Origin of the sequence: Amycolatopsis samaneae (genome assembly GCF_039541975.1) — a bacterium.
GTDB lineage: Bacteria > Actinomycetota > Actinomycetes > Mycobacteriales > Pseudonocardiaceae > Amycolatopsis > Amycolatopsis samaneae.
In genome coordinates this window covers 229,153-286,823 of record NZ_BAABHG010000013.1, presented here as the reverse complement: position 1 = coordinate 286,823, position 57,671 = coordinate 229,153, and the positions used below count along the sequence as shown (strand labels likewise).

Genomic DNA, 57,671 nt, shown 5'->3' with positions numbered 1-57,671 from the left:
GAAGGCCTGGTGCGCTGGGACATGGACGCCGCACTGCGCGAGGTCACCCAGCCGGTCAAGCTGTTCGCCGCGCGCGATCATCGCCCAGGAGGCCGTCGACCGCTACCGCGACCGCGTCCACATCGAACCGGTCGACCTCGGCAGCCACCACTTCCACGTCGAATCCCCCGAAGCGACGGCCGCGCTCCTGGCCACCGAAATGTCCGCTCAGGACTTCCCCACGATCCGGCTCCCCGGCTGCCGCGCGACGAGTTCGCGCGGCAGCCGTGGCATATCGAGGTTTTTCAGTAGCGGTTGGGGGTGTGCTGGTGTCGCGAATGTCGCATTCGTGACACCGCCCTGAGGAGAAGCGCCCCAAGGAGGTCTTCCCGGTAGCGACGGGTAGCCGAGCGAGACATCCACGCCCGGCCACACCCCACCCCTTAGTGAGAAAACCTCATCCGGGGCCCACTCCCTTTCGGCGGACGCCGGGGACTCCGTCGTCACATAACGCGCGTTCTGTCCGAACAAATCCTGGCGCGGGCGTCGAAGCGCGTCAGGAATATTCGCGATCTCTCCGGAACCTGTACCGCGAAGCTCCTATGCGCTTATCTCACACGAGCAGGTGCACGTGCATATGCACAGCGGTAACACAACACCGGGAGGTCCACTCACAAGAAGGAAGCAGCCGACACTCACTCGATCGAGTTACTTGACACCGAAAACACGACTCGATCCCGCACTTTCAAGCAAACCAAGGAGATCCGCACTCACTCATTCGTGTCATGAGCAATTCTCACGTTCTCCTGGCGGCAGCCGCCACGTTCGTCGACAATGTGCCTCGGACGCCGTTTTCCCGCACGAAACGATCTTGCTCCCGCTTACGGGCAAAGATTAGCCGGGTGCAATCATGTCGACGCGGAAGTAACCCCCGGCCGGGAGCACAATGCCGGTTCACTGCTTCTCGCGTGGAACGGCGCGACCCCCTCCGTGAAAGGGAGCCGCGCCTGCGTTGCCAGAAACCCCTGATGATTCGGAGAGTTGACAACATGTCTATTTTAGAGGTTGACCCACCGTCACGGCCAGGCGACCGGGGTGGCGAGCCGTCGCCACGGCGGGCACGGCGGAGGAGGCCGGGCGCAGACCCGGATCCGGCACGGGTCACCATCATCCTCACCGGCGATCTCACGACGCTGTGCCGGGAGCTGCCGCTCGCGCCGGGCACCGAGCAGCGCCGGGCGCGCGGGGCACATCGCAGGCCCGCGCGGTCGGTGCTCGACCTGATCGCCGAAATCGTGGACAACCGCGGCCGGACGCTCCGGGCGCTGTTGCTGGGCAGCGTACTGCTGACGATCCTGCTGGCCGGGGTCGTGCTGAGCGCGCGCAGCGTGCTCGCCGGGGTCGGCGCCGTGCCCACCGCCGCGCTGAGCGTCCTGCTCACCACCGCGATGCGGCGGCAGCGCGCCACGCGCGCCCCCGTGCCCGGCCGGCGCTAGCGGCCGGTCGACGCCGGGCCCGTCTCCCGGGCGCCGCACGGGACGGGCCCGGCGTTTCGCTGTCAGGCCAACGGTTTCCGGCCACGCTTCCGGAGTGTGCCCCGCGCCCGCGGCAGCGCGGCGCGGACGGTTCCGTACGAGCGGCCGATCTCGTCGGCCGGCTGGCGGACACCCGCCCCCGCGCGGTCCGGAAGCCGGACATCGGCCTCCGGCAACGGGCAGCGAAACCGGTGGCTTTTGTTCGCTACCGGCACATTCTCGCGCGCCATTCGCCGACTTATTGATCATTGGCGAATGCCGCTCGGCCACGCGTGCTCGTGCAATAGCACGAGCACCGACAGAAAATGCCGACCATTCGAGTGAACCTATCGCCACGGTGCCCCCGATTCCCCGGCACACCCTTGCGTGCGGAGATATTCCAGTCCGACTCTGGAACAAGAATAATCCAACCTTTCACCGACACTTGACGAGGGGGCCAGTGATGAGGTTCTACGACCCGCACGACGTGCACGACCTGTTTTCCGAGCACGACTGGCAGCGGCCGGGGATGTGCGACCCGCAGGGCGGGGAGTGCGTCGAAGTCAACCTCGGCGACCATGACCTGGTCGGACTGCGGGACACCAAGATTCCCGGCTCGCCCGTCCTGGTCTTCACCGACGAGGAATGGGCGCGCTTCCTCGAAGCCGCCCGCGCCGGGCAGTTCAGCCGTTGACCCCGGCCGCGATGGCCACGGTCCGCTACCGGGCCTCGCCCACAGGTGGCACTGCCCTGGACGGGTGATTGATCCGAACGGGGCAACAGGCACTTCAAGGCGAATGACGGCATCGGGTGTCCTACAATCGGGGGGAATTTCACCCCTGATTGGACGGCACTTTCTTGTGACACGCCAGCCACCCCCCTCGGAATCCGCGCAGGAACTCGGCAAGCTGATCCGCGCGGCGCGGAACCGGCTCGGCCTGAAGCAGAAGCCCTTCGGCGCTCAGATCGGCTACTCCCAGTCCCAGATCAGCAAGTTCGAGAAGGCCACCGCGGTCGTGCCGCGCGCTTATCTGGAGAAGATCATCGACGCGCTCCGGCTTTCCCCGGAGGACGCCAGGCTCGTGTGGGATCTGAGCGACCAGGCCGCCGCCGCGCGCAAGAGCGCCGGGTACGAGCTGGTCGCCACGCCCGAGCACTTCCACGAGATCTACGCACGGGAACAGGAGGCGACCGCGATCCACACCTGGCGGACCGAGCGCGTCTCCGGGCTTCTCCAGTGCGAGAGCTACATGACCGAGCTGTTCCAGCACGGGGCGCGCACCGACATAGACGAGGCCATCCACGAGCGGAAGCTCCGCTCGGAACTGTTCGCCAAGCATCCCGGGCGCGCCTATGAGTTCCTGCTCAGCCAGAGCACCGTGGACCGGCTCTGCCGGGCGCGGACCCACGCCGGGCCGGTCGTCGCGCTGGACCAGCTCAAGCACATGCTGGCCCTGCTCGAAAACCATCCTTCGCTGACGATCCTGATCGTTCCCCTCGACGAGGGGCCGCTTTTCGTCCCGCCCGACTTCCACGTCCTGCGGTTCGACGACCCCGACAAGGACTTCGTCTACACCGAGTCCCTCAACACCGTGAACCGATACGACCGGGACGCCGTCGCCCCGCATCTGGCCCTGTGGCGGGAGCTGGCCGGTGAGGCACTCGACGCCGGCGCGTCACGCGACCTGCTCCGCGAGGCGGCGGCCTTCTGCGCGCGCCGCCTGTAACCCACGTCACGGGCTGCCCCGGCCGGGCGGCTACCTTACCTCCCACCGACGCCGACCCCGGAAAGGAACCACACCGTGTCCGACTCCGCCGAGGAACCGTTCCCCCCGCACGGCGTCGACCTCACCCACCCCAGCCCCGCTCGTATCTACGACTATCTTCTCGGCGGCACCAGCAACTGGGAGATCGACCGCCGGTTCGCCGACCGGATGGTCGCCGACTACCCCGTCGTCAAACCCATCGCCAAGGCCAACCGCATGTTCCTGCACCGCGCCGTGCGGCATCTGGTCAAACGCGGTGTCCGGCAGTTCGTCGACATCGGCTCCGGCCTGCCCACCATGGGCCACGCCCACGAGGTCGCCGACGAACTCGCGCCCGGCCAGGTCAAGGTCGTCTACGTCGACCACGAGCCGATCGCCGTCGCCCACTCCCGCAGCCTCCTGCGCGAACACGGCGACGAGGACCGCCACACCGTCATCCACGCCGACCTGCGCGACCCGGACCGGCTCTGGGACACCATCGCCGACACCGGCGTCGTCGACCTCGACCAGCCCCTCGCGCTGCTGCTGATCGCCGTGCTCCACTTCCGGCAGCCCCCGGCCCGGCCCGGCCCGGACGGCGAAGACCTCGGCCCGGACATCGTCGCCCGTTACCGCGATCTCCTGTCCCCCGGTTCGTACCTCGCCATCTCCCACGCCACCGACCACAACGTGCCCGGCACCCACGTCGAAATGCTCGCCGACCTCAAGACCCTCTACGGCGATTCCAGCAATCCCCTCATCTGGCGCACCCACCAGGAGGTCACCGACCTCTTCGGTGCCTTCACCCTCGTCCCGCCCGGTGTCACCTGGACGCCCCGCTGGCACCCCGAGGAAGCCACCCGCCACGACGACACCACCACCCGGTTCGCCGATCCCAGCGAATCCGTCGTCCTGGCCGGTGTCGCGCGGAAGACCCCTTGACGCGGAACGGTTCTCCGCACGGGCACCACTGTCCTCTGTGGACTAGGCGGGGAACCGCCCGGCACCGGTCCGGTGCCGGTACAGCAGCCACACGAAGTACGGGACGCCGATGATCGCGGTCATCAGCCCGGCCGGGAGCTGGCCCGGCGCGAGCACCGTGCGCCCGATGGTGTCGGCCGCGCACACCAGGATCCCGCCCAGCAGCGCCGCCACCGGCAGCACGCGGGCGTGCCGCCTGCCCACGATCGCACGGGCCGCGTGCGGGGCGACCAGCCCGACGAAGGTGATCACCCCGACCCCCGCGACCGCGGCGCCGGTGAGCAGCACGGCGCACACCAGCAGCAGCAACCGGGACCGGGCGACGGGCACGCCCAGCACCCGCGGGGTCTCGTCGTCCAGCGACAGCAGGTCCAGCTCGCCCCGCATGCGGATCAGCACCGGCACCACCAGCAGCAGCATGAGCGCCATCGGCACGAGGTGCTCGAAGGTCCGGCCGTAGGTCGAACCGCCCAGCCAGGTCAGCGCCTTGGTCTCGTTCCACGGGTCGGACAGGGTGATCAGCAGCGTCACCAACGCCTGTGACGCCGCGTGCACGCCGAAACCGATCAGCACCAGCCGTTCGCTGGCGAAGCCGCCCCGCGCCGCGAGCGCGAACACCACGACCATCGCCAGCGCGGCGCCCAGACCGGCGAACCCGGCCTGCGCCCAGAAACCGACGCCGGACACCAGCGTGATCACCGCGACCGCGCCGAGACCCGCCCCGCCGACCACACCGATCATCCCCGGCTCGGCCAGCGGGTTGCGGGCGACCGCCTGGGTGAGCGCGCCGCCCAGCGCCAGCGCCGCGCCCGCCAGCAGCGCGGCCACCACGCGCGGGACGCGGTTCTCCAGCACGCCGGTGACGATCGGGCCCGCGTGGCCGCTCACCCAGTTGACGACGTCGCCCAGCAGCAGCTTCGCGTCGCCGAGCAGCGTCGCGCCCACGACGACACCCACGGTCACGAGCACCAGCACACCGAGGAGCACCCGGTACCGGGTGGCGCTCACCCCGCCCCGCGCGCCGGCGGCGGGCGGCTCGGCCGCCGTGGCGCTGATCCGGACGGTGCGCGCCAGCACCATGAGGAAGACCGCGCCGAGGATCGTCGTCACCACCCCCGTCGGCACTTCCAGTGCCTTCTGCGCGGTGAACAGCGCGCGCAGTACCACGTCGGCGCCCAGCAGGAGCGCCGCGCCCATCGCGGCGGAGAACGGGATCAGCGCGGCGTGCCGATGCAGGCTCGGCACCACGGACGCGAGCAGCCGCACCAGTGCCGGTGCGGCGAGGCCGACGAACCCGATCGGGCCCACCAGCGTGACCGCCGCCGCGGCCAGCAGCACGGCCAGCACGATCGCGGCGGACCGGATCCGTCCCACGTGGACACCCAGCGTCCTGGCGTGGTCGTCGCCGAGGTAGATCAGGTCGAGCCGCCGGGCCATGCCGAGCAGCGCCACCATCGCCACGCCGACGACCGGGCCGAGCGTGCCGACGCCGCCCAGCCCGTTCTGGCTCAGCGAGCCCTCGCCCCAGGCGAACAGGCCGCGGGTCTCCTGGGAGAACAACAGCAGCAGGACCCGGGTCACCGACATCATCGCCAGCGCGATCGCGGTACCCGCCAGCACCAGCCGCACGATCCCGGTGCCGCCGGTGCCGGACAGCACGAGCACCAGCACCGCCGCGCCCAGCCCGCCCGCGAAGGCGACGCCGGCCGCGCCGAGCAACGGCAGCGAGACACCGAACGCCGCGACGGCGACGACGGCCAGGTGCGCGCCCGCGTTGACCGCGAGCGTGTCCGGCGACGCCAGTGCGTTGCGGGACACCGACTGCAGCACGGCACCGGCCACGCCGAGCGCGACGCCGACCACCAGTGCCGCGAGCAGCCGGGGCAGCCGGGATTCGACGAGTACCGCGGCCGCGTCGTCGGTGCCGCCGCCGAACGCCAGCCGCAGCACGTCCAGCGCGTCCAGGTTCGCGGTGCCCTGGGCGAGGTGCACGGCCGAGCCCAGTGCGATCAGGACGGCGAGGCCGATCGCCAGCAACGCCGGCCGCCCGCGCCGCGCGGCGACGGTCACCGGCGGCCGGGTGCCGGTCAGGGTGTCCACTGTGGAATTACCCCTTGAGCGCGGCGACGGCCGCGTCGACGTACTGCTGCATGGACTTCGGGCCGCCGAACATCCACAGCGAGTCCGGGAAGCGGTGCACCTTGCCGCTCTTGACGAACGACAGGTTCTTCCAGATCGCGTTGCCCGCCAGCTCCTTGCCGAACGGGTCTCCCTCGGCGTTGTTGGCCATGTACCAGAACCGCACGTCGGGCAGCTTGGTCAGGCCTTCGACGTCGGCCTGCGCGAGGCCGTACTTCGCGTCGCCGTCCATGGTCCACGCGGTCTCCATGCCGAGGCGGCGGAACACCTCGGAAACCAGCGCGCCCTTGGTGAACGGCCGGATGCTGACCGAACCGGAGGTGACGTAGGCGTCGGAGAACGCGACCTTCTGCCCGGCCGCGCCCAGCTTCTCCACCTCGGTCTTGCCCGCGGCGAGCTTCTGGTCGAACTCGGACCTCAGCTGCGCGGACCGGGCCTCGGTGCCGGTGGCCTTCGCGATCATGTCCTGCGCGGCGAACATTCCGCCGATCGGGTCCTTGGCGTCGCCGCCGCTGACCACCAGCACCGGCACCTTCGCCTCGATCTGCCCGAGCGCGCCTTCGGTCAGGCTGTCGGTGACGACCACGAGGTCGAGGCCCAGCGAGCCGAGGGTGTCGAGGCTCGGCTCGCCGCGGGTGCCGATGTCCTTGGGGGTGCCGTCGAGCGGGGCCGCGCTCACCCACTGGCCGTAGCCCTTGATGTCGGACACCCCGACCGGCATGACGCCGAGCGAAACCAGGTGCTCGACGCCGTTCCACTCGGTGGCGGCGACGCGCTTGGCCGGATGCGGCAGCTTCACCTCCTTGCCCCGTGAGTCGACGACCGAGACCGGGCCGCCGGCGGCGGGCGAGGTGCCGTTCGCGGGTTCCTCGGTGGTCCCGCAGGACGCCACGAAGAGCAGGGCCGCCGCGGAAAGGCCGAGAATCGTTCTGGTGAAGCGCATGGTTCTCCTGGTTGTTCGCACTGCCCGGACGGGACGGATCAGGCCGGCGGGGTGCCGTCGCCCGCGTCGTTGAAGCGGCCCACCGCCCGGGTGTGGATGCGCCCGTCGGCGGGGCCGACCGTGACGTCCACCCGGATTCCGTAGGCACGGCTGAGGTTCGCCGAGGTCAGCACCTCGCCGGGCGCGCCTTCGGCGGTGACCCTGCCGTCCTCCAGCAGGAGGACGCGGTCGGCGACCGCCGCGGCCTGGTCGAGGTCGTGCAGCACCACCCCGACCCCGACGCCGTGCTGGTCGGCGAGGTCGCGGATGACGTCGAGGATCTCCACCTGGTAGCGCAGATCGAGGAAGGTCGTCGGCTCGTCGAGCAGCAGCAGCGCGGTGTCCTGGGCCAGACAGCTGGCGAGCCATACCCGCTGCGCCTGTCCCCCGGAAAGCGCTTGCACCGGCCGGTCGGCGATGGCGGACAGCCCGGTCAGCGTCATCGCGCGCGCCACGGCCGCGGGGCCCTCGGGGTCGCGGCCACCCCAGCGGGAGCGGTGCGGATGCCGTCCGAACTCGACCAGCTCGCGGACGCAGACGCCGCCCGGTGCGGTCCGCTGCTGGGACAGCAACGTGATCCGCTTGGCGATGTCCTTTCCGGACAGCGCGCGCAGGTCCGCGCCGTCGGCGAAGGTGACCGAGCCCGCGACCGGCGGGTGCAGCCGCGCCAGCGCGCGCAGCAACGTCGACTTCCCGCTGCCGTTGGGACCGATCAGCGCGGTGACGGTACCCGCGGCCAGCGAGATCGACGCGGCGTGCACGACGACGCCGCTACCGTAGGCGACGTCGATCTCACGCGCGGAAACACCGGCGTCGGTGCGAGACGGAGCGAGGGACACGCGAGAACGGTAAAGCCAGGCTTACCTAACCACAAGTCTTGGTGGCGTCCGGCACATCCGGCCCGGCGCGGCCCCGCCCCGCCCGCACGACGGCCGGAGTGTCCGTTCCGGACACTCCGGCCGCGCCCCGCTCACCTTTTCCGGGTGATTTCCCGGCCGCCGAATGTCGTTAGTTTTCCGGCAGAAGGAGGAAAACGATGACGAAATTCGTGCTCCGTGGATCGCCGCCTTTCGCCGAACACGACTACCGTTCGAGGATCAGCCGTGTCGTCGGGCAGGTCGCGGAAGCGGGCCTGGACGGGCTGCTCGTCGCTCCCGGCCCGGACCTGCGCTGGCTGCTCGGCCATCGGGCGGTCTCGGCGGACGGCTTGTTCACGATGCTGGTCCTGCGCCCGGGAACACCGCCGGTGCTGCTCGTACCCGAGCAGGACAGGGCCGCCGCGAAGGCGACACCGGGTGCGTCGTGCTGTGAAATCGTCGCGTGGGACGGCGAAACGGGCCCCTACGACGGCACAGCGCGGTTCCTGCCCGCCGGTGGACGGTACGGGATCTCCGATTCCGCCTGGTCGGTCCACGTGCTCGGCCTGCAGGCGGCCGTGCCGAGGTCGACCTACTGGGCGCTGGGCGAGGTGCTTCCCCTGCTGCGCGCGGTCAAGGACGAGGCCGAAGTGGGCTGTCTCAGTGCGGCGGGCGCGGCGGTGGACGCGGTGTACCGGGAGATCGCCGGGCTCCGCTTCACCGGCAAACGCGAGCACGAGATCGCCGCCGCGCTGGCCGATCTGCTGCGCGAGTTCGGGCACGAACGGGTCGAGGTCACGACCGTGGGAGCCGGGCCGAACGGGGCGAAACCGCACCATGAGCCCGGCGCCAGGGAGATCGGCCCCGGAGACGTCGTGGTGCTGGGCTTCGGTGGCCTGCTGTGCGGCTACGGGTCGGCGACGACACGGACCGTGGTGGTGGGGGAACCGTCCGCGGAGGCGCGGGTGGCGCACGAGGTGGTGCGGGCGGCGCAGCGAGCGGCGTTCGAGGCGGTGACCCCGGGTCTCCCGTGCGCGGAACTCGATCGCGTCGCCAGGGCGGTCGTCGAGGAAGCGGGATACGGACCGTACGCGGGTCGCCGCACCGGGCACGGAATCGGTGTGAGCACCGCCGAACCGCCCTATCTGGTGGCGGGCGAGTGCCAGCCGCTGTTGCCGGGGATGTGCCTCTCCCTCGGGCTCGGCATCCACCTCCCGGATCGGTTCGGGGCGCGCGTCGAGGACGTCGTCCTCGTCACCGAACACGGGGGCGAGAGCCTGAACTCCACGAACCGCGGCCTGCTCGTCGTGGGATGAGGGGGCGGCGATGGGACACGAGGCCGAGGCCGACCGGCGCGGGATGTCGGTGTGGGGCGCGGCGTTTCTCGGGGTGGGATCCATGGTGGGCGCGGGCATCTTCGCGTTGCTCGGCGAGGCGGGCGCGGTGGCCGGGGCGGCGGTGTGGCTGTCGTTCCTCATCGCGGGCGTGGTGGCGTTGCTGCAGGGATACGCCGTGGCCAAGCTGGGCGCGCGCTATCCGTCCTCCGGCGGCGTCGTCGCGTTTCTGCTGCGGGGTTTCGGCGACGGCCACCTGACCGCCGTCGCTTCGTGGCTGCTTTACTTCGCGGTCACGATCGTCACCGCGATGGTGGCCGTGTCCTTCGGCGGTTACGGTTCGGCGTTGTTCTTCGCGGGTTCGCCGGGATGGGCCAGGGTGCTGACGGCCGTGGTGGTGCTGCTGAACGCGGCGCTCACCATCGCGGGCGGGCGGTGGATCAGCAGGGCGCAGACCTGGGTCACGATGATCCTGCTCGCGGTGTTCGCGGTGTTCGTCTGCGCGACCTTCTCCGGGCTCGACACCCACCTGCTGGCGTGGTCGGCCTATCCCCCGGCGACGGACGTCGTGTCCAGTGTGGCGCTGACCTTCTTCGCCTACCTGGGTTTCACGGTGGTCAGCTTCACCGGCGGCGACCTGGTCCAGCCGGAGCGGAACCTGCCGAGGGCGATGTTCCTGGCGCTGGGCATCGCCATCGCGTTGTACGTGCTGATCGCCCTCGGCGTCTTCGGCACCTTGACCGTGCAGCAGGTGATCGACAGTGGGGACACCGCGCTCGCCGCGGCGGCGCGTCCCGTGCTCGGCGACACCGGGTTCGGTTTGATGGCACTCGTCGCGCTGCTCGCGACGTCTTCGTCGCTCAACGCCAACCTCTACGCGGCGACCGGCGCGACCACCGCGCTCGCCGCTTCGGGCACCTTCCCGCCCGTCTTCGGCAGGCACGCCCGGCTCGGCGGGACGCGGGGCCTGACGATTTCGGTGCTTCTGGTGCTCCTGCTGGCGAACCTGGTCGACCTGACCGCGATCGCGTCACTGGGCAGCGTGGTGGCACTGGTGATCTTCCTGCTCACCTCCGTCGCCGCCTACCGGTTGCGGGCCCGGACCCGTTCCCGCGCCGGGGTTCTCGTCACCGGAATCGTGCTGACCTCCGCCGTGCTGCTCGTCTTTCTCGTGCACACCCTCGCGGTCGAACCGGAGACCTTCGGCGGCATGCTCGGCGTCGTCGTGCTGGCGATCGTGGTGGATCGGGTGTGGACCCGGGCGCGCGATCGCCGGTGACGCGGTGCTTTTCACCCGCCACAGGTGAATCGGCGCGGCCTCGCCGGTTCTTACCTTGATCCGTGTACCTGCCCGTCACCGGCGAAGGGATGAAGCGAGTGAAAGCGGGATCCCGGCACAGCACACAGATCACGGGGACGTCATGAGTCCCGCGGACACGGTACGAAGCCGTCCCCGCCCCTCGGCGGCGACGTGGATCTCCTGGACGACGCTGGCCCTGATGACCACGAGCTCGGTGGCGAGCCTGCGCCCGGCCCCGACCATGGCCGTCTACGGACTGGCCTGTGTCTTCCTCTACGTGGTGCCCGCGCTCGTGTTCCTGTTGCCGACCTCGCTGGTGTCCGCGGAGCTCGCTTCCGGCTGGGAGGGCGGCGTCTACAACTGGGTGGCGCGGGGAATTTCGCGCCCCGCGGGGTTTTTCGCGGTGTGGTGCCAGTTCGCGATGACGATCTTCTACTACCCGAGCCTGCTCGGCTACGTGGCCAGCACGCTGGCCTACGTGTTCGACCCCTCGCTCGCGGGCAGCGGGCTCTGGACGGCCGCGGTGATCATGGTCGCGTACTGGTCCGGGGTATGGATTTCCTCGCGCGGCACCAAGGGCGTCGCCGGGCTGGCCAGCGGGGGCCTGGTCGTCGGCACGCTGGTTCCCGGGGCGGTGCTGGTGGTGCTCGGCGTCGTCTTCCTGCTCAAGGGACACGCCCCCGCCGCGCCGATGAACGCCGGTGACCTGCTGCCCCCGTGGGCCGGGCTGGCGAGCCTGGTGCTGATCGTCAACAACTTCCTGTCCTACTCCGGCATGGAGATGAACGCCGTGCACGTGTCGTCGCTGCGTAAGCCGGCCAGGGAGTTCCCCCGGGCGATGTTCCTGGCCATGGGCCTGGTCCTGGTGATCTTCGTGCTGCCCGCGCTGGCGATCAGCTGGGTCGTGCCCGCCGAGCAGCTGTCCCTCACCGCCGGGGTCATGCAGGCCTTCGACGCGGTGTTCGCCCAGTTCGGCGGCCAGTGGCTGACCCCGGTCGTCGGTGTCCTGCTGGTCGCCGCGTCGCTCGGGGGCATGGTGACCTGGCTGGCCGGTCCGTCCAAGGGGCTGCTGCTCATCTCCCGGCAGGAAGGCTATCTCCCGCCCTGGCTGCAAAAGCGCAACAAACACGGGGTCCCGCGGAACATCCTCGTCGCCCAGGGCGCGATCACCACGCTCATCGCGCTGCTCTACGCGTTCGTCCCCGACGTTTCGAGCGCCTACTGGATCTTCTCGGTGATCACCACGCAGGTCTACCTGATCACGTATCTGCTGATGTTCGTCGCCGCGTTCCGGCTCCGGCGTACCGCGCCCGGTCACCCGCGCGGCTACCGGGCGCCGATGCTCGGCGTGCTCTGCGGTGTCGGATGCGCGGCGTCGCTGGCGGCGCTGCTGGTGGGTTTCGTGCCGCCATCCCAGTTCGGTTCCGGGAACGTGGGCGCCTACGTCGTGGTCGTGGCGGGCGGCGCGCTCGGCCTCGGCCTGCTCGTGCCGTTCCTGTTCTACCAATTCCGCAAGCAGTCGTGGAAACAACCGGCGCCGGAGGAGGCCACCTCATGACGACCGCGGAATCCACGCGCCGCGAGCGCCTCCTCCTGTACGGCGTCTGCGCCGCCGTGGTGCTGATCCTGCTGGGGCTGGCGGTGTTCATCGGACGGACCGCGCGGCAGGGGCCACGCGTGGAGCAGAAGGCGGACCAGCTCATCGCGGCGCTGACCATCGCGGGGGCCCGGCCGCCCGCCCGCGAGCAGATCGTCCGCGTGCTCGGCGACGACGGCGGCGCGGTGTGCGCCGGCCCGGACGACGCCCTGCGCCGGGCCACGCTCGCCACCCGGGTGAGCGACGGCGCGGCCGGGCCGGGCGCCCGGCCCGTCACCGTGGACCGCCGGCTCGTCGTCGGGGAGACGCTGGTGATCACCATCTACTGCCCGGACAGGTTGCCGCGGTTCCAGCAGTTCGTCTCCTGGCTGCGTACCACCACGACGACCGGAGGATGAGTCATGGACCTGCGACCCCGCATCGCCGATCTCCTGCCACGCGCACGGTCGGAACTGGCCGAGCTCGTCGCGTTCCGCTCCGTCGCCGACCCGGCCCGGTTCCCGCCCGGGGAGTGCCACCGCGCCGCCCGATGGGTCCGCGACAAGTTCCTCGAACTCGGGTTCGCCGACGCGCGGCTGGTGGACACCTCCGACGGCAGCCGGGCGGTGCTCGGCTCCCGTGGCCGCGCCGGCCCCGACGCGCCGACGGTGCTGCTGTACGCCCACTACGACGTGCAGCCCCCGCTGTCCGAAACCGCCTGGCAGACACCGCCGTTCCGGCTCACCGAGGTCGGCGGACGCTGGTACGGGCGGGGCGCGGCCGACTGCAAGGGCAACATCCTCATGCATCTCACCGCCCTGCGCGCGCTGGACAGTGCGGTACCCGACCTCCCGGTCAACCTCAAGCTCGTCGTCGAAGGCTCCGAGGAACAGGGCACCGGCGGCCTCGAGAACTTCGTCGCCGGAAACGCCGAGCTGCTGCGTGCCGACGCGATGCTGATCTGCGACACGGGCAACGCGGCCGTCGGCGTGCCCGCCGCGACGGTGAGCCTGCGGGGCATGGTCACCCTCACCGTCACCGTCGAAACCCTCGCCACCGCCGTGCATTCCGGCATATACGGCGGTGCCGCGCCCGACGCGCTCGCCGCACTCGTGTCGACACTGGCCACCCTGCGCGACGACCGGGGTGACACCACCGTGTCGGGGCTGGCCAACACCCAGCGGTGGACGGGTGAACCGTATCCGGCCGAGCGCTTCCGCGGTGACGCCGGCGTACTCGACGACGTCGATCTGCTCGGCGACGGCACCGTCGCCGACATGCTCTGGGCCCGGCCCGCCGTGACCATCCTCGGCATCGACTGCCCGCCTGCGCGGGGCGCGGCCAGTGCCATCACCCCGCACGCCGCCGCGCGGCTCAACCTCCGCGTGCCGCCCGGAACCGACGCGGCGGACGCCCGCACCGCGCTCATCCGGCACCTGCACGCCGCCGCGCCGTGGAACGCGCGGGTCACCGTGCGCACCCACGCGACCGGCGCGCCCTTCCTCGCCTCCGTCACCGGTCGCGCCCACCGGGCGCTCGCCACCGCCATGCGCGAGGCCTACGGCAGGCCGATGACCACGCTCGGCCAGGGCGGGTCGATCCCGCTCTGCACCGCCCTCGCCGAAACCTGTCCCGACGCCGAACTGCTCCTCATCGGCGTCGAGGATCCGCGGGCCGCGATCCACGCCCCCAACGAAAGCGTCGACCCACGCGAACTCGCCACCATGGCCCTCGCCGAAGCGCTGTTCCTCCGCCACTACGCGACCGGCGCTCACTGACCGGATCCGTGGCCACGTTCGCGAGTTTCGGCCGCACTGCGCGGTGTCGCGATGGCGCATCGCCGACGTTGAGCGCTGTGAAGGCCGAGTCCGGGGCACTCAGGTCCCCGAAGGTGGCCTTCAGAGACCTGAGCCCGGCGAGAAACCTCACCAAGGCACCTCCGACCGATATGCGGCATGTGCGGATATTCGGTCAGCTGACCCGCCGAGGCCGAAACGACCTCGGTTCGTATCCGAAAGTACCTTTCAGTGGACAATTCCCCGCGCGGCGCGGTAAGAAACCTGTTCTGCTTCCACAGATACCCGGCGATGTCCTTTCGGGCACTGTCTCTTGTGGATCGCGGGGCGTCATCCTAAGCTGATCTTGCAGGATAGTTCATCTTCAGCTTTGAAACATCAAAACCGCAAAGGTTCTGAAACGTTGTTCGCGGGCCGATTGTGCCCATTATGTCGCGAACCACGGAAAGTCGAGTGTGATATCAGTGAAATGTTCGCGATAGTGGCCGCCAACGGCGCCCGGATGCGCGCGCTGATGCTGAGCGCTCCGGAAAACGCTTCCCGGTTCGGCCGACTGGACATCGTGAGCCTGCCGGTCCCGGTCCCCGGCCCCACCGAGGTGCTGGTACGCGTCGGGCTGTGCGGCATCTGCGGCACCGACTTCGACGCCTGCCGGTTCCATCCCGACAACACCCCCACGTTCGGCGGACCTCTCGAACTGCCGGTGATACTCGGCCACGAGGCGTCGGGCGAGGTCGTCGCCGTCGGGGAGCTGGTGACCCGGGTGCGGCCGCACGACCTCGTGGCGATGGAGAGCGTCCTCGCCTGCGGCACCTGCGACACCTGTCTGGGAGGCCGTCGTAACCAGTGCGAAAACGCGGTACTGGCCGGTCTGACCGCCCCGGGCGCGCTCGCCGAGTACGCCGTGGTGCCGCAGACGGCCTGCCATCGGCTGAACCTGTTGCGCGACCACGGCTGGAGCCAGGAGGACACCCTCCTCGCCGGAGCTCTCCTGGAACCTCTGGGATGTGTCTACAACGCCTTGTTCGTCGAAGGCGGCGGAATCCGTCCCGGGGAGTGGGTGACGGTCCACGGACTCGGGCCGCTCGGCCTGTTCGCGGGCCTGCTGGCCAGGATCGCGGGGGCCAGTCGGGTCATCGGCCTGGATCCGCGGGCGGATCGGCGCGATCTCGCCGCGCGCCTCGGCTTCACGGGGTGTCTCGATCCGGCCGAACATCAGCTGGAGAACCTCGATGCCGAGGTGCACGTGGAGGCCTCGGGCGATCCCGCGGCGACGCTGCCGATCATCGAAAACCACCTCCGGCCCGGCGGGCGCGTCGTGCTGGTTTCCCGGACCGACGTACCCGTACTGGTCGATACGAATCCCTGGGTTTCGAACGCGGCGAAGCTGGTGGGTGCGCGAGGCCACTGTGGCGCGCTCTTCCCGTCCCTGCTGAACCTGTTCGCCGCCGGGCAGCTCGATCCCCGCGCGCTGGTCGGGCAGGTGCTCTCGCTGGAGGACGTCCCCGGCCAGTTGTCCGGCGACCGCACCCCGGCCGCCGGAAAGACCATCGTCCACATTGCTCAGCTCGCCGGACCACAGGAGGAGAACAGTCTTGTCCGTCTCAGTCAAGGCGATAGCGTGCACCCCCGGGCTTCACCGGTATCTGGTTCACCACGGGCGAGCGGCTGACCCGCTGCTGGAGGAGCTGGCACGGGTCACCAGGGCGGCCGTTCCGGAGCTGGCGCACATGACGCTGCCGCTGGAGGAAGCGACGCTGCTGACCTTCCTGGCCAACCTCACCGCCGCGCGCACGGTCGTCGAGGTCGGCATGTTCACCGGTTCTTCGACGATCGCGCTCGCCAGGGGCCTTCCGGCGGACGGCCGAGTGCTCACCTGTGAGATCGACTCCCGCTTTCTCGAACTCAGCGCTCCCTATCTCGAACGCGCCGGCGTCGCGGACCGGGTCGACGTGCGCGTCGGTCCCGCCTTGACCACCCTTCGCTCGCTACCGCCCGCCCCGCACCTCGACCTGGTGTTCATCGACGCCGACAAGCCCAGCTACATCGGCTATTGGGAAGAGCTGGTGCCGCGGGTGCGGCCGGGCGGTCTGCTGATCGTGGACAACAGTCTCTTCTCCGGTGAGGTGGTGAGTCCCGAGCCGGGCACGAAGGCCGCGGCGGTACACGCGTTCAACGAGCACGCGCGCGCGGACGAACGGGTGGAACTGGTGATGCTGAACGTGGCGGACGGCATCACGCTGGCCCGGCGCCTCGACGAGCAGGACAGAGAGGAATGAGCGCCCTGGTCGCCGTGGTGGGCGCCGGCCCGTCCGGGCTGGTGCTGGCCAACATCCTGCATGACGCCGGGGTACCGACGGTGGTGTTCGAACGCGCGAGCCGCGCGCGGGTGGAACACCGGGCCAGGGCCGGGATGATCGAGTACGGCACCGTCCAGACGCTGCGTGCGCACGGGCTGGCCGACGGGCTGTTGCGATCGGGCACGATCCACCGCAGCTGTGAGTTCCGGTTCGCGGGCGAACGTTTCATCCTGGACTACGGCCGGTTCACCGGTGAACGCACCCATTACGCCTACCCGCAACAGTTCCTCGTCCGCGATCTGATCGACCGGTTTCTCCGGAACGGCGGGGAAATTCTTTTCGATACCCCGGTCACCGCGATATCCGGCCTCGATTCCGGGCGGGCAGTGGTCGGGTTCACCGACACGACAGGCAACGAACGCGAATTGCGGGCGACCTTCGTCGCGGGGTGCGACGGCGGTCTCGGCGTCTGTCGCCGGATGGTGCCCGGCCTGGAGCGGCACACCGTCACCAACGACTACCGGGCCGGTCTGCTCGCCGTTCTTTCCGCGACACCGCCGATCACCACCGACATGGTCTACGCGCTGCACCACGACGGCTGCGCGATTCACGCCTTGCGCACGCCCGAAACGAGCCGGTTCTACCTCCAAACCGCCCCGGGAGACGACCTGACCGCATGGGACGACGAGCGGATCTGGGCCGAGTTGCGCCGCCGGTTCGCCGTGGCCGAAGGCACCTTGCCCAGCCCGGGACGTGTCCTGGAGAAGACCTTGGTCGCCATGCGGTCCACGGTGACGGAAGAACTACGTCATGGCAGGATGTTCCTGGTCGGTGACGCGGCGCACACCATCACCCCGTTCGGCGGCAAGGGAATGAATCTCGCCATCGCCGATGCCGCCGATCTCGCGAGGGCCGTTCTGCTCGCCGTCCGGACGGGCGACGATCGCCGGCTGGCGGGATACAGCGCGAAAGTGAACCAGCGAGTGTGGGCGGTTCAGGAGTTTTCGCACTCCATGATCGATCTGCTGTGCGCGTCGACCGACGGGGATCCGGAATTCCACTACCGGCTGAAGGTCGCGCGCCTGAACAAGTGGCGCTCCTCCTCGGCGAAGGCCGCCGGTTTCGCCGGCGACTACGCCGGCTGACGGTTCACCGTGAAATCGCTGACGCCCTCGGCGCCGCCGTGACGCGCGTGGTCACGGCGGCGCCGGCGCGCCGTCCAGCGCGTGGTCGAGGGTGCGGGCGGCGTCGATGAGCGCGAGGTGGGTGCCCGCCCGAGGGAAACTGCCGAGTTGCTCACCGGTCAGGCCGATCTCACCGGCGTACAGGCCGACGTGGTTGGCGAAGGTCAGCATCTTCTCGAACACGAACCGGGCCTTGTCCGGGTAGCCCGCGCGGGCCAACGCGCGGACGTAGCCGAAGGTGCCCGGCGAAAACGCGCCCTCGCCCGCCGGCGACGCGCCGGGGTCGTGGCGGTGGACGAGGCTGTCGGTGACTAGGTCGGCTTCGATGCTTTCCAGCGTCGCCAGCCATCGCGGGTCCTGCGGAGTGAGGAAGCCGACCTCCGCCATCCGCAGCAGTGACACGTCGAGGACGTCGGAACCGTACCGCTGGACGAAGGACTGCCGCACCGTGCTCCAGCCGTGCTCCCAGATCTGCTCGTAGATCCGGTCCCGGTGCGTCCGCCAGGTCTCCAGCGGGCACGGGCGGCCGTGTGCCGTCGCGAGGCGGATACCGCGGTCGAAGGCGACCCAGCTCATCAGCCTGCCGTAGGTGCGGTCGGCCCTGCCTCCGCCGTCCTCCTCCGGCCGGTTCCAGTTCCCGGCCAGCCAGCCGAGCAGGTCCGACAGCGCCGCCCAGCCCTGGTGACCGACCCCGATCCCCCGCAGATCGGCCTGGTGGACGGTGTCGAACAGTTCGCCGTAGACGTCGAGCCGGAGCCGCTCCCCCGCCCCGTCGCCGATCCGCACCGGACTCGAACCGCGATAACCCGTCCAGTGCCCGAGCGACTCCTCTGGTAGATCCGGCGAGCCGTCCACGCGGTACACGGCCTTGAGCGGACCGGCGGCTGAACCGTTCTGCCGCTGGTAACGCTCCCCGAGCCAGCGGACGAAATCGGCGGCCTCCTCGGTGAAACCCAGGCCGAGCAACGAGGAAACGGCGAAGGAGGCGTCCCTGATCCAGGTGTGGCGGTAGTCCCGGTTCCGCTCACCGCCGATCCGTTCCGGCAGGCCCGCGGTGGGCGCCGCGACCATCGCCCCGGTCGGCGCGTAGGTCAGGAGCTTGAGCGTGATCGCCGACCGGCCGACCGCCTCGCGCCAGCGCCCCCGATAGCTCGACCGCGCCAGCCAGGACCGCCAGAACCGCACCGTGTCGTGGAATTCCCGCTCGACCTCGGCGACCCGGATCGTGCGCGGCTGCCCCTCGGCGCCGGATTCGAGCACCACGCCGCGGACCTGGCCCGCGTCCAGGGTCACCGAGCCGTAGACACCGCCTTCGAGGACATGGATGTGCGCCAGCCTGGGGTCCCCCGGTTCCCGGACGGCGTGCAGGGTCAGCGCGCACTTCCCGCTGTCGAAGAGCGCGCCGTCCTCAGTGACGCAGGTGGTGTGCTGGCGCCTGCCGTAGTCGAAGCGCGGGACCACGTCCACGGAAAAGGCGACCCGCCCGCGCACGCAGCGGACCATCCTGATCAGCCTTCGGCCGGGCGTGGCCCGCCAGCGCGAAGCCGGTGGCATGAAGTCGACGACCTCGGCGGTGCCCGACGCGGTCATGAACCGGGTGATGAGGATCGCGGTGTCCGGGAAGTACAGCTGCCGGGTGGTGTAGGGCCGCCGGACGGGCCGGATCCGGCAGTGGCCGCCGTCGTGGTCCAGCAGCGCGGCGAACACGCTCGGCGAGTCGAAACGCGGGCAGCAGAACCAGTCCACGGTGCCGTCGGTGCTCACCAGCGCCGCGCTCTGCAGATCGCCGATCAGCCCGTGATCGGCGATCAACGGGAAATGGTCCACGGGAGAACTCCTTGCCGGGTAAGGATTCTACGGTTTCCGTCCACAATGGCGCGTGCCCCGTTCCCCGGCCTCACCCCGGCCGGATGAGATCACGCGGCACGTGCCGCCCCGCCGCGCTCACCCGGCGGAGGTGATGCGCCGGACGCCGCGCCGGGGTGCGATGGCCGCTGTCACCTCACACAGTTCGGAAAGGACGGTGACCGTGCAGACACTGACCATCTGGCTGTTCGACTCGGCCGAGGGCGCGGACCGCGCGGCGGAGTCGCTGAAAACCCTTGCCGGGAAACGGCTCATCACGGTGCACGACGCCGCGGTGGTGTCCTGGCGGGAGGGAAGGGACAAACCGAAACTCCGGCAGCTGCACAACCTGACCGGCCGCGGCGCGCTCTCCGGAGCCTTCTGGGGAATGCTCTTCGGCCTGATCTTCCTCGTCCCGCTGCTCGGTGCCGCGCTCGGTGCCGCCGCCGGGGCACTCAGCGGATCGCTGAGCGACTACGGCATCGACGACGACATGATCCGCCAGGTCAGGGCGGAGATCACCGAAGGGACTTCGGCCCTGTTCGTGCTCAGTTCGGGCGCCGTCGTCGACCGGGCCCGCGAAACCTTCGCCGGTCAGGCGAGGCCCGAGCTGATCTTCACGAACCTGAGCGCGGAACAGGAAAAGACCCTGCGCGACACCTTCACCACGGAACAGGAAACGGGGACGCGATGAGCGAGCATTGGGGTGCCGGAGCGGATCTCACCGGGCACGGCACGGCCGGGAGGCCGGAGCACCGCCGACAGTCGATGTGGGCGGGCTGGCTCGCCTTCGCCGGCGTGCTCATGGTCATCCTCGGGGTGTTCAACGCGATCGCGGGAATCGTCGCCCTGTTCCACCGCGGGTACTACGTCGCGGGTCCGGAGTACTCCCTCGTGCTCACCCTGAACGGCTGGGGCTGGGCACATCTGATCGGCGGTGTCGTGGTGGCGATCTCCGGTGCCGCGCTGTTCTCCGGCAGCGTGTGGGCCAGGCTGGTCGCGGTGCTCTGCGCCACCGGCACCGCGCTCACGCACCTGGTGTTCCTCTCCGCCCATCCGGTGTGGTCGGCGATCGTGATCGCCCTGTGCGTCATGGTGATCTGGGCGGTCGTAGTCCACGGTGCGGACGCGCGGACCGGCTCGCCGTGGTGAGTCCCCCGCGGGCGCTCGTGCTGTTGCTGGGCACGGCCGCGGCCGTGGTCTGCGTCGCCGGCGTCAAGGCCATCGCCTGGTTGGCCGCGCCGACGTTGCTCGCGGCCGTCGTCGTGCTCACGCTCGGCCCCGTGCACGGCTGGTTGCGGCGCCGCGGTTTTCCCCGCTGGGCGGCGACGACGGCGCTCGTCGTGTCGGTCTACGGGACACTCGCGGCGTTCACCGTGGCACTGGTGGTGTCGGTGACCGAACTGGCGGCACTGCTCCCGCGGTACGCCGAACGGCTCACCCGGCTGGTCGCCGACGCCACCGACGCGCTGGGACGGCTCGGTATCGGGCCGTCCCGGCCGCGGGAGGTCGCGCCCGCCCTCGACCCCGGCAAGCTCCTGTCGTACCTCGGTTCGCTGCTGTCGGACCTGACCGGGGTCACCACGAGCCTGGTGTTCCTGCTCGGGCTGCTGCTGTTCCTCAGCACCGGGATCGCCGACGCCGAGCGCAGGCTGGCCGGGATCGCCGACGACCGGCCTCGCACCGCCGAAGCGCTGCGGGACTTCGCCCGCCGGGTCCGCCGCTACCTGGTGGTGACCACGGTTTTCGGGCTCGTCGTCGCGGCATTGGACACCGCGGCGCTGCTCCTGCTCGGTGTGCCGCTGGCGGTGTTGTGGGGACTGCTTTCGTTCGTGACCAACTACATCCCGACCATCGGCTTCCTGCTCGGCCTCGCCCCGCCCGCGCTGCTCGCCCTCCTCGACGACGGCTGGCGGGCCATGCTGGCGGTGCTCGTGGTCTACGGCGTGCTCAACTTCGTGGTGCAGTCCCTGATCCAGCCGCGTTACGTGGGCAACGCCGTCGGCCTGTCCGCCACCGCCACGTTCGTCGCGCTGGTGTTCTGGTCCTGGGTGCTCGGCCCGCTCGGCGCCCTGCTGTCGGTACCGGCCACCCTGCTGGTACTGGCCGTACTGGCGGACACGCCCCGCCGCGGCTGGGTCACCGCGCTGGTGGGATCGGCCTCGCGCCGGGACGGGAGCTGACCAGGCGAAGCGCGTTGCCCGCCACCGCGTGCCCCAACGGTGACGGGCAACGCCCGTCCGACGGTGTCACCGTCGCTGTACCTTCGCCGCCCGACCCCCCGAAGGTGGCGGCCCGGCCAACACGTTCGAGAATGCGTGCCGCGGGCCCCGCGCTCTTCCCCTGCGGCGGATGAACAACGCACCGGCCGGTTCGTCACGCACGGCGAGAAATGCTTGCCGGCGGCCACTCTTCGCGACGAAGGATTCGTGCGAGCGACGCTGACTCACCCGCCTCGGAGGAGGTGACCACCGGAAGTGGTGAGCAAGATCGGTTCCGCTTCAGCCGTTGCCGGAACGAAGGGAGACACCAGATGGGCACCGTGCCACGTCGACGGTCCGGATCGAGGGCCGCCTTGGCCGGGATCGTCATCGCGCTGCTGCTCTCGGCCCACCGGGGACCGCGGCACTTCCCGCTGGACGCCGTACTTTCCGGACTCGCCTTCGCACTGACCGGGACCTCCCGCGCCGTCACCTTCGTCGGGCACCTCGTCGCCACCGTGGCCACGTCAGGCGCCGGCCGGTGACCCCAGGGAACGACCGCGAGGAACCGGCCGTGGTGCCACCGTCCAAACTCGCCCCGCCCGCGCCGGCCTGTGCCGTCCTGGAACGGGACCGGCTGCTCAACGCCCTCGACCACGCCACCGGCGGCGACGTGTCCAGCGTGACGCTGCTCAACGCCCCGGCGGGGTCCGGGAAGACCGTGCTGCTCGACAGCTGGCTGCGGCGAAGATTCCGGCTGCGTCCCGAGGCGGAGCACGTGGCGTGGATTTCCCTGGACACCGAGGACAACGACGTGCATTCGCTGTGGTCGTCCCTGCTCCACGCGCTCCGCCTCGGCACCGAGGACCCCGCGCTCCCGCGGCCGCCCCTGGCGCGGGACGTCCCCGCGCACGAATGCGTCACGGCCTTCCTCGAGGCCTGCCACAAACTCACCCCGCCGGTACTGCTGGTACTGGACAACGTGCACGAGCTGTCCGCACCGGACGCGGTCGAAAGCCTGAACGCCCTGCTGCGCTACCTGCCCGCCGGGGTGCGGGTCGTCATCGCGGCGCGTTTCCCGCCGCCGCTCATCCTTTCCCGGCTCCGGCTCGAGGGCCGGTTGCGGGAAATCACCCCGCGTCAGCTGAACTTCACCGCGCAGGAAGCCGAACGATTGCTGGCCGAACAGGACCTCAGGCTGACGAAGGCCGAGCTCGACACGGTGCTGGAACGCACCGAAGGCTGGGCCGCGGGGCTGCGTTTCCTCGCGCTGTCACTGGCATCCGCTCCCGAAGCCGGCCGCACCGTCGGCGCGTTCACCGGCGACGACCGGCTGCTGGCCGACTACCTGTCCGAGGAGGTCGTCGGGCAGCAGCCCGCGCACATCCGCGACTTCTTGCTGAGCACCTCGGTGTGCCCCGACGTCACCGACGAACTGGCCACCCGGCTGACCGGGCAGGAGAACTCCGGGCAGATCCTGGCGACCCTGACCCGCACCAACTCCCTGGTCACCCGGCACGGTCACGACGGCTCCCGGTACCGCTGTCACCCGTTGCTGCGCGACTACCTGCGTGCCGAGCTCACGCGGCGCCATCCGAGAGCCTATCGGAGCCTCCACCGGTCGGCGGCCGAATGGTTCACCCGTTCCGGCGACGTGCTGACCGCTTTGGAGCACGGCATCGCGGCACGGGACGAGGAACTGATCACCCGTCACGTCCAGCGGTTCGGCCTCCATACCGTCCTCAAAGGACACGGAGCGCGGCTGCGCGCGCTCTTCGACGCGATGCCGGACCACGTTCTCGCCCGGCCGCCGGTGGCACTGGTCGCCGCGGTGACCGCGCTCGACGGCCACGACGTCACCGCCGCCGACCGGTTTCTCCGCAGGGTCGACAACTCGGCCCAGCCACTGCGTTCCACCCGCCTGCGCGCCCTGCACGCCGTCGCCGCGCTCTACCGGGCCAGATACGGCGGGCGGCTCGACAAGGCGCTCGCCGAACTCGGCACCACCGCCGCGGGCGACACCGGCGACGCGGACCTCGACCTGCTCGCGCTCGTCAACCGCGGTACCGCGGCGCTGTGGCTGGGCGACGTCCCGGCCGCCGCCGGTGACCTGGAACGCGCGCTGCGGACGGCGACGGTGGAGGGGCACGACGCCGTCAGCCTGCACTGCGAAATCCACCTCGCCGGGCTGGCGGGGACCCGGGGTGACTCGGCCGAGCTCACCGAGCGCACCGGGGCCGCGCGGGCGCTGGCCCGGTCCCGGGGCTGGCACACCTCTGGGCGCTGCGCGCTGCTCTACGCGGTGCTCGGTGCCGCCGCCTACCAGCAGTTCGACGACGAACGCGCCCGGCGGCTCGCCGAACTGGCCGAGCGGCTGCTCCCCCCGGCCGTGGACCCCACCACCGAACTGTTCGTGGTGACCCTCCGCGCGGCGGCCGCGTTCGGCGTCGCCGAGGACCCGCACGCGGTCGTCGAAGCGTTGCGCGGCCACGGAAAACGGCTCGCGGGCGAGATACTCGCCCCCGGCCTCGTGGCCTACACCGCTCCGCTCGAACAACGTCTCGCCCTGCGGGTGGGAGAACCCGCCTGGGCGGCGGACGTGGCCGAACGCCACCGGCCCCAGCTCGCCCCCTACGCCGAGCACGCGCTGCTCGCCACGCACCTGCACGTGCACCGGGGGAAGACCGGTCCCGCGCGCCGCCGCCTGAAACCCGTCCTCGACGGGCAAACCCGGCCGCTGGTGGCCCACACCCTCATCGACGCCTGGCTGCTCGAAGCCCTGCTCGCCGACCAGGCCTGCGAACTCAACCGGGCACACGACGCCGTCGCACGCGCGCTCGAACTCGCCGCGCCGCATCGCGCGCTACGCCCGTTTCACCATGCCGGGCAACACATCCGCGAACTGCTCGTGCGTGGCTCCGGCCGCTTCGGCCGCGACGAGGAGTTCGCGGGCACCGTGCTCCAGGCGTTGCCCGCCGAAGCCGTGGTACCGGTCGATCCGCTGACCTGCCGCGAACTCGAACTCCTCACCGAGCTGCCGTCGATGCGCACCACGGAGCAGATCGCCGATTCGCTGTTCGTCTCGGTGAACACCGTCAAGACACATCTGCGCGGCATCTACCGCAAACTCGGTGTCAACCACCGCCGCGACGCCGTCCTCGCCGCCCGGCGACGAGGACTGCTCTGAGCGTCGCGCCTCCCGGGTGGGCCCGGGCCCCGCGCGGCGGGTTCCCCACGCCGGTGGGCCCGGGCCACGACGGTCAGCGGGAATCGTCCAGTGTCAGCGCGGTACAGCGGATTCCGCCACCGCCCTTGGCGAGCTCGGTGGTGTCGAGTTCGACGACGTCGAGCCCCCGTTCCCGCAGGGTGGCGGCGAGCGCCGGCGCGCCGGTGGTCATGGTCACCGTGGTGCCGTCGCTGACCAGGTTGAGCGCGAACCGGCCCGCCTCCGCCGCGGACACCTCGATCAGGTCGAGACCGAGATCGCGCAGTCGTCCGGCGCTCGGCGCTTCGAGCGCGGCCGGGTGATAGGCGAGGGTGTCCCGGTCGATGACCGCGACCGCGAGATCGAGGTCGTACCACTGTGGACCGGCGGTCCGCAGCGGTACCACCTCGCAGCCGAGGTGATCGGCGAGGACGGCGGGCATCCGCTCGTCGGTGCGCTGGCCGTGGCCGGTCAGCATGAGGTCGCCGCAGGCGAGCGCGTCTCCCTGGCCGCTGAAGGCATACGGGGCGTCGAGCACGTCCCAGCCGTTGGCGGTCAGCCACTCCCGGAAGAACGGGATCTCCGCCTTCCGCAGCGCGGGCGGGTCACCGAGCACCGCCCGGCCGCCGCGGACCACGGCGGCGTTGGCGGTGTAGACCATGTCGGGGCAGCCCGGCTCGGCCGGGAGGTACCGGACACGCCTGCCCGCGGCGCGATGGGCCGCCACGATCGCGTCGTGCTCGGCGACCGCGGCACACGGGTCGGGCTGCACGGCCACGTTCATGTAGGGGTTGATCTCGTAGTCGACGCGGAAGTGGGTCGCGTCGGCCACGAGCAGATCGGTGTTCATCGGACGTCGGCCTTCCTTTCGTCTGCGGCCAGGTCTTGGCTCACCAGCCCGGCTCCCCCGGTCACGCGTTGCGCGGGAATGCCGTGCCAGCTCGTGCCCGGAGCGAGGTGTTCGCCCTTCATCGCCAGCGAAAGCGCGCCGAGCGCGACGTCCTCGCCGACGACGGAGTCGTAGAGCACCACCGAGCGCGTCCCGACACTGGCCCGCGGCCGGACGGTCACCCGGGACATCTTCATGACGCGGTCCTCGAACAGGTGCGTCTGCAACGACACGGTGGCGGCGACCGCCGCGTCGTCGCCCACTTCGACGAGGTCGAACTCGGTGAGGTAGGTGGTCGCGATCCAGGTACGCCTGCCGATCCGCGCGCCGAACAGGCGCAGCACCGGCGGCAGGAACGGGGTGCCGCCGAGCATGCCGACACCGGCGGGGACCGCCGCGGTCTCGTACAGCGCGGTGACGAACTCCGTCCGGCGGACCCACAGGCTCCACAGCGGTTCGGTACGCGGCCGGTAGGTGCCGACCAGGAGCCGTTTGGCGGCGGCGCACCAGGCGATCACCGCGGCACCGGCGGCGACCGCCAGGAGCGGTGAAAGCACGATGGCCGCCAGCGCGCCACGGCTGTTCCCCAGCGCCTGCACCGCCAGCACGTACGCGTAGACGCTCAGGCCGAGCATCGAAGCCGGTGTCACCGCGCGGAAGAACTCGATGACCAGCCGCAGGACGACGGCCCTGCGCGTGGGCCGGAAGGTCAGCTCCTCGGGGAAGGTTCCGCTGTCCTGCCGCGCGGGCAGGTGCATCGCCGGCGAGCCCAGCCACGACGTGCCCTCCTCGATCGGCACCGCTGGTGCCAGTGTGCTCACCCCGACCAGCGAATCCCCCGGAAGCGTCGTGCCGGCGGGCACCAGTGCCGCGTTGCCCACGAAGGCGCGTGACCCGACTTCGGTGCGCTGAAGGGACATCCGGCCGTTGGCGAACACGGCGGGCCCGACACTCGCCATGTCCGCCAGGAAGCTGCCGTCGCCGAGGGTGAGCAGATCCGGATCGACGTGGGAGGCGGTCGACACCTCGGAGCCGCGGCCGATCCTGGCGCCGAGCAGCCGCAGCCACGGCGCCGTGTAGAGGGTCGCGTACAGCGCGTTGGTGGTGGTCAGGCTGAGTTCGAAAACCTTGTCCGACAACCACTTCCGCACCCCGAGCAGCGAACGGGCCGGATGCGTTCCCACCGGCGTCCTCGGCAGCACGAGACGTTTTCCAAGCGCGACGACCACGCACACCGTGAGCACGTACACCGGGCCCGTCGCGAGCGTGGTGCCCAGTCCCGCCAGCGGACCCCAGACCGTCGCCGCCCACCAGGTGAGCAGGACGCTCGGCAGCACCGTGGCGATCCCCACCACCTCCAGCGCGAGCAGGCCGGCGCCCGCCGCCGCGAAGTGGCGTACCCGCCAGCCCGGCAGGTTCGCGTCGGCGGACAGCAACGCCTCCACCGGCGGGGCGAGCGCTTCCACCGGGCTCGCGGGCGATCCCGCCCAGCGCGCCCCCGCGGGTACCACGGAGTCCGGGCCCAGTGCCGACTGCTCACCGAGCGCCGCACCGGCCCCGAGCCGGGCACCGGGTTCGAGGACGGAGTTGTTCCCGACGAAGGCGCCGGGGCCGATTTCGACCCGGTCGACGAACACCCACCCGTCCGCCACCCGCCACGGGTTCAGCACGACCCCGTATCCGACGGTGGCGTCGTCGCCGACACGCACCAGCCCCGGCAGGCCGAGCAGATGGGTCGCGATCGTGGTGCGCCGCCCGACCCTGGCGCCGAGCAATCGCAGGTAGGGCGCCAGCAGCGGGGACCCGCTGAGCGTCGTCAGCGGGCTGATCGACAACACCAGCTGAGCAGCCCAGATCCGGAGGTAGGCGCGGCCCCACAACCGGTACCGGCCCGGCCTGATCCCCGCCGTGAGCGGGCGGACGAGAAGCACGGGCAGCAGCCAGCGGACGGCGAGGAACCCGCCGAGCGAGAGCCCGACGATCCGCACCGGGTCCACCACACCGCCGGTGAGGGCGTAGGCCAGCGGCGTGCTCAGCGCGAGGACCACCAGATAGATCAGCACGGCCTGGACCGCGCCCGCGCGGGCGATCCGGCCACCACCGTGCCGCACCGCCTCCGGGCGTCCGGCGTCCTCCACCGGCAGGGCCGCCACGGTGCCGAGGTGCTCGGCGAGCGCGCGCACGGACGGGTGCGCGTACAGATCGCGCACCGCCAGACTCGCCCCGAGCTCGGTTTCCCGCAGCAGCGAGACCACCCGTGCCGCGGCCAGTGAGTGGCCGCCGAGGTCGGCGAAGAAGTCCGCCTCGACCGAGAGCGCCCCGGGCGGGGTGCCGAAGGTTTCGGCGAACGCGGCCAGTACCTGTTCCTCGGCCTCCCCCGCGGCCGCCACGACCTGTCCGGTACCGCTCAGCCGCCGCCCGCTTGGCGCGGGCAGCCGGGTGCGGTCCACCTTGCCGCTGGGCATCGTGGGCAGCTCGGCGATGATGTCCACAAAGGACGGGATCATGTAGGTGGGCAGCCGGTCCCGCAGGTGGTCGCGCAGCCGTCCCACGAGCGCGTCGGGGTCCTCCGCGCTGAAGGGTGCCGGGACGAGATAGGCGGCCAGTTCGGTGACGTCCCCGCCCGCGCCGGTCACCGGCATGAGCGCGGCGACCGCTTCGGCCACCCCGGGAAGCTCCAGCAGGACGTTGTCGATCTCGGCGAGATCCACGCGGTGGCCCCGGATCTTGACCTCGGTGTCCGCGCGGCCGAGGTACTCGATCTCCCCGCCCCTGGTCATCCTGCCGAGATCCCCGGTGCGGTAAAGCCTGCCGCCCGGCGGCGCGAGGGGATGCTCGACGAACCGCTCCGCCGTCAGGTCGGGACGGCCCACGTAGCCGCGGGCCACCCCGGGGCCGCCGATGCAGATCTCGCCGATCTCACCGTCCGGGACGGCTTCGCGGTGTTCGTCGAGCAGGACGACGGAGTACGTCGGCAGCGGCACGCCGATCGTCACCGGCCGCCCCGGCCGCAGCTCGGCCCAGGTGGCGGTGACGGTGGCCTCGGTCGGGCCGTAGGTGTTGAGGATCCGCCGCCCCGGCCGGGCCCAGCGCTCGACCAGCTGCGCGGGGCACGCCTCGCCGCCCACGAGCACACTCCGCACGCGCGGCAGCTCGCGCGGGATCGTCGCCAGCAGGGTCGGAACGCAGTACAACACCGTGACCGCGTGCTCGGTCAGGAAGTCGGCGAGTTCGTCCCCGAGCCGGCGCGAGTCGTTCGCCCCCGCCACGAGCGTGGCGCCCACCGCCCAGGTCGGCCAGATCTCCTCGATGGAGAAGTCGAACGAGATCGTCATGCCCTGGTAGACCCGGTCGTCCGGGCGCACGTCGTAGATTTCCGGGACGACTTCGAGGAAGTTGCAGATGCTCGACTGGGCGATGCGGACGCCCTTCGGGCGGCCGGTGGACCCCGAGGTGTACATGACATAGGCGAGTGGATCGGCCTCGCCGCCCGGTTCGGGCTCGGGCCGGGTGGTGGCCCGGCCGGCGATCACGGCCGCCTCCGCGTCCAGCGCGACCACCCGGCTCCGCGTCCCCGCGCACCGGGACGCCAGGCCGGAAACGGTCAGCACGAGATCGGCGCCGGCGTCGTCGAGGATGTAGGCGACCCGGTCCGGCGGCGCGCCGGGGTCGATCGGGACGAACGCCGCGCCCGCCTTGCCCACCGCGAGCAGGGAGACATAGGTGTGGCTCGAACGCGGCAGGAGCAGCGCGACCCGCGAACCCCCGCCCACGCCGAGCGCGCGCAGGTGGTGGGCGAGCTGGTTGGCCTGCGCGTCCAGTTGCCGGTAGGTCAGGAGCCGCCGCTCGCAGTCGAGGGCGATCGCGCCGGGCGTGCGGTCGCAGGCCGATTCGAAGAACCGGTGCAGGCGCGCCGCTGTGGTGGGGCGTCGGTCCCGCGGCTGCGGTGCCGCGACGGTTGGCGTTGACGGATGACTCGGCATTCCCTCTCCTCGACCGCACCGCCCGGCGACCACCGGCGGCGGAAGGAGGAGATCCCGCGACGTCGATCGGCCCCGTACGGCGCGGTCCATCGTCGAAACAGCGTGGTGCGCACGAGTACGGCGGAAAGTGACCCGGCGGCAACTACCGCTTCGAAAAAAGTTCACTTTCGCGCAGGCCGACGTTGGCCTGAATGCGAATAACCGGTGCCGACCGGACATCCACGGCGAGCCGATCGGCGCATCCCGCTCCGGTCGGGTTCGGAGTTTCGGCGCATTTACGACGATAGATTCCCCGCGTTCCCGAAGAACAGGGAAACCGTTCCTCTCGACCGAGGAAATCCGCACGACCATACCGGGAGGAACATCTCACCGGCGCTGTGTCCATTATCGTTCGTCGGGAAATATTTCCGTTTTATCGGCCGCGCCCGAGTCCCGCTTCCCGTGCCAGCACGATGACCTGTGCGCGATCCGCCGTCCCGAGCTTGCCGAAGATCGCCGACACGCGGTTGCTCACGGTCTTGGGCGAGAGCGCCAGATCGCGGGCGATGGCCGGGTTCGACATCCCCGCCGCCACGCGTTCGAGCACGTCCCGTTCCCGGTTGGTGAGCTGTGCGAAGGGATAGGAGTCCGTGCCGGACGCGGCGGCGAACAGCGCGCCGAACCGCTCGGCGATCGCCCTGCCGATGATCACCTCACCCGCCGCGACGGCCTGGATGCCCCGCACGATCTGGTCGGGCCCGGCGTCCTTGATCAGATAGCCGCGGGCACCGGCGCGAATGGCCGCCGAGAGGGCGCCGGCGTCGTCGATGTCGCTGAAGACGAGCACCCCTGTTCCCGGCGCGGCCCGCACCGCCCTGCTGATCACCGGACTGCCCGCGGTTTCGAGCTGGACGTCCATCATGAGCACGTCGGGACGGTGCCGGGCCGTTTCCGCGAGGGCCTCCGCCGCGGTGGCGGCTTCGCCGACCACGGCGATGTCACCGGCACGTTCGAGAATGGATCGGACACCGTGGCGAATCGCGGGCTGGTTGTCGGCGAGCACGACGGTATGCGACGCGGGCGCCTTCGTCGCGACTTCGACTTCGGCTCCGGGCCCGCCGTGCGCGGCGCGTCCCCAGGCGTGCATACTGGCGGGCGATTCCTGGACGAGATCACGGATGACAGCTGACTGGCTCACTCGACTCCCCTCGGAAACACGGCTGAGCTGAACACTCGGATCGGCATCGGGCAGCCGGGATCCCGCCCATCGGGACTTTACATGTTATCCGAAGCGAGGCCCTTCCCGACCACGAAGTGGTCGTTCCCTCAAATCCCCCCTGTAATTCGTTCGTGATTCACCGGTTTGTCGGCGATCCCCCTTTTGGCCGAACCGATTTCCGGTCCAGCGGAGCGTTTTGCGGCTTTTTTCCGGTCATGACACGCCGGCAGCGCCGCGCGGACCGGATGAGCCGGTGCCGACCGGCGCCCGGCCGGCTCCCTCCCTTCGATGCCGACACGTCGTCACGCAATACGGCCCGGGGTTACGGCGCCACCGGGCCCCGCACCGGATCCGCGCCACCTCGAATCCCCTGTGGACAGACGCCCCCGCGCGGTTCAGGAGACGGCGGCCACCAGCTCGGTGCGCAGCCGTCGCGCGGCCGGGGTCGCCGCCTCACCTCGGGGGAGGACGAAATCGACCGGGCGCTCGACCACCGCGTCGTCCAGGGTGACGCTCCAGACCCCGGCGTCCCGGCCCTGTTCGGCGACCGCCCTCGGCAGGAACGCGAGCCCGGCACCACCGGCGACCAGGTCCAGCGCCATCCCCCAGTCGTCGACCTCGCAGACGCGCTCGCGGCGCAGGCCCGCCTCCCGGAAGAGCCGGTCGAGTTCGGTGCGCACCGCCCAGTACCGCGGCATCTCGACGAACCGCTGGTTCGCGAGATCGGCCAGGCCGATCGAGGACGAGCGGTGCAGCGGATGACCGCGGGAACCGGCCAGCACGAACGGTTCGGTGGCCAGGTGGGTGATCTCGAGCTCCCGCGGCGCGGCCTCGGGCGCGGAAAGCAGGGCGCAGTCCAGCCGTCCGTCGGCGAGACGCTGGAGCATCACCTCGGTGGGCAGCTGGGACATCCGGAGTTCCAGCGCGGGGTGGAGGGCGGTCATCCGCGACAGCACGCCTGCTACCGGGACCAGGTGCTCGACGTGGGTGAACACGCCGATGGTCAGCCAGCCGGTCAGCCGCCTGCCCGCCTGGCCGACCGCGTCGTGGACGGCGTGGAAACTGCGCAGCGCCTCGCGCGCGGCGGGGATCAGGGCGCGTCCCTCGGCCGTGAGCCGCGGCGGCCGGGTGCCCTTGACGTAGAGGTCGACGCCGAGGTCGTTCTCCAGTGCCCGGATGGACGAGGAGAACCCCGACTGCACGATGAACTCGCGACGCGCGGCGCGGGTGAAGCTGCCCTCCTCGACCAGGGCCAGGAAGTGGCGCAGATGCCGGATGTCCATGCTCACCATCTCCCTAGGAGATATTGGAGATCTTCAGATTCTCTGTCACAGATACTAGCGCCGGGTGATCATGATCCGCATGGACCACTCCACGCAGACACTGCCGCGGCAACCGGCCGCCGCCCCGGCCACCACGAGCGGGCACCTGCCGCATTCGGCCGGGTTCTGGGTGGTCGCCGGGGCCTACGCGGCACTCAGCGCGTTCGGCACCGCCCCCACTCCCCTGTGGCCGAGCTACCAGCGGGCCGACCGGTTCGGCCCGCTGTGGGTGACGGTCGCCTTCGCGATCATGGTCGCCGGGATCGTGGTCAGCCTGCTCTTGCTCGGACACCTTTCCGACCGGTTCGGGCGGCGGCGGATCATCGCGCCCGCGCTGCTGGTCACCCTGGCCGCCAGCTACGTGCTGATCGCCTGGCCAGGGCTCGCCGGCCTGCTCACCGGCCGGTTCCTGACCGGGCTCGGCGTCGGCCTGATGGCCGCGAGCGCCACCGCGTATCTCGCCGATCTGGACCGGCGGGCCCGGCCGCACGTCACCGCGCCGAAGCTCCCCGGACTGGTCGCGGCCGGGGCGAGCCTCGGCGGGCTCGCGCTCGGCCCGGTCGTCGCCGGCGCGCTCGCGGAGTGGCTGCCGGACCCGCTGCGAACGCCCTACGTCGTCCTCGGCCTGCTGGTGCTGGTGTGCCTGGCGCTGGTGCTGGTGACCCCGGAGACCGTCGACCCGGCCGTCACGCCGCCCGCCGCCGCGCCCCGGACGAACCTCCGTGCCGGGCACCGCGCGGTGTTCACGGGCGCGTCGCTGTTCGGCTTCGCCGCCTTCGGCGCCAGCGGGGTGTTCTCCTCGGTCGGCGCGCTGGTCATCCGGAACGATCTCGGGATCCACGACGTGTTCGTCGGCGGTATGGCCACCTTCGCCGTGTTCGGCGCTTCCGCCACGGCGCAGCTGGCCCTCGGCGGGCTCGGCACGCGAGCACTCACCTCCCTCGGTGTCCTCTGCTACCTCGGCGGCCTCGCGGCGACGTCGGTGTCCATCGCGCGTCCTTCGCTCGGGCTGTTCCTGGCCGCCGCCGCGGTGACCGGCGCGGGCGCCGGAATGCTGTTCAAAACCGGGCTTTCGCTGTCCACCGCGTCGGCGGTGCCCGCGTCGAGAGCCGGTGTCCTCTCGGTGTTCTTCGTCGTGGCCTACCTCGGCATGGGTGTGCCGTCCGTCCTGTTCGGACTCCTCGTCGGTGGTTTCGGTTCGCTCACCACGATCCTCGTGCTCGGCGTGGTACTCGCCGTCGTCGCGATCGCCGGCGCGGTGCTGGTGCTGGGCAGGCGGCCATGACCGGCACCGGCGTTCCCGAACTTCCTTCACCGGCACCACGACCACGAGGAGAAGCCGTGACCAGCCTGCTGATCGCCGACACCGAAAGCAGTACGATCGAACTCCGCGACGCCACGTCCTTCGAGCGGCTCGCCCTGCTACCGACCCGGTCCATGCCCCACGAGGTCGCCGTGGACCCCCGCTGCCGGATCGGCTACGTCAGCATCAGTTACGAGGACGGCTTTTACGGCAACTACGAGAAGGCGTCGCACTTCTTGGAGGTCGTCTCGCTCGACGGACCGCGACATCTGCGCACCGTCGACCTTTCCCCGCACTGGGGACCGCACGGGATCCAGCTCTCGCCCGATCTTCGCACCGCGCTGATCAGCTGCGAATCCCACGGCGGCGAGGTGATCGCGCTCGATCTCGGTACCGGTGAGGTGACCGGCTCGGTCCCGGTCGGCGCGCATGGGCCGCACTGGCTCGCGCTGACCCCGGACGGCGCCAAGGTGTACACCGCCAACAAGGAGGACCCGTTCGTCACCGTGGTCGACGTCGCGTCGATGGCGGTCACCGGCCGGATCGAAACCCCGTACGGCACCGAGGGGATCGCCGCCTCGCCGGACGGCTCCCGGGTGTTCGTCGCGAGCAGGCGGTCCCCCCAGCTGTACGTTGTGGACGTGGCCACCGACCGTCCGGAGAGGACGGTGCGGCTGGCGGAGGGGCCGGGCGCGGTCACGGTCACGCCGGACGGCGGCCAGGTCGTGTTCACCAGCTTCAACTTCGACGTCTGGAACGAGAAGCCCTTGCTGCGTCAGGGTTTCGTCCAGGTGCTGGAGGTCGCGGGCTGGGTGCTCGGACCGCGGATCCCGGTCGGCCGCTTCCCGCTCAACGTGACGACCGGTTCCGACGGCTCCACCGCCTATGTGTGCAACTACAAGGACGACACGGTGTCGGTCGTGGATCTCCGCGAAATGGCCGTGACACGCACCGCGCCCGTCGGCGCGGGCCCGCACGGCATCGCCTGCTTCGAACGGGAGTGCTCGTGACCGCGAAGGTCCGGCGGGTACTGGTGTCCGGCGGCGGGATCGGCGGGCTGGCGGTGGCCGGCGCGCTGGCCCGCCATGGTGTGGCGGTCGACGTCATCGAGGCGCGGGCCGATCCGGCCGTGACCGGCATCGGGATCAGCGTCCCGAACAACGCGCTGCGGATGCTCGGGAAACTCGGGGTGCTGGACGAGGTCGTCGCCGCGGGGTACCCCTTCGACGAGTACGTGATGTGCGACGCGACCGGCGCGCGGATCGTCGGGCTCCCCTGTCCGTCCTCTTCGGACGGTACGCCGGGATACCTCGGCATCACCCGTGCCCGGCTCGCCGGGATCCTGCGCGCCGCGGCGACCACCGAGGGCGCGCGGCCGCGGTTCGGGGTCACGATCGAGGACCTCGCCGACGGCCCGGCCGCGGCGCGCGTCCGGACCAGCGACGGGCAGGAGGCCGACTACGATCTGGTCGTGGGCTGCGAGGGACTGCGGTCACCGTTGCGGGAACGCCTGTTCGGCGCGGAGCACGGCCCGGTGTTCACCGGCTACTCGTGCTGGCGCGCCCGGCCGCGGCTGCCCCGCCGGGTCGCCGCGATGACGAAGTTCGCCGGTGCCACGACCGACGCCGGCCTGGTACCCCTCGGCGAGGACGAGATGTATCTGTTCCAGGTCACCGCCGAGCCGGGCAATCCCCGGCACGAGCCGGGTGAGCGGCGGGAACTGCTGGCCGAGCGGCTCGCGGAGTACACCGGGCCGATCGCCGAGGTCCGGGAAAACCTGCCGCCCGCCGAGGAGATCGTCTACAGCCCCCTGTTCGAGGTGCGCCTTCCGGCGCCGTGGCATCGCGGCCGGGCGGTGGTGCTCGGCGACGCCGCGCACGCCGTCGTCCCGCATCTTTCCCAGGGCGGGTCGCAGGCGCTCGAAGACGCGGTGGTACTGGCCGAGGAACTCACGCGGCGTCCGCTCGCGGAGGCGCTGCCCGCCTTCACCGCGCGCCGGTTCGACCGCGCGCGGCACCTCCAGCGGGTCTCCTCGGCGATACTGGTCCGGGAGATGACCGGGCACCGCCCGGATCCGGACGAGCTGTCCCGGGATATGGCGTCGATCCGGGCCTACCTCGACCAGCCGGTCTGAGCGCACCGGACCGTCCGAAGTGGACCCGCGAGGATGTCCCGAACGGGGCGTTGAGGACGTTCAACGTCCTCAACGCTCCGTTCGGGACACGGGCCCACCCCCGGCGCCGATCAGTGGTGGTTTTCCAGCACCGGAACCGGCTTTGCGGCGGCCTCCGGCCGGGCTTTGCGCAGCGCGATCATGCCGACCACGGCGAACACCACGACGACCGCGCTGCCGATTCCCGCCACGGCGTGCAGCCCGGACGCGAAGGCGTCCCGCGCGGTGGCGAGCACGCCGTCCGCCAGCGAACCGGGAAGCGTGCTCGCCACCCGCAGCGCGCCCGCGATACTGTCGCTCGCCTGGGCGGCGGCCTCGGCGGGAACCGGCGCGGGGACGGCGATCCGGTCGCGGTAGACGGCCGTGCCGACACTGCCGAACACCGCGATCCCCATGGCGATCCCGAATTCGGCGCTGGTCTCCGACATCGCCGAGGCCGCGCCCGCCTTCTCCGGGGGCACCGAGCTCACCACCATCTCGGTGCACAGCACGCCCTGCGGTCCCATCCCGAAACCGGCGATCGACATACCCACCACCACGAACGCGACCCCGCTCGCACCGGCGGCCTGCGTGAACAGCAGGATCCCGGCCGCCGCGACCAGCATCCCGAAACCCAGCACGAACTCCGGCCGGAACCGCCGCGCCAGCCGCGGCGCGATCAACGAACCGACCACCACCGCGCCCGCCTGCGGGACCAGCAGCAGCCCGGCCTCCACCGCGCTCAGTCCGGCGACCAGCTGCAGGTACTGGCTGACCAGCAGGAAGACCCCGCCCATGGTGAGCGCGCCGACCAGCATGATGCTCACCGCCGCGCCGAACGCCCGCACCCGGAACAGCCGCAGGTCCAGCATCGGATCGGCCAGCCGGCGCTGACGCCGGACGAACACCACGCCGAGCGCGACGCCCGCCGCCAGCACGACCACGTCGACCGGCGTCACCCCGTCCTTGGCGATCTCCTTGAGCGCGTAGATGACCGGCAGGATCGCGCCCAGCGACAGCGCGACGCTCGCCGGGTCGAGCCGCCCGGCGGCGGGATCGCGGTACTCCGGCAGCAGTTTCGGCGCGGTGACCAGCAGCAGGACCATGACCGGCACGGCCATCAGGAAGACCGAACCCCAGCGGAAGTGCTCCAGCAGGAAGCCACCGGCCACCGGGCCGATCACCATGCCGCCCATGAAGCAGCTCATCCACACCGCGATCGCGGTCCCGCGCTGTTTCGGGTCCTGGAACATGTTGCTGATCAGCGCCAGCGTGGACGGCATCAGCGTCGCCCCGGCGATCCCGAGCACGGCCCGCGCCGCGATCAGCATCTCCGGGCTGGTGGCGAAGGCCGCCGCGATCGACGCCGCGCCGAAGGCGGCACCGCCCGCCATCAGCAGTTTCCGCCTGCCGATCCGGTCACCCAGTGTGCCCATCGTGACCAGGAACCCGGCGATCATGAAGCCGTAGATGTCGATGATCCACAGCAGTTGCGTGCTGCTCGGCCGCAGGTCGGCGGCCAGGTGCGGAACCGCGAGGTGCAGCACGCTCATGTCCAGCGACAACAGCAGCGTCGGCAGCGCCAGCACCGCCAACCCCAGCCACTCGCGTTGTCCTGCCGTCATCGTCGTCTCCCAGGGTCTCGATCGTCTTGTCTCACCCTTTCGTCGAACCGCCTCGGCCCGAAACGACATCGCGGCCGGAGAAAGTCGAAGAAAACTTCCGCGGTGCCGGCAGGCCGGTGTCAGCGCCGGTCCCCGAGCCGCGCGACGAGGGCGTCCAGCGCCAGCTCGACGGTGAACTCGAACTCGGTGTCGGCGTCGAACCGGGCGAGTTGGGCCGCCGCCCTCGAGACCGCGGGCAGGCCGCTGCCGGCCAGGACCGACCGCCGCCGCGCGAGGGCGGCGACGTCCGTGGTGCCGTAGGTGGGCCCCGCGTCGACCTCCCGCAGCAGCGTGCCGATGAGGGTGGCGAGCAGCGTCCGGAGCAGGTGGACGGACTCACCGGCGGGGCATCCCGCGTCGCGCAGGACGGCGAGCACCGCCTCGACGGGAGCGAGTGCCTCGAAGGAAGCGAGCTGACGGGTGAGGACGAGGGAGGCTGCGCCGGGGTGGGCCAGTGCCTGCTCGCGGAAGGCGTGGGCGATGGCACGCAGGTCGGCGCGCGGGTCGCCGGTGGGCTCGGGCAGCGCCATGGCACCCAGCAGGTGTTCGGCGACCGCGTCGAGCAGGCCCTCCTTGCCGTCGACGTGGTTGTAGAGGCTCTTGGCGTCGGCCCCGAGTACCCGCCCGACCGCGCGCATGCTGACCGCGGCGACGCCGTCGGCGGCGATGACCCGCAGGGTCGCCCGCACGATCGCCTCGCGGGAGAGTCTGCTCTCACCCTTGGGCGGACGCCCCCGGCGTACGGCACTGGTGCTCATGCCGGACATGGTGCCGCACCTCCTTGTCGAAATCCACGCCGTGGGTATACCGTGCCCAGCATAAACCCACGCCGTGGATAAATGGAGTTCGCCATGTCCCGCTTCGCCCTGCCGCCCGAGGACGTTCTCCGTGCCCGCGAAAAGCTCGTCCTCGACCACTTCCACGACGAGGTACGGCAGGACTGGGACGCCACCCTCTCGACGTTCCCGCACCCGCACTACGAGCTCGTCGCCCCGATGACCGTCCACGACGGCGACGACGCGGTCCGCCGGTACTACCACGACACGCGGGTGGCCTTTCCCGACCAGGACCACGAGATCATCGCGCTGCGCCACGCGCACGACGCCGTGATCGTCGAGTTCTGGCTGACGGGCACCCACCGCGGCCCGCTCGGCCGGATCCCGGCCACCGGCTCCCGGCACCGGACGCGGATGACCGCGTACTTCCTCTTCGACGCGGACGAAAACCTGGTCACCGAACGCGTCTACTTCGACCAGCTCACCGTGCTCCGGCAGCTGCTCGGCGGGCTGGACAAGAAGAATCCGGCCGATCTGCTCAAGCTCGGCCGCGCGGTGGCCGGGGCGCTGGCCATGACCGGTGGCGAGCCGGACCCGCGCCTGGCCCGCACGACGCCACCCGCCCTCGACGACTGATCCCCGGCCTTCCGTAGCGATTGCGTCCTTGTGGCGCAGTGCAGTGGATCTCTTGTGCTGCAAGACTTTTTTCCATGCGCATACGCCGGATCGTCCTGGTCGGCACCCTGGTGGCCTGCTTTTCGACAGCGTCCGCGGTGGCGGAGACCCCGGTAGCCGGTGCGAGCTTTTTCGGCTGCCGGTTCTACCTGCTCGCCACCGGCCACGGCGGCATCATCGTGGATATCGGGTGCAACTACGGCGCGAAGGGCGATCGGGTCCTTTGCGAGGGATCGTTGCAGGTCGCCGGAGTGCCGGTGGACCTCGCCAAGGAAGCGTGCCGCCGGGCGGCCCTGCCCTGACCCGTCCCTCGACGGGGCCCCGGGGGTTCGTGGGTGCGCGTGGTGTTGCCGCGGGGCGTGCGGGTGCGGATTCGGGGTTGCCGAGAGCCGGGGTAGCGGCCGGACCCACGACGGGTGTATCGCACTAGGGCGGGTAGTGGTGGTTCGCCGAGACCGGCGGTGGGCGCGGCCCCGCGGTCCTGGGCGGGCCACGCGTGCGCGACCCCGGCCGCTCCAGGCCATGCCGACGCCGGTGAAGAATGCGTCTTTTTCCTATGTGGACATTCAATTCCGGTCCCCCGCCGGCGAGGCCGTCGCCGCTGCGGGATACCACGAGTGGCGGGTTGTGCTTTCCTCGTCGCCGCCGGGAAACTGAGCTGACCACCCCGGAAAATCGCTGCGGGGGAAGGAAAATCCGCAGACCGGGCGCGCACCCGTCCCCGTTCGCGCGCGGGTCCCGCCCGGCTTCCCCGGGGTGTGGTTCCCGTCGTTTCCCGTTGCGCGAAACAACGCGAAAGAGGTGGTCACCAGTGACAGGCAAGGCACTGGCGCGGCTGTCGGCCGCGGCCGTGGTCGTCCTCGCGACCGTGTTCCCGCCGACCGGCGCGGTCGCGACGACACCGGGCACGGCACCGCCGGGCACCGCGCCGCCCTGCACCGCGGGCACCGAGGTGCGCACCGCCGAAGGCCCGGTGTGCGGCCTGGCCCGCGACGGGGTGACCTCCTGGCTCGGCATCCGGTACGCGGCGGCACCGGTCGGCGAACTGCGCTGGCGGGCCCCGCGCCCGGTGGAGCACTGGCGGGACACCTTCTCCGCCACCGCGCCGGGCAACCAGTGCCCGCAGCCCGCCCGCCTCGGTCCGGCGCGGACCGTCGAGGACTGCCTGAACCTCGACGTCCGGGTGCCCAGGGACGCCGGCCCCGGGCCGCTGCCGGTCATGGTGCAGATCCACGGTGGCGGTTTCCTGTTGTTCGGCCCGCAGAACGGTACCCACCTCGCCGCGACCGGCCGGGTGGTCAGCGTCGAGATCAACTACCGGCTGGGCATCATGGGGTTCTTCGCGGACAGGGCGCTCGGCGCGCACTCCGGCAACTACGCGCTCCAGGACCAGCAGGCCGCGCTGCGCTGGGTGCGGCGCAACATCGCCCGGTTCGGCGGCGATCCGGGCAACGTGACCATCTACGGCGCGTCCGCGGGCGGGTCCAGCGTCTGCGCGCAGCTGGTCTCCCCCGCCGCCCGCGGCCTGTTCCACAAGGGAATCAGCCAGAGCGGGCAGTACAACTCGCTGTTCGGCCACGAGACCTCCTGGCAGGCACAGGACTGCAAGGCGCAGTGGCCCACCGAAACCGAGGCGCAGCGGGCCGGCGCCCGGTTCACCGCGGCGGTCGGCTGCGCGGACGCGGCCGACGTCGCGGGCTGCCTGCGCGCGGTCCCGGTCGAAAAGCTGCTGGCGCAGGCGGGCGACGGGCTGAAGGCGGACAGCGGGACGATCGCGCCCGTCGTCGACGGCGTCACCATCCCCCGCGCCCCCGTCGACGCGTTCGAGGACGGCGAGGTCAACCCGGCGCGGGTGATGATCGGTGTCGACCGGGACGAGGTACAGCTTCAGCTGGCCGAAACACCCCAGCAGTACCGGGAACTGGTGCGGCAGCAGTACGGCGAGCTGGCCCCGGCCGTGTTCGACCGCTACCCGCTCGACCGTTTCCCCGAGCCCGCGGCCTTCCTCGCCTACCGCACGATCGTGGCCGACTCCAACTCGGTCTGCCCTGCCCTGCGCACCGCGCGGCAGCTGTCCCGCCACCTGCCCGTCTACGCCTACCAGGTGGACAACACGGACTCGCCGCCGGTCTGGTTCCTCGACCCGGCCAAACCCAACGGCGCCTTCCACGTCGCGGAGAACAGCTTCCTCTTCCCCGCCCCCGACGCCAAGTTCGACCCCAACCAGGCCGTCTACGGCAGGCAGCTGGTCACCCAGTGGACCGGGTTCGCCCGCACCGGCGACCCCACCGTCCCCGGCGCGCCCCGCTGGTCCGCTTACACCGCAAGGGATCCCCGGGTCATGTCGCTCCAGCCCGCGGGTGACAGCGTGCTGACCCGCGAGATCGGCGAGCAACACCAGTGCGGCTTCTGGAACGACGTCGCCCCGGCGCCGCGCTGAGCCGTCACTTCCGGTCACGGCGGTCGTCGCGCGGTTCGTTTTCCGGCTCGGCGTGGTCGCTGAACGGCCACGACGCGGGTTTCGTCCCGCGTGCTGCGGACGCGGCTCCCGCGCGGGCAGACTGTGGTTTCGGGCAGGTCACCCCAGACCCGGTCTACCTGCCTGGTGGCCCCGGGCGACCCTCCCCCACGCCCGGGGTCCACCCGACCGGGGCCCCGGCCCGACGGGGCCCCGGTCGGCCGGGGCGCCGGTCAGCGCGGATGCCGCAGCAGGGTCTGGTGCGGCGGACGGCCGTAGGCGCCGCGATAGCGCCGGGCGAACCGCCCCGGGTGGAGAAAACCCCAGCGGGCGGCGATCTCAGTGACCGTGACCCCGCCCGCCGGGTCGGCGGCCTGCAACGCGAGATGCGCGTGGTGCAGCCGGACCTGACGCAGGTACTCCATCGGCGTGACACCCCGGTGACGGCGGAAGGCGTACTGCAGGGCCCGCACGGTCACCTGGGCGGCGGCCGCGATGTCGGCGACGGTGAGGTCGCGATCCGGATGGTCGTCGATGAACGCCATCGCGCGGCGCACCGTGCCCGGATGCGCGTCGTGGCGGTCCTCGATGGTGGGATCGGCCAGCGCGGTACTGGGGAAGGTGTTCAGCACCGTCGCGGCGAGCAGCTGGGGCGCGGTGGAGGTGATCAGCGGCGCGTCCCCGCCGAACGGCACGGCCGCGACGTGCTCACGCAGGAACGTGATGGTACGCAGCAGGTGCCTGCCGGCGGCGGGTGAGAACGGGCGGTGCCCGGTCAGCCGGACCGGTGTCTCGGTGCGGCCGGGCGCGGTCGCGGCCACCCGGGACAGCGCCGAGGGCTCCAGCTTCGTGTAGCCGAAGCGCACCGGCAGGCAATGGGCGGCGAAGGGCCGGTCGGGCTGGGCGAGCAGGAACACCTCTCCCGGGCCGAACGCGCCGTCCACCCCCTCGGTCACCACCCGCGCGATGCCGCCGGACTCCACCCCGATCAGGGCGAGGTGCCCCAGCGGGTCGGCTTGGTAGTCCAGTTCGAAATCGGCGTCGGACACGTCCAGGCTGGCGGGCCCCAGCGGGTTCTGGAAGATCCGGTACTCCTGCCGCTGCCCGGAGGACGCCCTGAGGCGCATCGAGGTGTAGCCCGCGCTGATGAAGTCCTCGATCTCCGCCAGGTCTTCGCTCGCGAACACCAGTCCCATGACATCCCCGATCTCCGCTCGACGGGACGGCCACCCGTCAGCTTGCCCGCCCCGGGCGCCGGGAGAGCGCGCCGGAGAACACGACCACGCGGTTGGAGTACAGCCGGCACCGGCCAAAGTGAGCGGGTTTCGCGTTTCCTCCGTCCGATTCCGCTTTTTCCCGCCACGACGGGCTTCCGGATCGTCCTTTGTGGATTCCCGGCCGGGCCGGGAGGCGCCGTCGCCACCGGTGACCTTGCCCGTCACCGGGTATACGGCACACTGGAGGTCATGTCTCGTTCCGCCGCCGCCACCGACACCACCGACATCGACGCCGTCACCGATGCCGTGCTGACCGCGTCCCGGCTGCTGGTGGCCGTGTCCGTCCGCTCCGTCGCGGCGGCGGGCGAGCTCACCCTGCCGCAGTTCCGGCTGCTGGTGGTGCTGCACACCCGGGGCCCGCTCAAGCACGCCGTGCTCGCCGACCAGCTGGGCGTCACCCCCTCGACAGCGAGCCGGATGGTGGATCGCCTCGTCGCGGTCGGCATGGTCGAGCGGCTCAGCAGCCCGACCTCACGCCGCGAGATCGTCCTGGAACTCACCCGTGAGGGCGGCAGGATCGTCCGCCAGGTGATGGCGCGGCGGCGCAAGGAGATCGCCAAGATCGTCGCCAGGATGCCCGACCGCGCCCGCCGCGGTCTCGTCGAGGTACTGACCGCCTTCGCCGAGGCGGGCGACGAACCCCTTTCCGGCGCGAACCTGGAAGGCGTCTGGGCCTGAGCCCGCCGGCGGCGCGACCGCTCCCGGGCCGCCGCACCCGGATCGGGCCCGCGCGACGGCCAGGGCCCGGGAGCCGCACCGCGACCACCACACCGCGGGTCCCCGCCGCCGCTGAGCGGCCGCCATCGCGCACCGGCCTCCCGGACTATTGTCGAAACAAACTGTTGTCATATCACACGTTGTTATCCGAATCCGAACGTCTCCACACACGCCGTCGCGCACCGTTCACCGGCGAACACTTCGTCAGCGCTTCCACCATTTGCCGGAAGCGCCACCTCCGCCGGACGGAGCCGACTCAGCGAGCACTCAGCCGGACAGCGAGACACTGAGTTCCCATCAGGTGAACCGGATGTGATTGCGCCGGCGAGGGTGATAACGGGGCGGGCTCCCCAGCGCCCTCACGCGGCCCCTCCCGCCGATCACGTGCAGTTCACCGGATGGTCACGAACACAACGTTATCGATTTCGCTCCACGCGCAACGACCCGGTTTTGTTACCGGCAAAACCGGATCGCGGCGAAGAACACTCAATTGGGCCATCAGTTCTACTTATAGGGGTATACTACGGCTGCCGATCGGAGTATCGTGAACACCCGTAAGCCGAGGTCGCCGGTACCATAAGTACCTTATTTCGCCGGTGGCGACAATCTACGAAAAATTGCCGCCAGGGAATTCCGTGTAGTATGGATCTTACGACAGGCACGAATACGGGATTTCACACGATCTGGGCGTTATTCGTGAGCTTGTGAGCTTCATGTGCCCGTTTTATTTCAAACGGGTTACGGAACCGCAGAATTCGGACTCAAGGGGTTACTTCGCGGTTAAAGACGTTGATTATCGACGTCGTGGGTCTGACTGAGTCTTCTCTAACCGAGGCTGGTTCTACCGCCGGTATAGAGCACGGGTTCGCTGAGGTTCTCGCCGACATAGTGGGGAGTGATCAAGTAGCCCTCGACAGCAACTTCTTCGACGATCTGGGCGCCAACTCGTTGCTGATGGCCCAGTTCTGCGCGCGAGTCAGGAAGAGACCAGACCTCCCCACCGTGTCGATGCGGGAGATCTACCACCACCCGACGATCGGCAGCCTGGCGGCGGCGCTGGCGGACACCGAGCAGGCCCCGGTGCCGCCTGCCCCGCCCGCCGAAGCGGAAGAGGTGGTGGCGGAGCGGCGCGAGCGCCCCGGAACGCTGAGCTACGTCCTCTGCGGCGCGCTGCAACTGCTGTTCTTCCTCGCCTACTCCTGCTTCCTGGCGGTGGCCATGTCGCTGGGCGCGGACTGGATCGGCGGCGGCGCCGACCTCCTCGCCTTCTACCTGCGCTCGGTGGCGTTCGGCAGCGCGCTGCTGGTAGCGCTGTGCACCCTGCCGATCGCGCTGAAGTGGCTGCTGATCGGCAGGTGGCGGCCACGGGAGATCAAGCTCTGGACCTTCGCCTACTTCCGCTTCTGGCTCGTCAAGACACTGGTGCAGCGCAACGTGCTGGTGCTGTTCTTCGCCGGCTCCCCGTTGTACTCGCTCTACTTGAGAGCACTGGGCGCCCGGATCGGGCGACGCGTCACGATCTTCACCCAGCACGTGCCGGTGTGCACCGACATGCTGGTCATCGGCGAGGGCACGGTCATCCGGAAGGACTCCTTCCTCACCGGTTACCGGGCGCAGGGCGGGGCGATCCAGACGGGCGCGATCACGATCGGGAAGAACGCGTTCGTCGGGGAGATGTCCACGATCGACCTCGGGGCCGCGCTGGGTGACGGCGCCCAGCTCGGGCACACCTCCTCCCTGCACACCGGCCAGACGGTGCCCGCCGGGCAGAGCTGGCACGGCTCCCCCGCCCGCCGGGCCGACGTGGACTACCGCGCGGCGGCCCCGGCCCGCTGCGGGAACCTGCGGAGAGGGTTCTACGTCGCCCGGCAGCTGCTCGTGCTCGCCGGGCTGTTCGCGCCCCTGCTGCTCGGCGGCACCGACCTGATCCTGAGCCAGGCGCCGTGGCTCGCGACGCTGCTGGACGGCACGGAAATGCTGGACTTCACGAGCTGGGCGCTCTACCGCGACGCCATCCTCGTGTCGCTCGTGCTCTTCGTCGGCCTCCGGCTCATCGGCTTCGCGCTCGCCACGACCGTCCCGCGGCTGTTCGGCCGCTTGATCAAGCCGGACAAGGTGTATCCGCTCTACAGCGTCCACTACTCGCTGCACCGCGCCATCAGGATCGTCACCAACGCGAAGTTCTTCAAGACCCTGTTCGGGGACAGCTCCGCCATCGTGCACTACCTGCGCGCCATCGGGTGCGACCTGTCGAAGGCCGAGCAGACCGGCTCGAACTTCGGTGTGCAGGAGAAGTTCGAGACGCCCTACCTGACCTCCGTCGGCAGCGGGACGATGATCGCCGACGGGCTGTCGGTCGTGAACGCGGACTACTCGAACACCTCCTTCCGGGTGTCGCGGGCGAGGATCGGGGCACACAACTTCCTGGGGAACAACGTCGTCTTTCCCTCGGACGCGAAGACGGGCGACAACTGCCTGCTCGCGACCAAGGTCCTCGTGCCGGTCGACGGGAAGGTCCGCGAAGGCGTCGGCCTGCTGGGCTCGCCCAGCTTCGAGATCCCGCGTTCGGTCGAACGGGACAGCCGGTTCGACCACCCGGAGACCCCGGCCGAACTCCGCCGCAGGCTCGCCGCCAAGAACCGGCACAACGCCGTCACCATGGTGCTCTACGTACTGACCCAGTGGCTCTACCTGCTCGGGGTCCTGCTGCTCGGCTGGGGCACCAAGGCTCTCTACCCGATCGTCGGCGCGCCGATGATCGCACTCGACTCGATCGTCATGGTCGGCTTCAGCATCGGCTACTTCGTCGTCGTGGAGCGGACGATGACCCTGATCCAGCCGCTGAAACCGCTGTCCTGCTCGATCTACGACCGCCGGTTCTGGCGGCACGAACGGTTCTGGAAGGCCGCGTCGACGGCGGTGCACCTCCAGTTGCTCAACGGCACCCCCTTCAAGCCGATCGCCATGCGGCTGCTGGGCGTGCGGGTGGGCCGCAGGCTCTACGACGACGGCTGCGGGATCGTCGAGAAGACGCTGGTGACGATCGGCGACGACGTCGCGCTCAACGCCGGTTCGATCGTCCAGTGCCACTCGCAGGAGGACGGCGGGTTCAAGATGGACGGCATCACCATCGGGGACCGCTGCACCGTCGGGACCGGTGCCTGGGTCCACTACGGCGTACGGATGGGCGAGGGCTCGACACTCGCGGCCGATTCCTTCCTCATGAAGGGCGAAGAGGTCCCGCCGCACACGCACTGGGGCGGCAACCCGGCCAGTGAACTCCGGGGTGCCACGCTGCCGGCGGGCAGCCACTGACCCGAACGACGTCATCGTTCCCCCTGGACCCCGGAATCGACGTCGCCGCTTACGGCGCCGCCGCGGTCCTCGACGCGCACGCACCGCGCCACCACCGAATGGAGAGGAAACAGTGAGCAGAGCGGAAGGCACGACGCGCACCCCCGCCGGAGGCGGCCGGGAGTACTGGGCCGCTGTGCTCGCCGGCAGCGGGGCCACCAGGATTCCACAGTGGACACTCCGGCCGGAACCGGGCACCGCCGAGTACGAGTCCCCGATCCACCCCGACCTCGTGGCGGCGCTGCGCAGGCTGACCGGCGAGCTTTCCGTGCCCGTGGGGTCCGCGCTGCTCGCCGCGCACGCGAAGGTGCTCGCCGCGCTGTCCGGCGAGCCGGAGGTCTGCTGGGGACACCGGGCGGGGCCGGGCGGACGGCCACTGCCCTGCCGGGTGACGGCCGGGCCGGGAACCTGGCGGGAGCTACTGGCCGAGGCCGCCATGGCCGAGGCAGAGCTGTTGGCACACAAGGACTTCCCACTCGACGAGCTCCGGCGGGAGCTGGGCGTGGCCGGGCCGGTGTTCGAGACCGTGCTGGACCCGGACGGGTCCGGCGGTGACCTCCCCGGCGGCGTCGCGCTGTCGGTCGCGCTGGCCGGGGACGGCGAGGGCTTCCGGCTGCGGATCCGGTACCGCACCGACGTCCTCGACGCGGAGTGCGCCGCCAGGATCGGCGGCTACCACCACACCGCGCTCACCGCGCTCGGCACCGACCCCGACGGCGACCACGGCGTGCGCGGCCTGCTGTCGGACGAGGAGATCACCCGGCAGCTGGAGGGTCTCGCCGGACCCCACCGGGCCCTGCCGGACCTGCGGTGCCACGAACTGTTCGAACAGCAGGCACGCGTGCGGCCGGACGCGGTCGCGGCGGTGCACGGCACCCGGCGGTGGACCTACCGGCAGCTCAACACGCGCGCCAACCGGCTGGCCCGCGCGCTGGTGGCGCGGGGACTGCGCCGCGAGGGCGTCGTCGCGGTGGTGACCGAGCGAGGCCTGGACTGGCTGGCCGCGGTCCTCGCGATCTTCAAGGCGGGCGGCGTCTATCTGCCCATCGAGCCGCACTTCCCCGCCGACCGGATCGCGAAGACGCTCTCCCGCGCGGAATGCCGGCTGGCGCTCACCGAACCGGGCAGCAGCGACACACTCGACGAGGCGCTCGGCTCCCTGCCCGGCGTCCGCTGCCTCGACGTCGACGCGGCCTACACCGAGGAGCACGCCGCAACCGACCTCGGCGTCGAGGTGACCCCGGACCAGCTCGCCTACATCTACTTCACCTCCGGCTCGACCGGGGAGCCGAAGGGGGCGATGCTCGAACACGCCGGGCTGCTCAACCACCTCTACGCCAAGATCGACGACCTCGGCATCGCCGAAGGCCAGGTCGTGGCGCAGACCGCCCCGCAGTGCTTCGACATCTCCCTGTGGCAGCTGGTCTCCGCGCTCCTGGTCGGCGGCCGGACCCTGGTGATCGGGCAGGAGACCATCCTCGACGTGCGGCGGTTCGTCGACACCGTCGCCGAGGGCAGGGTGAACGTGCTCCAGCTCGTCCCGTCCTATCTGGAGGTCGTACTGTCCTATGTGGAGCAACACCCGCACCCGCTGCCGGACCTGCGGTGCGTGTCGGTCACCGGCGAGGCGCTGAAAAAGGAACTCACCGAGCGCTGGTTCGCGGCGAAGCCGGGGATCAAGCTCATGAACGCCTACGGGCTGACCGAGACCTCGGACGACACCAACCACGAGGTCATGACCGGGCCGCCGGAACGCGACCGGGTCCCGCTCGGCCCCGCGGTCAACAACGTGCACGTCTACGTCGTCGACGAACGGCTGGACCTCGTCCCGCTCGGCGCGCCCGGTGAGATCGTGTTCTCCGGCGTCTGTGTGGGACGGGGATACGTCAACGACCCGGACCGCACCCGGGCCGCCTTCACCACCGATCCGCACCGCCCCGGCAACCGGCTCTACCGCAGCGGCGATCACGGCCGGTGGCTCCCGGAGGGGAAGCTCGAATTCCTCGGCCGCCGCGACACCCAGGTCAAGATCCGCGGTTTCCGCATCGAAATCGGCGAGATCGAGAACACCCTGTTGCGCGTCCCCGGTGTCCGCGACGGGGCGGTCGTGGTCACCGAACGGCCGGACCGGAGCAAGCACCTGGTGGCCTTCTACGCCGCCTCGCATCCGCTGGAGACCGAGACCCTGCGGACGCGGCTGGGCGCGTCGCTGCCGGAGTACATGGTCCCGGCGGCCTTCCAGTGGCAGGACAGCCTTCCGTTGAACGCCAACGGAAAGATCGACAAGAAGCGGCTGACGGCGCTGGCGGCCGAACTCCACGCCGCCGACGGAGCCGACGGGGACCGGCACGCGCCCGGCACGCCCGCCGAGCGGCGGCTGGCCGACGCGTGGGCCGGCGTGCTCGGGGTCCGCGCGGACCAGGTGGACCGGCGGGACCACTTCTTCGAGCGGGGCGGTTCCTCGCTGTCGGCGGTGAAACTGGCGATCGCGCTCGACCGGACGGTGTCGCTGAAGGACATCACCCGGCACCCGGTGCTCGCCGACCTCGCCGCACTGCTGGACGCCGGCCCGCAGGCGCCGGGCGGCACACCGCAACCGCTGCTGCACCCCCTGCTGGAGCCGGCCGAGCCGGCCTGGGGCACGCTGGTCTGTTTCCCGTACGCCGGCGGCAACGCGGTGAACTTCCGGCCGATGGCCACCGCGCTGGCCGGTGCCGGACTGGCCGTGCACGCCGTCGAGCTCCCCGGCCACGACCCGGCCGCCGACACCGAACCGCTGGCACCGCTGGCCGACGTCGTCGACCAGGTCGTCGCCGAGATCACCGGGCTGGGGCCGGGCCGGGTCCTGCTGTGGGGCCACTCCTCGGGCGCCGCCTTCGCGCTGGAGACCGCCCGGCGGCTGCGGGACCGCGAGGTCACCGTCGAGCACGTCTTCCTCGGTGCCCAGCTGCTCGGCGACGCGGCCACCCGGCGCGGCGAGATCGCCCGGCTCGCCGGGCGGAGCAACACCGGGATCGCCACGAAACTCGCCGAACAGATCGGCCACGCCGACCTCGGCGAGCTGACCACGCGGCGCGCCGAGCACATCGGCGCCGTCTACCGGCACGATTTCCTGTCCGCACTGCGCTACTACGTCGACGCGCTGGACACCCCGCCGGGGGAACGGCTGTCCGCACCGGTCACCACGGTGCTGGCCGCCGACGACCCGGCCACGGCGAACTCCGGCGAGGGACACCTCGGCTGGCAGCTGTTCGCCGAGCACGTCGAGGTGGACCTCCTGCCGGCCGGGGGCCACTACTTCCCGCACACCCGTCCCGCCGAAGCCGCGCGGGCCGTGCTCCGCGCCGCGCGGCTGAGTTCGACGCACTGAGTCCGACCGGTCCGACCGAAAGGAACACGGAAAATGTCATCCTCGTCCGCAGCCTCGCTGCTCGACGTGACTTTGCGTCCCGGCGCGCCCCCGATGCTGGAGACCGGAACCATCGACGACCCGCCGGGCTGGGCAGCCGGGCACACCGACGCCCTGCGCGCGGTCGTCACCGAACACGGCTCGCTGCTGATCCGCGGTCTCGGGCTGGCCGACGCGGCGGGCACCGGCGCGGTCTTCCGGGAACTGACCCGCGAACTGATGACGGACAAGGAGCCCTTCGCCCGCCGGACCACGCATCCCGGCGGCGTCCTGTCCGCCACCCCGTGGCCGCCGAACCAGCAGATGTGCATGCACCACGAACTCAGCTACACCCTCGAATTCCCCGGGCTGATGCTCTTCGCGTGCCTCACCCCGGCGACCGGCGGTGGCGCGACCGGCGTCGCCGACTCCTCGGCCGTGCTCGACGCGCTGCCCGCCGAACTGGTCGACCGGTTCGAGCGCGAAGGCTGGCAGCTCGTCCGCTGCTACAACGAGGAGATCGGCGCCACGGTCGCCGAGACGTTCGGCACCGAGGACCGCGACACCGTCGAACAGTACTGCCGCCGCAACGCCATCGAGTTCGACTGGCAGCCCGACGGCGGGCTACGCACCCGGCAGCGGCGCAGCGCGGTGGTCCGGCACCCGGTCACCGGGCGGCGCTGCTGGTTCAACCAGATCGCGTTCCTGAGCGAGTGGACGATCGAACCGGAGATCCGGGAGTACCTCGTGGATCTCTACGGCACCGACGGGCTGCCGTTCACCACGTGCTACGGCGACGGCGACCCGATCGGCGAAGACGTCGTGCACCTGCTCAACGAGGTCTACGAGGCGCACACCACGCGCGAACCGTGGCAGGCGGGCGATCTGCTGCTCGTGGACAACATCCGCGCCGCGCACAGCAGGGAGGCCTTCGACGGGCCGCGCGAGGTGCTCGCCGGCCTCGGCGACCCGGTCCGCCTCGACGAGTGCGCCCCGACCGTGCGGGTGACCCGGTGACCGCGGCGGAAGCGCCTTCGGCCGCCACCACCGGCCCGGGCGCCGTCCCGCCGTTCGCGGTGATCTCCGGCGGCCAGGTGCACGACGCGCTGCGGGGTCGCGAAAGGCAGATCGTGGACCTGGTCGAGGCGACCTACCGGCTGCACGGCGCCGGTGACTCGGTCAACCCGCCCTCCTACTTCCTGCGTTTCCCCGACCGCCCCACCGCCCGGATCATCGCGCTGCCCGCCTCGATCGGCGGGGACGTCCGGGTGGACGGCCTGAAGTGGATCTCCAGCTATCCGGACAACGTGGCCGCCGGTATCCCACGGGCCTCGGCGGTGCTGATCCTCAACGACCACGACACCGGATATCCCTTCGCCTGCCTGGAAAGCTCGATCATCAGCGCCACCAGGACGGCGGCGTCGGCGGCGCTGGCCGCGGACCGGCTCAGCCGGGGCAGACCGCGGCCCACCCGTGTCGGGTTCTTCGGGGTGGGCCTGATCGCCCGCTACATCCACACCTTCCTCGCGGGCACCGGCTGGTCGTTCGACGAGGTCGGGGTGCACGACCTGGCCGCGGACAACGCGGCGGGATTCCGCGGTTACCTCGAGGGGGCCGGCGCCGGACGGGTCACCGTGCACGAGACCGCCGAAGGGCTGATCCGCTCCAGCGACCTGGTGGTGTTCGCGACCGTGGCGGGCAAGCCGCACGTCGACCGGCTGTCCTGGTTCGACCACAACCCGCTGGTGCTGCACGTGTCGCTGCGTGACCTGGCACCGGAGATCCTGCTCGCCTCGGCCAACGTCGTCGACGACGTCGAGCACTGTCTCAAGGCCGAAACGTCACCGCATCTGGCCGAGCGGCTCACCGGTTCCCGGGAGTTCCTGCTCGGCACGCTCGACGACGTGATCACCGGACGGGTGGTGCCGCCCACCGACCGGCCGCTGATCTTCTCCCCCTTCGGGCTCGGCGTGCTCGACCTCGCTGTCGGCAAGTACGTCTACGACGAGGTCTCCCGCGCCGGCGAACTCCACATCATCGACGACTTCTTCCGGGAGTTGCGCCGCTATGGCTGAGCGGCCGCGCCTGCCGGGAACGAGGAGACCACAGTGCCAGTCATAACCGTTCCGGAAGCCTTCAACGAGGACGAGCTCTACATCGACCTCCAATGGACCTTCGGGCACCCGATCTACCTGAAATGCGAGGGTTTCAACTTCGCGGGCTCGGTCAAGCTGAAAGCCGCCACGGAAATGGTCGACGCCGCCGAGCGGGACGGAATCCTCACCGCGGGTTCGGTGCTGATCGAGTCCTCCTCCGGGAACCTCGGCGTGGCGCTGAGCATGCTCGCCGCCAGCCGTGGCTACCACTTCCTGTGCGTCACCGACCCGCGCTGCAACCTCTCCACCCGGCGCGCGATCGAGGCGCTGGGCAACGAGGTGCACGTGGTCACCGAGCCCAGCGCCACCGGCGGCTTCCTCGGCGCCCGGATCGACCACGTGCGCGCGTTGTGCGCCTCCGACAGCCGCTACGTGTGGCTCGACCAGTACCGCAACCCCAACAACTGGCGGGCCCACCACCGCCGAACCGCGCCGGCGATCGCCACCGCGTTCCCGCACCTGGACGTGCTGTTCGTCGGGGCGGGGACCACCGGGACGCTGATGGGCTGCGCGCGCTACTTCAAGGAGTGGCACCGCCCGGTCCGAGTGGTGGCGGTGGACAGCGTCGGCTCGGTGACCTTCGGCGGCCCGGCGGGACAACGAATGCTGCCGGGGCTGGGCACGAGCGTCCGCCCGCCGATCCTCGACGAGTCCTATGTGGACGACGTGATCCTCGTCGAGGAGGCCGACGCCGTGCGCGCCTGCCACCGGCTGGCGAGAAACGGCTTCCTCTTCGGCGGGTCCACCGGCACGGTCGTCAGCGGCGCGACCGCGTGGCTCGACCAGCACGACGCGGGGGAAGTGACCGCGGTGGCCATCGCCCCCGACCTCGGCGAGCGCTACCTGGACACCATCTACCACACCAACTGGCTGCACGACATCTACGGCGACCAGGTCCTCGGTCCCGACCAGCAGCCACCGGAGCAGCCCGATCTGGCACAGCCGAGCGCCACGTTCCAAGGCAACTGAAAACATATTTCCGGCAACCGCGAGTCGGCGAATTCCCTTGACCGGCCGATCGCGCCGAAACTCGCCGGACCGAATGGGGGAACCGGATCTGGTCGAATCGCATGCTCTGCCATCCCGGGAATTCTCCCGGAGAAGGATGCTGAACGGATAATACCTGAGCCGAGAGGGACTTTCCACCCTGCCGACGGGTGGAAAGTTCCCCTCGATCTCGCGCATGCCGCGAACGCTCCGAGGGACGCCTTCGGTGCATCCAGCGCAGCGAGGGACGCCCTGGGTGCAGCCAACGCACCCAGGGCGTCCCTCGGGCGCCGCGCCGCGCTGACGGAGTGTGCACAAATGACAGGTCTCGAGCGTCGTTCGGGACCTCCTCAGCGGCGTTCGGCGCGGGAGCGGGCGAGGTCGTAGGCCGTGCGCAGCAGGTCACGCACCGCCTCGCCGGTCCGCGGTCCCGGGTTCACCACCGCGAGCCAGCCGGCGGTGCCGTAGACGGGATGGGCCAGGACGGTGTCGGCGGCACCGGGGTCGGCCTCGGCACCGGGATCGCGTGGCGCGTGGCCGGTCCACGCGCGGAAGGCGTCCTTCCCGGCGGCGATGTTGACCCGGAAGACGCCAGGGCGGTCCAGCCGGGAACGCTCGTCGCCCGGGTAGTCCTTGGTCACGATCGTGGCGAAGGGCTGTCCCTTCGGCACGACGCCGTCGGGCGCGTAGTAGAAGAACGTGTCGCCCCAGCTGATCTCCGGCGAACCGTCGCCCGGTACCGGGCTGAGCGCCAGCACCCCGTCGAGGGCGCCGACGAAACGGATGATCTCCTCAGTCGTCATGTGCTCCAGTGTCATATTAAAGTGCATGTGGAGGCTCAGACGCGGGAAACCCAGGAAAACGACGTGACAACTCTCAACTCGCCGATACTGCGGACGGCGGCGGTCGCCCGCGCCGCCGGGTACTCCGTGCAGCAGATCCGCAACCTCGAACGGGACGGCGTGCTGCCACCCGCCGCGCGGTCCGGGTCGGGCTACCGCGGCTACCGGGAGGTCCACGTCCGGTCGGCGCTGGCCTACCGCGCGCTGGCGGCGGGGCTGGGCCCGGTGGCGGCCAAGCGGATCGTCCGCGCCGTCCACGAACGCCCGGTGACCGACGTCCTGGCACAGCTCGACGCCGCCCACGCGCGGCTCGACCGGGAACGCGCCGAACTCCGGGAGGCCGAGGCGGCGGCCGAGGCGATCGCCGCCGAGCCGATCGCCGACGCGCGTCCCTCGGACGCGATGACCGTCGCCGAACTCGCCGCCGCGCTCGCGATCCGTCCCTCGGCCCTGCGGCACTGGGACGCCGAGGGCCTCGTCGTGCCGGACCGGGGCACGCCGCGTGGCATCCGGCGCTACTCCCCCGCCCAGGTCCGCGACGCCCGGATCGTCCACCAGCTGCGCGCCGCCGGCTACGGCGTGCCCGCCCTCCGCGCGCTGATGCCCCGGCTCCGGCACGGCGAGCGCGCCGGTGACCTCCGCACCACGCTCGCCGCGCGGGAGGCGGGCATCACCGCGCGTTCCCGCGCGCTCCTCGACGGCACCGCCGCACTCGCCGCGTTGCTCCCGCTCGCCGGCGGGCAGCCCGATCCACTCGGTCAAATCCGTGCCCGGTAACGTTTTCCGGCACAAGCTGACCGGCCGGTGAACTTCTACTGAAGGTCGGCCGCGACCGAATCCGGCCGCCCGCGCGGACCAGTAGATTGTTCCCCCTTCAGAGGGGGTTTGACAGTGGACGATTTCCCGTACAGCCTGCTGATCGCGATCTTCGGCGTCCTGGTTCCGGTCGTGGCGTTCCTGTGGGAGTTCGTCCTGATCGGGCGCAAGCGGCTCGGCTACCGGATCCAGATGGACACCACCGTGACCGGGGAGATCCCCTCCGAGCACATCGGCGCGCTGGAACTGCTGCACCGGGAGACCGGAAGACCACTGGTCAACCCGTCGTTCGTGCTGCTGCGCATCGAGAACCACGGTTCGACCGCCATCAAGGACACCGACTACCGGAACCCGAGGGAGGTGGCGCACGGCATCCAGATCCGGTTCCCCGGGCGGACGGTCGCCGGGTTCGTGGTCACCGAACTCAGTGATCCGGAACTCGCCAACAACTTCGGTGAGAACTCGGGCCTGACGCGCAAGGAGGTCGAGGACGCGCACGGTCACAAGGTCGGCGTCATCGAGCTACCCAAGACCCAGCTGAGCCGCAACGACCACTACAAGGTCCTCGCCGTGCTGGAGCCGACGACGGGCAATGGCTCGACACCGGAAGGGAACTCGAAACCGCAGATCGTGGGCGCCCTGCTCGGCGGGCGAGTGGTCCGGACCAAGGGCGGCACCGGGCTCTCCCGCAACACGCTGGCGCTGATCCTCTTCCTGGTGGCGATCATCCTCGCCCAGCTCGGGATCTCCCTGTACAGCAGCCCGGCGCCGCTGGACTGTGCCAAGGGGAACCTCACGCTCACCGGGTCCACCGCCTTCGCGCCGGTGCTGGAGGAGGCCACCCGGCAGTACCGGAACAGCTGCGGGGACGCCACGTTCACCCCCGCGTTCCACGGCAGCAACGAGGGCCTGCGCACGCTGAACGAGGCGGGCCGGAAGGCGGGCGCCGGACCGGACATGCTCGGTTTCACCGACGGCGCCAAGGAAGAGGGCTACCCGCAGCTGCTCCCCCGGCCCATCGCCTTCTCGCTGTTCACGCTCGTCGTCAACAAGGACGCGGGCGTCCAGGACCTCACCGTGACGCAGATCCGGCAGATCTACGACGGCCGCTTCGGCAACTGGAAGGAGCTCGGCGGCGCCGACCAGCCGATCCGGCTGATCAGCCGCAGCCCGGACTCCGGCACGCGGAAGGCGTTCCAGGCGAGGCTGCTGGACGGCAGGCGGGAGCCGGGCACCAACTCGGACGACTGCGCCAAGGTGAGCACCGGCGCGCCGCCCGGCGTCATCCGGTGCGAACGGCCGACCACCGGCGACCTGATGAACGCGGTCGCCGCCACTCCCGGTGCCCTCGGCTACGCCGAACTCGGCGCGATCACCGGCGGCACCGATCTGCTCCCGGTCCGCATCGGCGGCAACCAGGCCACTTTGGACGGTGCGGTGCACGCCGCCTATCCGTTCTGGGAGACCGAGTACGCCTACACCTACGGCGAGCCCAAGGCCGACTCCCTCGCCGCCAGCTTCCTGCGCTACCTGACCAACCAGGTCGGCAAGGACGTCATCCGCTCGTTCGGCAACCGCCCGTGCACCGAGCTGGCGAATCCGGTGCTGTGTCATCCGTGAGCGGTGGGTGACGGCCCCGGCCGGAGCCGTGAAGCACCGACGGCGGCGTCCTGAACGCCGCACGAACACCCGTTCCCAGCCTTCGATTCCGCTCCCCGGCGACCGAGAATCCCTTCGCCGACAACACTTCTCGCACTGGGGAGACCATGATCCGCACCAGTACCAGAGCACTGCTCGCCCTGCTCGCCACGATCGCCGCCCTCGCGCTCGGCGCCGCGCCCGCGAGCGCCGCCGCGGACACCACGACGCTCACCGCGTCGGCGGACCGCACCCGGATCGCGACGGGCCAGTCCGTCACGATCTCCGGCACGCTGACCCGGAACACCGCCGAGGGCGCCCGGCCGGTGGCCTCGGCCACGATCGGCATCGCCTACTGCCCGACCCCGGACTTCTGCGGCGAGTTCGTCGCCAGGCCCGTCACCGACACCGCCGGGCGCTACCGGGCCTCGGTCAGCCCGATCCGCTCCGGCAGCTACCGCGCCGACTTCCTGCCCACCGACGCGACGCTCGGCAGGGCCTCCGCCACCACCGCGCCGATCACCGTGGTGCAGACCGCCTCGATCCCGGCGTTCACCGCCACGCGCGGCGCGGACGGCACGATCTCGGCGAAGGGCACCATCGCGTTCGCCCGCTTCACCCCGCCGTCGATCCCGGTGGAGATCCAGTACTTCTCGACGAAGACCTGGCGCTGGACGACGGCGACCACGGCGGTCGCCTCCTGGAACGGCAGCGGCTTCGCCTTCGCCGCCACCACCGACCGGCCGGGCTGGGGCCTGTGGCGCGCGCACTACGCCGGTGTGCCGGACCAGTTCACCCCGGCCACGAGCGACCTCGTCCTCGTCCGCTGACCCGACGCCGCCCGGACGGGCTTCCTCACCCGGGGCCAAATGCCGGGTGAGGAAGCCCGTGTCGCGTCGCGCTCACGCGAGGGGGTGTGTTTCGAACGCGTGGTCCAGCCGGGTGACGACCGCGGACACGTCCGTCTCCTCGGCGCTGCGGATCACCTCCATGGCGGCGCGGAAGAGGTTCTCCGGCCGCGCGATCAGGCGGGCGAGCACGGCGGTCCGGACGTCGAGCAGGTCGATCGTGGCCTCCCGGTCCGCGCCGCGCTGCCCGGCGAGGAGGACGGCGTTGTGCCAGGCCTCCAGCCGGGCCC

The 57,671-nt window shown here is 70.9% G+C and carries 46 protein-coding genes (1 of these 46 running past the window's edge); 32 read left to right on the top strand and 14 right to left on the bottom strand.

The features are described 5' to 3' along the window. Positions 1–1,028 precede the first annotated feature (1,028 nt). Positions 1,029–1,475, top strand: a complete 447-nt coding sequence (locus ABD987_RS31825) for a hypothetical protein (RefSeq protein ID WP_345402414.1) — start codon at positions 1,029–1,031, stop codon at positions 1,473–1,475. Between the two features lie 62 nt (positions 1,476–1,537). Here ABD987_RS31825 and ABD987_RS44635 read toward each other — a convergent pair whose 3' ends face one another. After that, positions 1,538–1,744 (bottom strand): helix-turn-helix domain-containing protein, encoded by a 207-nt coding sequence (locus ABD987_RS44635; protein WP_378214127.1) that lies wholly within the window; start codon positions 1,742–1,744, stop codon positions 1,538–1,540. Positions 1,745–1,956: 212 nt separating this feature from the next. Between ABD987_RS44635 and ABD987_RS31820 the strand changes: the two genes are divergently transcribed. The 3 genes from ABD987_RS31820 to ABD987_RS31810 all read left to right on the top strand — a co-directional run bounded on the left by ABD987_RS31820 (position 1,957) and on the right by ABD987_RS31810 (position 4,180). Beyond that, the gene (locus tag ABD987_RS31820) at positions 1,957–2,187 is read left to right on the top strand and encodes a DUF397 domain-containing protein (RefSeq protein ID WP_378214126.1); all 231 of its coding nucleotides are present in this window, start codon (positions 1,957–1,959) and stop codon (positions 2,185–2,187) included. Positions 2,188–2,353: 166 nt separating this feature from the next. Then, entirely contained in the window at positions 2,354–3,220 is an 867-nt protein-coding gene (locus ABD987_RS31815) for a helix-turn-helix domain-containing protein (RefSeq protein WP_345402409.1), read from the top strand. Positions 3,221–3,295: 75 nt separating this feature from the next. Further along, complete coding sequence (locus tag ABD987_RS31810) at positions 3,296–4,180, top strand: SAM-dependent methyltransferase (RefSeq protein WP_345402406.1); 885 nt, start codon at positions 3,296–3,298, stop codon at positions 4,178–4,180. A gap of 42 nt (positions 4,181–4,222) precedes the next feature. Here the strand turns inward: ABD987_RS31810 and ABD987_RS31805 are convergent, their stop codons facing one another. The 3 genes from ABD987_RS31805 to ABD987_RS31795 are packed head-to-tail and all read right to left on the bottom strand — an operon-like array spanning position 4,223 to position 8,179. Beyond that, positions 4,223–6,319: an iron ABC transporter permease gene (locus tag ABD987_RS31805; protein ID WP_345402403.1), complete on the bottom strand. Its 2,097-nt coding sequence runs from the start codon at positions 6,317–6,319 to the stop codon at positions 4,223–4,225. 7 nt (positions 6,320–6,326) lie between these two features. Further along, complete coding sequence (locus tag ABD987_RS31800) at positions 6,327–7,301, bottom strand: ABC transporter substrate-binding protein (RefSeq protein ID WP_345402400.1); 975 nt, start codon at positions 7,299–7,301, stop codon at positions 6,327–6,329. 38 nt (positions 7,302–7,339) lie between these two features. Further along, positions 7,340–8,179 (bottom strand): ABC transporter ATP-binding protein, encoded by an 840-nt coding sequence (locus ABD987_RS31795; RefSeq protein ID WP_345402397.1) that lies wholly within the window; start codon positions 8,177–8,179, stop codon positions 7,340–7,342. 197 nt (positions 8,180–8,376) lie between these two features. Here ABD987_RS31795 and ABD987_RS31790 point away from each other — a divergent pair, with 197 nt between their 5' ends. From ABD987_RS31790 to ABD987_RS31755, 8 genes are all read left to right on the top strand, one after another. After that, a complete protein-coding gene (locus ABD987_RS31790) occupies positions 8,377–9,513 on the top strand; it encodes a M24 family metallopeptidase (protein WP_345402394.1) in 1,137 nt (378 codons plus the stop codon). Between the two features lie 10 nt (positions 9,514–9,523). Then, positions 9,524–10,810: an APC family permease gene (locus tag ABD987_RS31785; protein WP_345402392.1), complete on the top strand. Its 1,287-nt coding sequence runs from the start codon at positions 9,524–9,526 to the stop codon at positions 10,808–10,810. 142 nt (positions 10,811–10,952) lie between these two features. Next, positions 10,953–12,389 (top strand): glutamate/gamma-aminobutyrate antiporter GadC, encoded by a 1,437-nt coding sequence (gene gadC / locus ABD987_RS31780; protein WP_345402389.1) that lies wholly within the window; start codon positions 10,953–10,955, stop codon positions 12,387–12,389. Beyond that, on the top strand, positions 12,386–12,826 hold the full coding sequence (locus ABD987_RS31775; RefSeq protein ID WP_345402386.1) for a hypothetical protein: 441 nt from the start codon (positions 12,386–12,388) through the stop codon (positions 12,824–12,826). Before gadC ends, ABD987_RS31775 begins: the two co-directional genes overlap by 4 nt. Before the next feature lie 3 nt (positions 12,827–12,829). Beyond that, complete coding sequence (locus ABD987_RS31770; protein WP_345402383.1) at positions 12,830–14,185, top strand: dipeptidase; 1,356 nt, start codon at positions 12,830–12,832, stop codon at positions 14,183–14,185. A gap of 487 nt (positions 14,186–14,672) precedes the next feature. Continuing rightward, positions 14,673–15,875, top strand: a complete 1,203-nt coding sequence (locus ABD987_RS31765; protein ID WP_345402380.1) for an alcohol dehydrogenase catalytic domain-containing protein — start codon at positions 14,673–14,675, stop codon at positions 15,873–15,875. Then, positions 15,799–16,482 carry an O-methyltransferase gene (locus ABD987_RS31760; RefSeq protein WP_345402377.1) on the top strand — a complete coding sequence of 228 codons (684 nt, stop codon included), beginning with the start codon at positions 15,799–15,801 and terminating at the stop codon, positions 16,480–16,482. Before ABD987_RS31765 ends, ABD987_RS31760 begins: the two co-directional genes overlap by 77 nt. Continuing rightward, positions 16,479–17,648, top strand: a complete 1,170-nt coding sequence (locus ABD987_RS31755; RefSeq protein ID WP_345402374.1) for a 4-hydroxybenzoate 3-monooxygenase — start codon at positions 16,479–16,481, stop codon at positions 17,646–17,648. The genes ABD987_RS31760 and ABD987_RS31755 overlap by 4 nt, the downstream gene beginning before the upstream one ends. Positions 17,649–17,699: 51 nt before the next feature. Here the strand turns inward: ABD987_RS31755 and ABD987_RS31750 are convergent, their stop codons facing one another. After that, the gene (locus tag ABD987_RS31750; protein WP_345402371.1) at positions 17,700–19,514 is read right to left on the bottom strand and encodes a glycoside hydrolase family 15 protein; all 1,815 of its coding nucleotides are present in this window, start codon (positions 19,512–19,514) and stop codon (positions 17,700–17,702) included. 202 nt (positions 19,515–19,716) lie between these two features. Here ABD987_RS31750 and ABD987_RS31745 point away from each other — a divergent pair, with 202 nt between their 5' ends. From ABD987_RS31745 to ABD987_RS31725, 5 genes are all read left to right on the top strand, one after another. Beyond that, positions 19,717–20,226 (top strand): DUF1269 domain-containing protein, encoded by a 510-nt coding sequence (locus ABD987_RS31745; protein WP_345402368.1) that lies wholly within the window; start codon positions 19,717–19,719, stop codon positions 20,224–20,226. Then, positions 20,223–20,684: a DUF7144 family membrane protein gene (locus ABD987_RS31740; protein ID WP_345402365.1), complete on the top strand. Its 462-nt coding sequence runs from the start codon at positions 20,223–20,225 to the stop codon at positions 20,682–20,684. Before ABD987_RS31745 ends, ABD987_RS31740 begins: the two co-directional genes overlap by 4 nt. After that, the gene (locus ABD987_RS31735) at positions 20,681–21,715 is read left to right on the top strand and encodes an AI-2E family transporter (RefSeq protein WP_345402362.1); all 1,035 of its coding nucleotides are present in this window, start codon (positions 20,681–20,683) and stop codon (positions 21,713–21,715) included. The genes ABD987_RS31740 and ABD987_RS31735 overlap by 4 nt, the downstream gene beginning before the upstream one ends. Before the next feature lie 350 nt (positions 21,716–22,065). Next, positions 22,066–22,278 carry a hypothetical protein gene (locus ABD987_RS31730; RefSeq protein WP_345402359.1) on the top strand — a complete coding sequence of 71 codons (213 nt, stop codon included), beginning with the start codon at positions 22,066–22,068 and terminating at the stop codon, positions 22,276–22,278. Further along, positions 22,275–24,920 carry a winged helix-turn-helix domain-containing protein gene (locus tag ABD987_RS31725; RefSeq protein WP_345402356.1) on the top strand — a complete coding sequence of 882 codons (2,646 nt, stop codon included), beginning with the start codon at positions 22,275–22,277 and terminating at the stop codon, positions 24,918–24,920. The genes ABD987_RS31730 and ABD987_RS31725 overlap by 4 nt, the downstream gene beginning before the upstream one ends. A 73-nt stretch (positions 24,921–24,993) precedes the next feature. Here ABD987_RS31725 and ABD987_RS31720 read toward each other — a convergent pair whose 3' ends face one another. The 4 genes from ABD987_RS31720 to ABD987_RS31705 form a co-directional block, all read right to left on the bottom strand. Next, on the bottom strand, positions 24,994–25,788 hold the full coding sequence (locus ABD987_RS31720; protein ID WP_345402353.1) for a dimethylarginine dimethylaminohydrolase family protein: 795 nt from the start codon (positions 25,786–25,788) through the stop codon (positions 24,994–24,996). After that, positions 25,785–29,810, bottom strand: coding sequence for a Pls/PosA family non-ribosomal peptide synthetase (locus ABD987_RS31715; protein ID WP_345402350.1), 4,026 nt, complete (start codon positions 29,808–29,810; stop codon positions 25,785–25,787). Before ABD987_RS31715 ends, ABD987_RS31720 begins: the two co-directional genes overlap by 4 nt. A 412-nt stretch (positions 29,811–30,222) precedes the next feature. Continuing rightward, positions 30,223–30,987, bottom strand: a complete 765-nt coding sequence (locus tag ABD987_RS31710; protein ID WP_345402347.1) for a LuxR C-terminal-related transcriptional regulator — start codon at positions 30,985–30,987, stop codon at positions 30,223–30,225. 416 nt (positions 30,988–31,403) lie between these two features. Next, positions 31,404–32,291, bottom strand: a complete 888-nt coding sequence (locus tag ABD987_RS31705; protein ID WP_345402344.1) for a LysR family transcriptional regulator — start codon at positions 32,289–32,291, stop codon at positions 31,404–31,406. A gap of 79 nt (positions 32,292–32,370) precedes the next feature. Between ABD987_RS31705 and ABD987_RS31700 the strand changes: the two genes are divergently transcribed. From ABD987_RS31700 to ABD987_RS31690, 3 genes are read left to right on the top strand one after another with little or no spacing between them, the layout of a single operon-like run. Continuing rightward, positions 32,371–33,615: an MFS transporter gene (locus ABD987_RS31700; protein WP_345402341.1), complete on the top strand. Its 1,245-nt coding sequence runs from the start codon at positions 32,371–32,373 to the stop codon at positions 33,613–33,615. 56 nt (positions 33,616–33,671) lie between these two features. Then, a complete protein-coding gene (locus tag ABD987_RS31695) occupies positions 33,672–34,643 on the top strand; it encodes a YncE family protein (protein WP_345402338.1) in 972 nt (323 codons plus the stop codon). Beyond that, on the top strand, positions 34,640–35,767 hold the full coding sequence (locus tag ABD987_RS31690) for an FAD-dependent monooxygenase (RefSeq protein ID WP_345402335.1): 1,128 nt from the start codon (positions 34,640–34,642) through the stop codon (positions 35,765–35,767). Before ABD987_RS31695 ends, ABD987_RS31690 begins: the two co-directional genes overlap by 4 nt. 110 nt (positions 35,768–35,877) lie before the next feature. Here the strand turns inward: ABD987_RS31690 and ABD987_RS31685 are convergent, their stop codons facing one another. Next, positions 35,878–37,410, bottom strand: a complete 1,533-nt coding sequence (locus tag ABD987_RS31685) for an MFS transporter (RefSeq protein WP_345402332.1) — start codon at positions 37,408–37,410, stop codon at positions 35,878–35,880. Positions 37,411–37,529: 119 nt separating this feature from the next. Then, on the bottom strand, positions 37,530–38,207 hold the full coding sequence (locus ABD987_RS31680) for a TetR/AcrR family transcriptional regulator (RefSeq protein ID WP_345402329.1): 678 nt from the start codon (positions 38,205–38,207) through the stop codon (positions 37,530–37,532). A gap of 93 nt (positions 38,208–38,300) precedes the next feature. Between ABD987_RS31680 and ABD987_RS31675 the strand changes: the two genes are divergently transcribed. From ABD987_RS31675 to ABD987_RS31665, 3 genes are all read left to right on the top strand, one after another. Then, the gene (locus ABD987_RS31675) at positions 38,301–38,861 is read left to right on the top strand and encodes an ester cyclase (RefSeq protein WP_345402326.1); all 561 of its coding nucleotides are present in this window, start codon (positions 38,301–38,303) and stop codon (positions 38,859–38,861) included. Between the two features lie 74 nt (positions 38,862–38,935). After that, a complete protein-coding gene (locus tag ABD987_RS31670; protein ID WP_345402323.1) occupies positions 38,936–39,202 on the top strand; it encodes a hypothetical protein in 267 nt (88 codons plus the stop codon). A 509-nt stretch (positions 39,203–39,711) separates the two neighbouring features. Further along, a complete protein-coding gene (locus ABD987_RS31665) occupies positions 39,712–41,340 on the top strand; it encodes a carboxylesterase/lipase family protein (RefSeq protein WP_345402320.1) in 1,629 nt (542 codons plus the stop codon). A 251-nt stretch (positions 41,341–41,591) separates the two neighbouring features. Here ABD987_RS31665 and ABD987_RS31660 read toward each other — a convergent pair whose 3' ends face one another. Continuing rightward, on the bottom strand, positions 41,592–42,554 hold the full coding sequence (locus ABD987_RS31660) for a helix-turn-helix transcriptional regulator (protein WP_345402317.1): 963 nt from the start codon (positions 42,552–42,554) through the stop codon (positions 41,592–41,594). A 270-nt stretch (positions 42,555–42,824) separates the two neighbouring features. Here ABD987_RS31660 and ABD987_RS31655 point away from each other — a divergent pair, with 270 nt between their 5' ends. The 6 genes from ABD987_RS31655 to sbnA all read left to right on the top strand — a co-directional run bounded on the left by ABD987_RS31655 (position 42,825) and on the right by sbnA (position 53,219). Continuing rightward, entirely contained in the window at positions 42,825–43,313 is a 489-nt protein-coding gene (locus ABD987_RS31655; protein ID WP_345402314.1) for a MarR family winged helix-turn-helix transcriptional regulator, read from the top strand. Between the two features lie 843 nt (positions 43,314–44,156). Continuing rightward, positions 44,157–46,667, top strand: coding sequence for a Pls/PosA family non-ribosomal peptide synthetase (locus ABD987_RS31650; RefSeq protein WP_378214125.1), 2,511 nt, complete (start codon positions 44,157–44,159; stop codon positions 46,665–46,667). Between the two features lie 112 nt (positions 46,668–46,779). Then, on the top strand, positions 46,780–50,076 hold the full coding sequence (locus ABD987_RS31645) for a non-ribosomal peptide synthetase (RefSeq protein ID WP_345402311.1): 3,297 nt from the start codon (positions 46,780–46,782) through the stop codon (positions 50,074–50,076). 33 nt (positions 50,077–50,109) lie between these two features. Then, entirely contained in the window at positions 50,110–51,111 is a 1,002-nt protein-coding gene (locus tag ABD987_RS31640; protein WP_345402309.1) for a TauD/TfdA family dioxygenase, read from the top strand. Then, positions 51,108–52,169, top strand: coding sequence for a 2,3-diaminopropionate biosynthesis protein SbnB (gene sbnB, locus ABD987_RS31635; protein WP_345402306.1), 1,062 nt, complete (start codon positions 51,108–51,110; stop codon positions 52,167–52,169). Before ABD987_RS31640 ends, sbnB begins: the two co-directional genes overlap by 4 nt. Before the next feature lie 33 nt (positions 52,170–52,202). Then, positions 52,203–53,219, top strand: coding sequence for a 2,3-diaminopropionate biosynthesis protein SbnA (sbnA, locus tag ABD987_RS31630; protein WP_345402303.1), 1,017 nt, complete (start codon positions 52,203–52,205; stop codon positions 53,217–53,219). 368 nt (positions 53,220–53,587) lie between these two features. On the opposite strand, the gene ABD987_RS31625 is transcribed toward sbnA, so the two are convergent. Next, positions 53,588–54,040: a DUF6194 family protein gene (locus tag ABD987_RS31625; RefSeq protein ID WP_345402301.1), complete on the bottom strand. Its 453-nt coding sequence runs from the start codon at positions 54,038–54,040 to the stop codon at positions 53,588–53,590. A gap of 63 nt (positions 54,041–54,103) precedes the next feature. On the opposite strand from ABD987_RS31625, the gene ABD987_RS31620 reads away from it, so the two are divergent. From ABD987_RS31620 to ABD987_RS31610, 3 genes are all read left to right on the top strand, one after another. Beyond that, the gene (locus tag ABD987_RS31620) at positions 54,104–54,856 is read left to right on the top strand and encodes a MerR family transcriptional regulator (RefSeq protein ID WP_345402298.1); all 753 of its coding nucleotides are present in this window, start codon (positions 54,104–54,106) and stop codon (positions 54,854–54,856) included. A 114-nt stretch (positions 54,857–54,970) separates the two neighbouring features. After that, on the top strand, positions 54,971–56,515 hold the full coding sequence (locus ABD987_RS31615) for a substrate-binding domain-containing protein (RefSeq protein WP_345402295.1): 1,545 nt from the start codon (positions 54,971–54,973) through the stop codon (positions 56,513–56,515). A gap of 146 nt (positions 56,516–56,661) precedes the next feature. Beyond that, positions 56,662–57,363 carry a hypothetical protein gene (locus ABD987_RS31610; protein ID WP_345402292.1) on the top strand — a complete coding sequence of 234 codons (702 nt, stop codon included), beginning with the start codon at positions 56,662–56,664 and terminating at the stop codon, positions 57,361–57,363. Positions 57,364–57,435: 72 nt separating this feature from the next. On the opposite strand, the gene ABD987_RS31605 is transcribed toward ABD987_RS31610, so the two are convergent. Next, positions 57,436–57,671 carry the 3' portion of a DUF5995 family protein gene (locus ABD987_RS31605; protein WP_345402289.1) on the bottom strand. It continues 538 nt past the right edge of the window, so only the last 236 of its 774 coding nucleotides appear in the window; its start codon lies off the right edge, out of view; its stop codon occupies positions 57,436–57,438.

Bases quoted from the DNA above. Each gene is read 5' to 3' on its own strand.
- ABD987_RS31625 (WP_345402301.1), bottom strand. From the start codon at position 54,040: ATGACGACTGAGGAGATCATCCGTTTCGTCGGCGCCCTCGACGGGGTG.
- ABD987_RS31675 (WP_345402326.1), top strand. From the start codon at position 38,301: ATGTCCCGCTTCGCCCTGCCGCCCGAGGACGTTCTCCGTGCCCGCGAA.
- ABD987_RS31720 (WP_345402353.1), bottom strand. From the start codon at position 25,788: ATGAACACCGATCTGCTCGTGGCCGACGCGACCCACTTCCGCGTCGAC.
- ABD987_RS31785 (WP_345402392.1), top strand. From the start codon at position 9,524: ATGGGACACGAGGCCGAGGCCGACCGGCGCGGGATGTCGGTGTGGGGC.
- ABD987_RS31700 (WP_345402341.1), top strand. From the start codon at position 32,371: ATGGACCACTCCACGCAGACACTGCCGCGGCAACCGGCCGCCGCCCCG.
- ABD987_RS31790 (WP_345402394.1), top strand. From the start codon at position 8,377: ATGACGAAATTCGTGCTCCGTGGATCGCCGCCTTTCGCCGAACACGAC.
- ABD987_RS31715 (WP_345402350.1), bottom strand. From the start codon at position 29,810: ATGCCGAGTCATCCGTCAACGCCAACCGTCGCGGCACCGCAGCCGCGG.
- ABD987_RS31825 (WP_345402414.1), top strand. From the start codon at position 1,029: ATGTCTATTTTAGAGGTTGACCCACCGTCACGGCCAGGCGACCGGGGT.
- ABD987_RS31655 (WP_345402314.1), top strand. From the start codon at position 42,825: ATGTCTCGTTCCGCCGCCGCCACCGACACCACCGACATCGACGCCGTC.
- ABD987_RS31705 (WP_345402344.1), bottom strand. From the start codon at position 32,291: ATGGACATCCGGCATCTGCGCCACTTCCTGGCCCTGGTCGAGGAGGGC.
- ABD987_RS31820 (WP_378214126.1), top strand. From the start codon at position 1,957: ATGAGGTTCTACGACCCGCACGACGTGCACGACCTGTTTTCCGAGCAC.
- ABD987_RS31800 (WP_345402400.1), bottom strand. From the start codon at position 7,301: ATGCGCTTCACCAGAACGATTCTCGGCCTTTCCGCGGCGGCCCTGCTC.
- ABD987_RS31740 (WP_345402365.1), top strand. From the start codon at position 20,223: ATGAGCGAGCATTGGGGTGCCGGAGCGGATCTCACCGGGCACGGCACG.
- ABD987_RS31755 (WP_345402374.1), top strand. From the start codon at position 16,479: ATGAGCGCCCTGGTCGCCGTGGTGGGCGCCGGCCCGTCCGGGCTGGTG.
- ABD987_RS31765 (WP_345402380.1), top strand. From the start codon at position 14,673: ATGTTCGCGATAGTGGCCGCCAACGGCGCCCGGATGCGCGCGCTGATG.
- ABD987_RS31730 (WP_345402359.1), top strand. From the start codon at position 22,066: ATGGGCACCGTGCCACGTCGACGGTCCGGATCGAGGGCCGCCTTGGCC.
- ABD987_RS31640 (WP_345402309.1), top strand. From the start codon at position 50,110: ATGTCATCCTCGTCCGCAGCCTCGCTGCTCGACGTGACTTTGCGTCCC.
- ABD987_RS31680 (WP_345402329.1), bottom strand. From the start codon at position 38,207: ATGAGCACCAGTGCCGTACGCCGGGGGCGTCCGCCCAAGGGTGAGAGC.
- ABD987_RS31670 (WP_345402323.1), top strand. From the start codon at position 38,936: ATGCGCATACGCCGGATCGTCCTGGTCGGCACCCTGGTGGCCTGCTTT.
- ABD987_RS44635 (WP_378214127.1), bottom strand. From the start codon at position 1,744: ATGGCGCGCGAGAATGTGCCGGTAGCGAACAAAAGCCACCGGTTTCGC.
- ABD987_RS31775 (WP_345402386.1), top strand. From the start codon at position 12,386: ATGACGACCGCGGAATCCACGCGCCGCGAGCGCCTCCTCCTGTACGGC.
- ABD987_RS31685 (WP_345402332.1), bottom strand. From the start codon at position 37,410: ATGACGGCAGGACAACGCGAGTGGCTGGGGTTGGCGGTGCTGGCGCTG.
- gadC (WP_345402389.1), top strand. From the start codon at position 10,953: ATGAGTCCCGCGGACACGGTACGAAGCCGTCCCCGCCCCTCGGCGGCG.
- ABD987_RS31610 (WP_345402292.1), top strand. From the start codon at position 56,662: ATGATCCGCACCAGTACCAGAGCACTGCTCGCCCTGCTCGCCACGATC.
- ABD987_RS31660 (WP_345402317.1), bottom strand. From the start codon at position 42,554: ATGGGACTGGTGTTCGCGAGCGAAGACCTGGCGGAGATCGAGGACTTC.
- ABD987_RS31770 (WP_345402383.1), top strand. From the start codon at position 12,830: ATGGACCTGCGACCCCGCATCGCCGATCTCCTGCCACGCGCACGGTCG.